We start from the raw sequence: 57671 nt of genomic DNA, 5'->3' as shown, positions 1-57671 counted from the left end.
TGCGCTGATTGCGCTCGGGGTGCTGTGGTTGGCTTACGGCATCCGGTCTGGCACCCGAACTGATGTTGCTTTGTTGGCCAAGGGTATTACCCAGTGCCGCATCTAGACGCTGTATAAGTAGAGTGCCTAGAGGGGAGTGACCACCTATGCTCATAGATGACTAGCGGTATTGGGGTAGTACGTTTGCAGAATATTCTGTTGGCGTCTCATGTTGCCCAGTAGCTTGTCCAAGCGTTTCAACTCGGGTGTGGCAAGGTGGCGAATCTGGGCGTCATCTTCCAGTATGCGTGAAAGCAGTTCGCGTCTGGCTTCGCGGTCGCTGCTATTTAACGTATCCATGGTGCGTAAACAATCTACCGCTTCAATGTAGCGTTCGCTGAGTGTAAACACCTCATCCCAAGCATTAAGCTGTGCTTGTTGCAGCATGCTGCTGGTGATGTTTGCAATAGTCTCGTACTGTTGCAGGAGGGTGGGGTTGTTTGTGCTCATGATGGTGGTGCTCGGTGTAGAGATGCCAGTCAAAAGAGGGGTAGCCTCTTTAGGCGCGTTGTGGGTCAACGGCGGTAACCCAAGCCTGACCAAGTTCTTCTAGAAGTTTGTCGGCGATATCTAGTTTTGTGCGGTCTGCATCCATGTTTGCGCGTAGCAAGTTGTGCAGAACGATGTCGTAGGCAGTGATCAGGTTTTGCGCAACCTCACCGCCCTTGTCGGTGTTGACAGCTGCTTTTAAGCCGCTGTCAACGATATCAATAGCTTTAGATATAGCCTTGCCACGCTCGGCTATATTGTTTTTCTCAAAATGCAGTTTGGCTTGAAGTATGGCGGCTCGTGCCCCCTGAAACAATAAAGTGATCAGGCGTTCCGGGGAGGCGCTAAGAACTTCTGTTTCTAGGCCTATGTTGGCATAGGTCTGTACCGATCGTTGGCCGTAGCCGCGTCTAGTGGGGGCGTAAGTCATAACTATTTTTTGTCGCTCATGTTGCCAAGCATGGAAAGTTGTTGGCTTAGGTAGTTGCTGATACCACCCATATCACTCATCATTTTGTCTAAGCTCGAGAATTGCTTTCTGTAAGCTTCCATGGTGGTTTCAATGCGAGTTTCAGCAGCAAGCATTTGCTTATCAATATCTTTGATGTTTTTGGTAATGCTGTCGCTAGTCAGCGCCAATAAGCCATCTTTTTTCTTCAGGTAGGTTTCGGTGTTGTCTACTAAGCGCTGACCTATAGCTTTTTCACCAGTGAAAAGCTTAGCTACATCGCTGTAGTTTTCTTTAATTGCTTCGTCTAGTTTTTTCTGATCTAGCTCCATCACGCCAGTGCTGGGGTTGATCTTGATGCCTAGCTGAGACAGGTTGCGTACGTCACCATTGCTTAAGTTGTGGCTGATGGCTTCGCGCATATCTGCTTGCATTCGACGTGGCAGAGCTTCGCCGGTAAGGGCGCTACCTTGCTGTTTGTCTATGTCGAATTTGGTCTGTGCAGCGATGGTGCTGTTCAGATTGTTGTAGGCCGTCACAAACTCTTGGATCAGCTTGCTGGTGGCGGCGTCATCACGCGTAACGGCTACTCTGGAAGGTTTACCGTTTTCGCTGGCAGAGGTGGTTTGGTTTAGTGTAAGCGTAACGCCTTCAATCGCGTTTTCAACAGTGTTGCTTTGGCTAGTAATCGTAATGCCATCAATACTGAGTTCAGCATTTTGGGCAGCTCGAACAGTGAAGGAGTTAGTGTTGTTAGCGTCAAAGCCTAGAAAATCGTTTAGTTGATCGTTGTCTTTGACTTCGATTTTGCTAACAGAGTTCGCTGTACCTGTTTTGCTGGAGCTGATAACAAGGTGAGACTTACCGCCGTCATCGTTAATTAGGGTGGCACGTATGCCTAGTTTTGGATCGCTATTAATGGCTTGAACCATGCCTTCCATGGTATTTTCGAAACCATCAAGATCTACTTCGTGCGTATCACCGTTTTCCATGGTGACGCTGATTTTCCCACCTTCTTGATCGCTCAGAACTTTAGTGCGATCTTCGGTTTTAGTCAGACGTTGTGCCGTGGCAAGGTGTTTAACTTCTACATCATAGGAGCCCGCAATAGATTTGTTATTGGCGGTGACTTGTATGGCCTCGTTGGAGCTAGTGGCTTTGTAAGCACTGAACACAGCGGGGTCAGCCAGCTTCTTGCCTATGCCCTGTAGCGCATCTAGCGAGCTTTTGAGTTGGCTGTAGCCAGACAAACGCGCTTCAGCCGCTGATTTGCGGTCTTGAATAAGCGCCAGCGACATGTTTTCTACCTTGCGCAGGTCAGCCAGAATTTTGTCTACAGGTAGGCCTGAGCCTACACCAACGGATGAAATTGCCATGAATCGAGCTCCTTGTTCTGTATTGTGCCTGAGTCAGTCTGCTTACAAAGCGACTGTTAGCGTGCCTAAAGTTCCTTAGATCAATGGTTTCGCTACCATTTATGCCTTAGTGCTGATGCCTTTACCTTGGAATTGAGCAATCATTTTGGCGACTGCCATGACGGCCTCAGAGGGGACCGTGCGAATCACTTCGCCACTGTCGTTGTCCACGATAGAGAGCACGATGCGTTGTGTGTCAGGGTCTATGTCAAAGCGCAAGCCCGTAGACCATGCCTGCATATCTTGATTCAGCGTTTCTAGCGCTTTATCTAACGTGCTTTTTTCCCACTCAGACTCATAAGCTGTATGTTTGCCAAAAGGAGTGGGATGCTTATCGGCGGTGGACTTCTCTGTGGCCGCTGATTCAGTCACGGTTATCGCCGCATCAACCTCAGTAACGGCATCCGATTCCAGATTTTGCTGGGCGGAAGTTAACGCCGTGGAAGAAAGCGATAAGGAGTGTCCTGTAGGGTTGATCATGCGATGTCTCCGATCCGGGACGGTTAGCACAGGGCAAGCATGAAGGCTGCCAGTAAGGGTATAAGGAATCTATAAGGCTTAACGGATCGTAAAGAAGAATCTTTAGTAGCCTTTAAAGGGCAATAGCAGAGCTAATGATGCGAATAGGCGTGAAAATCAGCGTTTGATTCATAGACCTCAAATGTGGTGTAGGCCTGAGAATAGCTAAATTATGTGTAAGCATTTCCGGATCTATCACACATGACCGCTTCAGAAAACGCTTTGATCGAGAAGTACGCGCCGCTCGTAAGACGACAGGCGCTTCTGCTCGTGTCGCGTCTGCCGTCCAGCGTTGAACTGGATGATCTTATCCAAGCCGGTATGATTGGCTTGTTGGATGCCGTTAGGCGTTATCAGGTGATGGTAGAGGCGCAGTTTGAAACCTATGCCGTGACCCGTATACGCGGAGCCATGGTTGATGAGCTACGCAGTCAAGACTGGCTGCCTCGTAGTGTACGCACTAAAGCGCGCCAAATTGACAATGCAGTCACTGCGTTGCGCCAGCAATTAATGCGCGAACCATTAGAGTCTGAAATCGCTGAGCAGCTAGATCTCACCATAGATCAGTATTACCAACTGCTAGAAGAAGCCAGCGGTGTGCAAGTGCTGCATTATGAAGACTTGGCAAGACGAGAAGAGGGTACAGGCGACGCCTTGGAGTTCCTCTCCGGGGGCGCAAAGCCGTCTTCACCTTTGGAAAATCCGCTGCTGCAGCTAGAGTCCCAAGCGTTACGTGGTGCGTTGATATCAGCTATTGATCAGTTGCCAGAACGAGAAAAGCTACTGCTGTCGTTGCAGTTTGAGCAAGATCTGAATCAAAAAGAAATAGCGATGGTGATGGAAGTCACCGAGGGTAGGGTTTCGCAATTACGCAGTCAGGCTATTGCCCGTATTCGTGCGGCGCTGTCGCGAGAGCAATGGGAGTACTCACCAGGTAGTGTGGAGTACTCCGCATTGCTGTAATGCGGTCGCATTACTATTTTTTCATGGCCACTTCTAGCGCATTAGCCAGTTCTACTACAGACGCTGCATAAAAGTAGCTACGGTTGTAGTGGGTAATGGAAAAGAAGCTAGGGGTGGCAACGCGGTACTCAACGGTTCCGCGAGGCTCATCCACCAAATTCACAATACCCAACGGTACAGATGCCAATGCGCCGGGCACAGGCTGGCTAGGATATAGCGTGTTCCAGTTCAACGTGGCTTCTAGTCCGCCTGTGACCAAGCTACCTGGTTGTGCTGGTAGTGGTACATCTAAAAAGGCAGGTTGGCCGACTACCCAGCCATGTTCTAGCAAGAAGTTAGCAATAGAGGCACTGACATCGGCAATAGAATCATGCAGATTAATGTTGCCGTTGTTATCACCGTCTTTGGCGTAACGCAGCAAACTGCCGGGCATAAATTGTGGCAAACCCATGGCGCCAGCAAAAGATCCCTCAACCGCGCTGGCATCCAAGATGCCGGCTTGGTGTAGGTAAATCAGATCAGCCAGTTGGTTGCGAAAGAGTTCACCACGTTCTGGACGGCTATCGTCGGGGTAACTAAAGCCTAAGGTACTGAGCACCTCTAGTACATTGAAGTCGCCTGTGTATTTACCATACAAGGTTTCGACGCCAATGATGGCTACTAATATAGAAGCAGGCACACCATACTGCTGTTCAGCTTTAGCCAGAGTTTCAGCATGGTTACGCCAGAATGTGACCCCCTCGCGTATGCGAATGGGTTCTACAAAGCGGTTGCGGTAGGTTACCCAGCTTTTTTTGATGCGACCTTTGCTAGGAGCCATCAGTTTTGCTGCGGTGGCATTGTATTTAGCCTGTTGCAGTAGTGATGTAGTCAAAGCGACAGGAATTTGACGTTGTGCTTCTAAGGCTTGCGCCCATTCCAACGCCCAGGGCTGTAATGTGCCATCGGCGCGTACAGGAGGCTGGCGTCTGGCGGCACTGGAACTACCTGCATTCAAGTCTTCATAAATAACTAGCTCGCGGTGATCCGAGTTCACCGTGTTAGCGGGTGATGCGGGGGCGCTGACGCTAGAGGGCACTACAGCAGTATCCGTAGTAGGTGTTGAGTGCGGTGAGGCACAGCCCGTTAGTAGGGTAAGTAATAGGCAGCTTCGTAGAATAGTCACGGCGATAGGCATGATGGCGTTCCTTCAAGACCCACTATGTTACTGGTTTTGCGTGACTACTGTATATGCTGAAACCGTAAAAGTTCGGTACTGACATTGTGAGTAAAACTGCAGTCATTGTGATAATTTTGCAGTATAAGCGCTGCAGATTTAGGTATAGTGATAGGTTGGGTATGGTGATTTGCAATCACTCAAACTATGAGTGCCATTGAAATTTGTTTAAAAGTGTTTTGGAGATAACCGGATGAAAGTCTTGGTACCCGTGAAGCGCGTCGTTGATTACAATGTAAAAGTACGCGTGAAATCTGATCAAAGCGATGTAGATATCGCTAACGTCAAAATGTCGATGAACCCCTTTGACGAGATTGCTGTTGAAGAGGCTGTGCGTCTGAAAGAGCAGGGCGTGGTCAGTGAAGTGATTGCAGTGTCATGCGGTGTGACAGCTTGCCAAGAAACCTTGCGTACAGCGATGGCTATTGGTGCCGATCGCGCAATCTTGGTTGAAACCGATGCTGAACTGCAGCCTTTGGCCGTATCCAAACTGTTGAAAGCAGTAGTGGACAAAGAGCAGCCACAGCTGGTGATTCTGGGCAAACAAGCTATTGATGACGACGCTAACCAAACTGGCCAGATGCTGGCTGCTTTGTTGGATTGGCCACAAGCTACCTTTGCAAGCAAAGTAGAGTTGGCTGCTGATTCCGTGCAAGTAACGCGTGAAGTTGATGGCGGTCTGGAAACTCTGAAACTGAATTTGCCAGCGGTTATCACTACCGATTTGCGCTTGAATGAGCCGCGTTATGTCACGCTGCCAAACATCATGAAAGCGAAGAAAAAGCCTTTGGAAACCATCAAACCCGAAGAAGTTGGGGTTGATGTAAGCCCGCGCTTGAAGACACTGCAAGTCAGCGAGCCACCTGCACGTTCTGCAGGGGTGATCGTGGCAGATGTAGCTGCCTTGGTTGAGAAACTGAAAAACGAAGCAAAGGTGATCTAAGTCATGGCTATTCTTGTAATTGCAGAACACAACAACGAGAGCTTGAACGTTGCGACTCTGAATACGGTTGCAGCCGCAGCTAAGATTGGTGGCGATATTCACGTTTTGGTCGCTGGCCACAATGCTAAAGCTGCTGCTGATAGCGCAGCGAAGGTAGCTGGCGTAAGCAAAGTACTGTTGGCTGACGATGCTAGCTTGGCTGATGGCCTGGCTGAAAACGTGGCCGCACAAGTGCTGGCAGTGGCTGGTGATTACAGCCACATTCTGTTCCCAGCGACGTCTTCCGGTAAAAACGTTGCACCTCGCGTAGCAGCTAAACTGGATGTGGCACAGGTTTCCGACATCATTGCGGTAGAATCCGCTGACACGTTCAAACGTCCAATCTATGCAGGTAACGCGATTGCCACTGTGCAGTCCTTGGATGCTAAAAAAGTGATCACTGTGCGTACTACCGCATTTGATCCTCAAGCAGCCGAGGGTGGTTCCGCCGCCGTTGAAAGCGTAAGCGTTGCCGCTAACTCTGGTAAATCCCAATTTGTGGGTCGTGAAGTAGCGAAGAACGACAGACCTGAACTGACAGCAGCATCCATCGTGGTGACTGGTGGTCGCGGTATGGGTAGTGCTGACAACTTCAAACTGCTAGAGCCTTTGGCTGACAAACTGGGTGCTGCTATTGGTGCATCTCGTGCGGCAGTCGATGCGGGTTACGCTCCTAACGACTGGCAGGTGGGCCAAACTGGCAAGATCGTTGCTCCACAACTGTACGTGGCATTTGGAGTGTCTGGTGCGATTCAGCACTTGGCCGGTATGAAAGATTCCAAAGTCATCGTTGCGGTTAACAAAGATGCAGAAGCACCGATTTTCGGTGTGGCAGACTACGGTCTGGTGGCAGATTTGTTCACCGTACTGCCTGAGTTGGAGTCAGCACTGTAATCGTGCATTTCCATTTTATGCAGTAGAAAAAGCCCCACGAGTTATGTGGGGCTTTTTTGTTTTTGCTGCAAACAATGCCACTATAAGGTTATTTCTACTAGTTATTTGTATGTGCTTTTTAATGCTGGGAGAATATATTCATTCTAAGCCGCTGTAGGGCGACTTATTCATAGATTCATGAAAATGACCAAGGAGTGATTTATGGCTACATTGCGTTTGGGTGACATTGCCCCTGATTTTGAACAGGAATCTTCCGCTGGCAAGATTCGTTTCCATGAGTTCCTTGGCGATAGCTGGGGCGTATTGTTTTCCCATCCAGCAGACTTCACACCAGTCTGCACGACAGAGCTAGGTTACACCGCAAAATTGGCTGATGAATTCGCCAAGCGTGGTGTCAAAGTAATCGCTGTATCGGTGGATGGCAACGATTCCCACAAAGAGTGGATTGCTGACATTAACGAAACCCAGAAAACCACGGTGAATTTCCCTATTCTGGCTGATGAAGATCGTAAAGTTTCCGAGCTGTACGACATGATTCACCCTAACGCCAGCACAACCGTGACAGTGCGTTCAGTGTTCATTATTGATCCAGCCAAGAAAGTACGTTTGATCATCACATATCCTGCTAGCACAGGCCGTAATTTCAACGAAATTCTGCGTGTGATCGATTCTTTGCAACTGACAGACAATCACAGTGTGGCAACACCAGTGAACTGGGAAGATGGTCAAGACGTGATCATCGTGCCGTCACTGAAAGACCCAGAAGTGATTAAACAGAAGTTTCCTAAAGGCTATACGGAAGTGCGCCCTTACTTGCGTATTACCCCGCAGCCTAATAAGTAATACGTAGACGCTTGCTTGCTACGCAGTTCAGCCCTCTGTGGTGTTATACGCCACAGAGGGTTTTTTTATACTTGCCTCAATTGCTGTTAATCTATACAGTGCTGTATAAGTAAACAGTTAATTGAGGTGCGTTATGTCTTTCACTACGTATAGAGAACAACAGAGTCACAGCGTGTCATCCCATATGCGTTCTGCTGTTTTAGAGACTTCTTTCACTGCAGAGCAAAACTGCTATGTAACCGCTAAGCGTTCGCAGCGTTATTCCAAAGTACTGGATATCTGTTTGGTTGCCTTGTGGGGCGTATCTATTCCAGGTTTGATGTGGCTGGGTGCGTATAGCGGCCTATAAGCGTTTAGGGAACTAACGTCGTCCAGTCAGGGGTGCGGAATTTTTGGTCGGCTAGTTGTTCGGCACGGTGTAATGTGTCGGCATCCAGCGATACCTCTTCCAGCGGTGCTAGCTTTTTGAACTGCTCTATCATGCAGTTAATAATTGCTTCACGCTCCAGCCCGGTTTGGCTACGTAAAGGGTCTACACGTTTTTTAGCGCTGGTAGTGCCTTTATCAGATAGTTTTTCTTTGCCTATGCGCAGTACTTCTAGCATCTTGTCGGCGTTAATGTCGTACGCCAGCATGGTGTGGTGTAGCACCGCTTTAGAGCGTCTGGCCTGAGCCGCGCCTCCAATCTTGCCCTTGCTACTGGTGATGTCATTTAACGGCTGATACCACGCATCTATACCTAGCGTTTTTAACGTTTCCACTACCCAGCTATCCATTAGCGCGTAGGATTCCTGAAAACTCATGCCATGTACTAGCGCATCTGGGGCACAAATAGAGTAGGTGATACCATTACCAGGCTCAAGAAACATAGCGCCACCGCCACTAATACGACGCACCACAGAAATATTGTGGCGTGCTGCGCCTTCGGGGTCTACCTCGTTTTTTAGTGATTGAAAGCGCCCAATAATCACCGTAGACGATGCCCATTCCCAAATACGCAATAATGGGGGGCGTTTGCCTGTTCCTACGTCATCGGTCAGGATTTCATCCAGCGCCATGTGTAGGGCAGGGTCTTGTGGCAAATCGTGAATCAACTGCCAGCGGTAGTTGTTCCAGTCAGTACGTGTGGTCATGCTAGGGCTCTCCCTACAACAACAGCAACAGCCGCGGCGTCAAAGCCGAATAGTTGAGCATCAGCGGGTAACGATTGCGCAACGGCAGCCTCAATGCTCGCGGCATCACTGGTAGCGGCTAAGCCTGTTAAGGCATGGTTGATGTGATCCAGTGCTTCGGGAGGTTCCAGAAAGAAATCACCGCTAAGTTGTACGTTAGCGAGTTGATTATCGTGAACCTCAAAGTCTATAACCACCAGTTTTCCACCGGGGACTTTATACTCACCATGCTTCATGTGTATGTTCCTGAGTAAACGATACGGTATGCACTGGCACAGTGCATCACCAGACGTACGCAAAACGAGTAACCCTTGAGAGCATCGTTCTACGCTAAGTTGTATGCTAGCGAAATTCTGTGGGTTTGAGGGAGATATGCTACGTTTGGCCTTGAAAATAAGGATTTTTTTCAAGATGGGTGCTAAAATGCCGAGTTCATCCTCTGATGGGTAATTAGGTCTATATAACTTAAAAATAGACTTGAAAATGGCAAACAATACCCAGTCAAGATGCTTTGGAGCTTATTGTGAATCTTATCGAAATCCTGGAACAGGAAGAAATCCAACGCCTGACAAACGGCCAAGCATTGCCTGAGTTCGCTCCTGGCGATACCGTTGTCGTAAACGTAAACGTTGTTGAAGGTACACGTAAACGTGTACAGGCTTACGAAGGTGTAGTTATTGCTCGCCGTAACCGTGGCCTGAACTCTTCTTTCATCGTGCGTAAAATCTCTTCCGGCGAAGCTGTGGAGCGTACATTCCAGTTGTACTCCCCACAAGTAGCAAGCATTGAAGTTAAACGTCGTGGTGCTGTGCGTCGCGCGAAACTGTACTACTTGCGTAGCCGTTCCGGTAAAGCTGCTCGTATCAAAGAAAAATTGGTACGCAAAAACGCTCCTCAAGCGTAAGCGCTGTAATACCATCAGAAAGGGCACCTTAGGGTGCCTTTTTTGAAACCAGAGAGTCCTGAATGTCTGAAATCATGCCTACAGATGTAAAACGGAGTACGTGGTTTAACCCTGAAACCCAACCCGTTATTGCCGTAGACTCCTTGCCCAGCTTGGCTAAAGAAGCCTTGCAGGAGGATTTCATTCGTGAAGCTTTCAAAACAATGCCCTTGGGCCAAGTTGATCCACACTTTCAAGGTCAATTTGTAGAGAATTTCACTGCAGCACCCACGGCCATTCCTGCTGCCGTGTATCTGGGGCTGCAGCAGCGTAAGACGGGCATGTCCATGCTGTTTACGCGTCGTTCTGCACACTTACTGCATCATGCTGGGCAGATTAGTTTTCCGGGCGGTCGCATTGACCCCGAAGATTTAAGCGTGCAAGCAGCGGCATTGCGAGAAACGCATGAAGAAGTGGGTATTGATCCTGACTATCTAGAGCCGTTAGGGCAGCAACCTATCTTTTTAAGTTCATCAAGTTTTGCGATGTGCCCTGTGGTGGGCATGATTCATCCTGGCTATAGGATGGTGCCGTCTCCGGCAGAGGTGTCTGAAGTGTTTGAAGTGCCGTTATCTGCGCTCTTGGACCCTAGTCAGCACACCTTGCATCAAGTACAAGTCAACGGTGTGAATTACCGTCAGTATTTTGCCATTCGTTGGCAGCAGCATTTTATTTGGGGGGCTACGGCAGTCATTGTCCGTAATTTCTACCATTATTTACATGCTGCACACCAACGCTTAGCCTAAGGCTTAGTAACGGCTTTGTGCCTCGTATTCAGCTAGCAAGCGCTCATATAACGCATAACGGTCTGGATGGATTTTTCCAGCCTTAAGTGCTGCCACAATGCCGCAATGAGGTTCATGGCGGTGCGTGCAATTATAAAACTTGCAGTTCACAAGCTCTTCCACGAACTCTGGGAATCCACGCACAATATCAGAAGGTTCCAAATGGGCTAAACCAAAGGTTTGGAATCCGGGAGAATCTATAAGCTGACCCGTGACACCAGGGATATGGTACAGACGTGTACTGGTAGTCGTGTGTCTACCCGTGCCCAATGCCTCAGAGTGCGTTTGTGTATGAGCCTGGGCTTCAGGGATTAGCGTATTTAGTAGGGTGGATTTACCCATACCGCTTTGTCCTAGCAGCAGCGTGCAGCGGTTTTCTAATATGGGATACAGCAGGCTTTTAACTTGCTCTTCATTGAGGGCGCTGAGCTCAATGATAGGGATATTCAAATCGGCCAAAGGCTGTAATTGTTGTCTGGCACGTTCTACGCTAGGTAGGTCTGCTTTATTCAGCAGGATGATTGGTGTGATGTCAGCGAACTCTGCTGCTACCAGCGCACGCCCACAGAGATCCTCAGAAAAAGGAGGTTCCGCAGCAACCACAATCAGCAGTTGGTCAATGTTGGCGGCAAATTGTTTAGAGCGTGCTTCATCTGATCTGTACAGTAGGTTACGACGCTCATGGATGGTTTCTATGGTGCCTTGTTCTGCACTTTGTACGCTGAAATCTACCTTGTCACCCACGCAAATACCGCTGCGCTTACCACGCGTGTAGCACTTACGCACATCACCGTTTTCGTCTTCTACAAAATAGTGGCGGCCATGTGCTGCAATAACGGTACCACTAGATAGATTGCTGGTTTTCATAACGTTCCAAGTGTTGGAGGCGGCTTAGGGCACTAGGGTGTGTGTCGTAAAAGGCGGAGTGTAAAGGGTCGGGCGTTAAGGTCGCGGCATTATCGTTATAGAGTTTCAGCAACGCATGGCGCAGATGTATAGAAGGACATTGTGCCGCGGCAAACGCATCGGCTTGGTATTCGTGCCTTCTAGAAGACAGGTTGATTAAGGGGGTAATCCAGAAAGTAAACACAGGTAGGCACAGGAAGAACAGTACCAAGGCCATCCCATCGTTGGCCCGGCCTAATTGTGGAATCACACCTAGGTCTACATAAAACCATGCTTTTTGAGAAAGCCAGCCTAACAATAGGAACACCAACAGAGAGCCTAGAAAATTAAAAATCAGGCGCTGGCGTATGTGGTGATGTTTAAAGTGGCCCAACTCGTGCGCCAGTACAGCTTCAATTTCTTCGTCGTCTAGCTTGTTGAGCAGAGTGTCAAAAAACACGATGCGTTTGTTATTGCCCAAGCCGGTGAAATAGGCGTTGCCATGAGCAGAGCGCTTGGAGCCATCCATAACATACAAACCATTCAGCTTGAATTGACAGCGTTCTGCTAGTGCATTGATGCGCTCGCGTAGACTGTCGCGTTCTAGAGGTTTGAAGCTATTGAAAAGCGGAGCAATGAAGGTAGGGTATGCCCAAATCAAAAATAGGTTAAAACCTACCCAAAATAACCATGCCCACAACGGCCATTGCTCACCAGTTTTTTCCATGAAGAGCAAAATAGCGCCAGCACAGATACTTAGCAATACCATGCCTAATACGCTTCCTATTAACGTATCGCGCACAAACAAAGCCGGGGTAAGGCGATTAAAGCCAAAGCGTGCTTCTAAGCGGAATTTTTTCCACACATTAAAAGGCATGCTGATTAAGCCAAGCAGGCCAGCAACGCTCAGGATTAAGGCAATTTGACGCCAGATTTCATGATCTATGTGGCGCGCCCAGAATAAATCTAATTGTTGCAGGCCACCCATTAACGTTAAGCAAATCAACACTACAGCATCTACCAAACGCTCGTATTGGTTAAGCTTCACCTTTGCGACGGTGTAGTCAGCGGCTCGTTGATGGCTACGTAGCGAAATACGCGAGCTAAACTCCTCTGGTACAGTACCGCGATGCAACATGACGTGGTGAATCTGTCGTTGCGCTAACCAAAAGCGGGTAAACAAATCCAGCAGAAAGAAGCCTAGAAAAAGGTAAGTGAACATGTAGTGCTGATAGGTATGCGAAAATAGGGTTTTTAAAGGAAGATTATATGGCGGTTACAAATCAACGTTTGGTCTGGTTAGATATGGAAATGACCGGACTGGACCCAGAAAAAGAACGTATTATCGAAGTGGCAGTCGTTGTGACTGAAGCAGATTTAAGCATTGTGGCAGAAGGTCCGGTGATCGTCATCCACCAAAGTGATGCCTTACTGGATGCAATGGATAACTGGAACAAAGGTACACATGGTCGTAGTGGCTTGATTGATAAGGTGAAAGCCTCCACCACTACAGAAGAACAAGCCGAAGATGTGTTGCTGGCTTTCTTGAAAAAACATGTGCCTGAAGGTGCTTCCCCTTTGTGCGGTAACACGATTAGCCAAGACCGACGCTTTATGTACAAGTACATGCCTCGTCTGGAGCAATACTTCCATTATCGTAATCTGGACGTCAGTACCTTAAAGGAATTGGCGCGACGTTGGAAGCCTGAAGTGGTAAGTAGCTTTGTAAAACACAGCCGTCACGAAGCATTGGCTGACATTTACGAATCCATTGATGAATTAAAGCACTACCGAGAGCACTTCCTGAAAGTGTAAGTGTCACAGTAGGCAGAGGGACTATACATGGGTAGCATTGCGGGAATAGGTACCGACATTACGTATGTATCACGCATACAGGCTGCATATGAACGCCGGCCTGATCGCTTTGTGCAACGTATTCTGGGGCCAGAAGAACAAGTGGTGTTTGCGCGGCGAGCTGAGCGCGATATGCGACGCGGCATGCGCTATCTGGCAACCCGATTTGCCGCTAAAGAGGCTTTTTCTAAAGCGGTAGGCTTGGGAATGCGTATGCCGATGGCATGGTCGCGAATGCAAGTGTTAAATGCTCCCAGTGGTAAACCTACGGTGGTGCTAGCAGAACCGCTGGCACACTGGTATAACCAACGTTTTGGTGCTGCGCATGTCAGTCTGACCGATGAGTCTGATTTAGTGATGGCATTTGTGATTGTGGAAAGTCAGACCTAATGACTAAAAGTGGAAACATCAGCATGAAGCAAAGTGAGCAGGGCTCAGTGTTGTTACCCGGTCCAGTAATGGTGGACGTAGCGGGTACTGAATTAACCGAAGCAGAACGTCAGCGGTTGCAGCACCCTCTGGTAGGGGGCGTGATTCTATTTGCACGCAACTTCAATTCGCGTGAGCAACTGACTGCATTATGTGACGCTATACATGCGTCCAGAGATGAGCCGTTGCTGATTGCCGTGGATCACGAAGGTGGTCGTGTGCAACGTTTCAAAACAGATGGCTTTACCGTGCTTCCAGCGATGCGTCATTTGGGTACGCTCTGGGAAAAAGATGCTAAAGCAGCGGCTGAAATGGCGGCGGCTGTTGGGTATGTCTTGGCTGCTGAGCTACGTGCTTGTGGCGTAGATATGAGCTTTACGCCTGTGCTGGACTTGGATTGGGGTGTGAGTGGGGTAATTGGTAACCGTGCTTTCCACCGAGATCCTAAAGCAGTAGCGATGTTGGCTACTGGTTTGGTACAGGGCTTGCATCGTGCCGGGATGGCCAGTTGTGGTAAACATTTCCCCGGTCACGGTGCGGTAGAGGCTGATTCTCATCATGAGATCCCGGTGGACGAGCGCGATCTAGAGCAAATCTTGAATGATGATGCGGCGCCTTATGGTTGGTTGGGGGCGATGGTGTTAGATAGCGTTATGCCTGCACACGTGATTTACCCCAAAGTAGACGATAAGCCTGCTGGTTTTTCTCGCTACTGGCTGCAGCGCGTATTGCGTAAGGCGTTGGGTTACGAGGGCGTCATCTTCTCGGATGACCTGACCATGGAAGGCGCAACCGTAGCGGGTGATATTTTGGCTAGGGCTGAAGCAGCTCTAGGTGCAGGTTGCGACATGGTATTGGTATGCAATAGACCTGATTTGGCTGATGAACTGCTGCAGCGTTTACAGCATACCTCTGACCCAGAATCTGTGCAGCGTATACGCCGTCTGCGTTGTTTGGAGCCAGCTTTGGCGTGGGATGATTTGCAGTCTGATGAATACTACCAGCATGCCAGAGAGCTTCAATCTCAAATCGTTTCTAGCTGAACTGCCTAATTTACCGGGTGTCTACAGACATCTGGATGAAGAAGGTACGGTGCTTTACGTAGGCAAAGCCAAAGATCTGAAAAAACGCGTCAGTTCGTATTTTCAGAAGAATTTGGCTAGCCCGCGTATTGCCCACATGGTGGCGCGCATTGCTCGTATTGAAGTGACGATTACACCTAGCGAAGCCGAGGCGCTGTTGCTAGAAAATAATCTGATCAAGCGTTTGCGCCCACGCTACAACATCCTGTTTAGGGATGATAAGTCGTACCCTTATTTGCAATTGAGTGCTCATGAGGCGCCACGTATTGCCTATTACCGAGGTAACACCAATGTAGGCGGGCAGTTTTTTGGGCCGTATCCCAATGCGTGGGCGGTACGAGAAACCATACAAATTCTACAGCGTGTATTCCAGCTACGTACCTGTGAGGACGGGGTGTACGCACACCGTTCACGTCCCTGTTTGTTGCATCAAATCCAACGATGTACGGCGCCCTGTGTGGGCAACATCTCTGTGGAAGACTATCAAGCCGATGTAAAACGAGCTGTGCGCTTCTTGTCCGGGCAAGCCAATGAGGTATTGCAGGAAATAGAAGAGCGCATGCAAGAGGCTTCTGAGCAGTTTGAGTTTGAGCAAGCGGCCGTATTGCGCGATCAAATGCGAGCGTTATCTACCGTGTTGCAACAGCAGACTATGGAGCATGCTGGCACGGATGATTTGGATGTGATTGCAGTCATCAGCGAAGAAGGTAAGGTATGCGTCAACTTAGCGATGGTGCGTGGCGGACGTCACCTAGGAGATAGAGCATTTTTCCCAACTCAGGTACAAGACGATACGCCAGAAGATGTATTGGCTGCATTCATTAGCCAGCACTATATAGAACGTCCTTTACCTCCTGTGTTGGTGGTATCACACCGGTTGTTAGATACTGCTATTTTGGACATGCTCAAAGAGCAAACAGGCAAAGAAACACGATTACTGATTCGTCCTCAGGGCGTGCGTAAAGCATGGCTAGAGCAAGCGCTGAAAAATGGCGAGTTGGCCTTGACGCGTAGGCTGAATGAATCCATGACCAAGGCAGCACGCACGCTAGATTTGGCGACGGTGCTGGGGCTGGATACTGATGATGAGGCGTTGGAAGCACTGACTATTGAGTGTTTCGATATTAGTCATACGGCAGGTGAGGCGACTCAAGCGTCATGTGTGGTGTATAGGCATCATGATATGCAGCCCACTTTATATAGGCGTTACAACATCGCGGGAATTACTCCCGGGGATGATTATGCGGCCATGCGTCAGGTGTTATTTAGACGTTACGAGCGTGTGGCAGAAGGTCAGGCAACCTTACCAGATGTAGTGCTGGTGGATGGTGGTAAAGGCCAGATATCCATGGCAAAACAAGTATTTAACGAGCTTGGTTTAGATACGAATGTGTTGGTGGGGGTGGCCAAAGGCGAAGGGCGTAAAGTAGGGCTTGAGACCCTGATCTTTGCCGATGGCAGGCCCGAGCTGCGCTTGGGTGTAGCGTCTCCTGCCTTAATGTTAGTGGCTGAAGCGCGCGATGAAGCACACCGTTTTGCCATTACCGGGATGCGAGCCCGTCGCGCAAAGTCTAGGAATGTGTCACGATTAGAAGATATAGAAGGCGTAGGAGCAAAACGCCGGCAACGCTTGTTAGCACGCTTTGGTGGGTTTACAGGCGTAGTAAATGCGAGCATAGATGATTTAGCTTCTGTTGAAGGAATATCTGCTGCATTAGCTGAGCGTATCTACTATGCTTTACGTTGATGTTTTGTAATACCGAGTTAGCCACATGATGATGCCTCTTACTTTTCCCATGGCCCTGACCTGGTTGAGAATCCTGATGATCCCGCTAGTACTGGCGTTGTTTTTCTTGCCAGAAAGCTGGATGAACATACATTCGCGTGATGTATTAGCCTGTGGCGCTTTCATTGTGGCCGCTATCACGGATTGGTTCGATGGTTGGCTTGCGCGACGCTGGAATCAGACCTCAGCCTTTGGTGCGTTTCTGGATCCTGTTGCCGACAAGTTAATGGTATCGGCTGCATTGCTGGTATTGGTGGATTTGGGGCGTGTGGGTTTTGTTATCGCCTTTATTATTATTGGTCGAGAGATCGCCATTTCAGCCTTGCGTGAGTGGATGGCACAAATGGGTGCTAGTAGTAGCGTAGCGGTGAATTGGTTGGGTAAGTTCAAAACAGCAGCGCAGATGCTCGCTATCCCGTGTTTGCTGTACTGGGAAAACTACGAAGGCATACCTGTGGGCATTATTGGGCAGGTGTTAATCATCATCGCGGCGATCCTGACAGTGTGGTCCATGTGCTATTACTTGAAGAAAGCCTGGCCTGAAATAGCCCGTAAGAGTTAATGCCATGGCTGTATCAGAGCTGACCGCAGAAGAAGCCGTTGATCGTAAACAAGACTGGAGCATCATTAGCCTTATAGGTGTGGTGCATGCCAGTTCGCACTTTTTTCAATTGCTGCTGCCCACACTCTACGTGTTCTTGGCGCGCGAGTTTGGCTTTGACTATGTAGAGCTGGGCGCATTAGCCACCACGTTTTTTGTGGTGTCTTGCTTGGGGCAGGCAAGTTCTGGGTTTATTGTTGATCGCATAGGCCCCATTCCGGTATTGCTATTTGGTTTGGGCGGCTTTGTGATTTCCGGCATTATGATTGGTTTTGCTACCAGTTATTGGATGCTGTGGTTAGCGGCTGCTATTGGTGGTGCAGGTAACTCCATTTTTCACCCAGTAGACTACTCCATCATTAATCACCGTATCAGTGCCAGACGTTTAGGTCACGCATTTAGCGTGCATGGCCTAACGGGTAATTTGGGCTGGGCATTAACCCCTTTATTTGTGGCAGCTATTGCCTCGGATCATGGCTGGCGAGCTGCCGCTTTTTCGGCGGCAGGATTAGTTGCGGTGGTGTGGTGTGCTGCATTCTTGGGTAGACACCTACTAGCCGGTCAGCATAAGCAGCAGCAAGAGGAAGTAGCGCAAGAGCTTTCCTCAGAAAAATCTTTAGCACGTGAAGGCGTTTGGCAAACTCTGAAAATACTGTGTAAGCAACCTGCGTTGTGGGGCGCTTTCTTGTTTTTCGCCTTTTCCTCTATGGCGTTGTCGTCTGTGCAGAACTACACCATCCCTATGTTGGGTAGTGTCTATCATATTGATCCGGTAGTAGCAGGTACAGCGCTGTCTGCTTATATGGTGACAGCAGCCGTGGGGATGTTGGCGGGTGGCTTCTTGGTTGGAGCCGATACACGTAGCGAGCGCACGGTATTTTTATCCCTGTGTTTTGCTGGGTTGATGTTGGTGCTGCTGGGGTCAGGGGTATTGAGTTCGTCAGTGGCCGTTGTGATGGTAGGGCTGGCGGGTTTCTTCTCTGGTGTGGCTGCACCATCGCGTGACATGTTGATTAGACGTGTGACCCCTAAAGGGGCAACGGGCACTGTATATGGTTTGGTGTACTCCGGCATGGATGTGGGTTCGTCATTGGCGCCGCTGATGTTCGGTGCTATGTTGGATGCCGGTTTGAATAGAGGTCCATGGTTTGGAGCCGCTGTGGCATTTTGTATTTCTGCCTCGATGGCAGTGTGGATTGCACGGGCAGCCGAGAAGAAATAACCTCATAGCCTGTGCTCTCTATATAGATAGAGAGTAGTAGGCTGTTGTAAAGAAACACCTCAAAAATTGGAATAGCACCAATTTTTGAGGTGTTTTTTTATTTCCTATTATTTTTCGGTACAAAAAGGTTCGTTTTTCATATTGTGGTTGTATCATTCCGCATGGTGAAAAACCCATGGCGCACCGCACAATAAAATTTCCCATAAACAAAAATATGATTTCATATCTTGAAATATAAATCATATATTATTGATATTAATACTAAAAATATATGGTCTTATATAAGATATAAGTGTGTTGTGGGCATCGCATTTGCGTAGACTAATACTCATCTTGATTGTTTTCTTTTTCTTGTATTGGAGACTGACATGAGTAACCGCGAAACCGAAATCCGCAACTTGCAAAAATACTGGGCCGAGGACCCACGCTGGCAAGGTATCAAACGCACATACAGTGCTGAAGAAGTTATCCGTCTGCGTGGCTCTACTATAGAAGAGCACACCTTGGCGCGTCGCGGTTCCGAGAAACTGTGGAAGATGATTACTGAAGAACCCTTTGTAAATGCATTGGGTGCGTTGACAGGTAACCAGGCTATGCAGCAAGTGAAAGCTGGCTTGAAAGCGATCTACCTGTCTGGCTGGCAAGTTGCTGGTGATGCAAACGGCGCAGGCGAAATGTACCCTGACCAATCGTTATACCCCATCAACTCGGTTCCTCAGGTTGTTCGTCGTATTAACAATGCCTTGATGCGCTGTGACCAAATTCAGTGGTCCGAAGGTATGAATCCTGGTGATCAAGGCTATATCGATTATTTGGCTCCTATTGTTGCCGATGCTGAGGCTGGTTTCGGTGGCGTATTGAACGCATTTGAGCTGATGAAATCCATGATTGTGGCTGGCGCATCTGGCGTTCACTTTGAGGATCAGCTGGCCGCAGTGAAAAAATGTGGTCACTTGGGCGGTAAAGTGTTGGTTCCAACCCGCGAAGCTATCGCTAAATTAGTAGCTGCTCGTTTGGCTGCTGATGTTCTGAATGTACCTACAGTATTGGTTGCTCGTACTGATGCAGAAGCGGCTGATCTGATCACTAGCGATGTAGATGACAACGACAAACCGTTCATCACAGGTGAGCGCACGGTAGAAGGTTTCTTCCGCACACATCCAGGTGTGGATCAAGCTATCTCGCGCGGTTTGGCTTACGCTCCTTACGCTGACTTGATCTGGTGTGAAACATCTACGCCGAACTTGGAGTACGCAAAACGCTTTGCTGAAGCCATTCACCGTCAGTTCCCAGGCAAAATGCTGTCATATAACTGCTCGCCTTCCTTTAATTGGAAGAAAAATCTGGATGATCAGACTATTGCAAAATTCCAACGTGAGTTGGGTGCAATGGGTTACAAATTCCAGTTCATCACCTTGGCTGGTTTCCACGCACTGAACTACGGCATGTTTGATCTGGCACACGGTTATGCTCGCAACAACATGACCGCTTTCGTTGATCTGCAAGAGCGTGAATTTGCAGCAGCAGAACGTGGCTTCACAGCAGTACGCCACCAGCGTGAAGTAGGTACTGGGTACTTCGATGCCGTAACACAAACTATCGAGGGTGGCCAGTCTTCTACTACCGCATTGGCAGGCTCCACAGAAGCTGCCCAATTTGCTAAAGCCGCTGAATAAGGCTAGCATCAAGGGTTGATACAAGCCGTAGCATCTTTGGATGTTACGGCTTGTTCTGTATCAAACAGAAGCGAGACGTTGGCAGACCTTCTGGTACCTTTGTAGTAGAATGCACCCGACTAGTACCTCATATCATGTATTCAAGCTTTCGCCGATAACGGTTAGCATGCATGTAAACGGTTAATAAGCAGTTAACGCTTATCTATTCTCTTTATGCGCGCATACTCTATATTTACTATCCCTGCGGGTCTTTCCGACGAGCAGCGCAGTCAGCGCAAACACATGCTCGCGCGACTTGGATTGGCGTGGTTGGCCATGATGCAGGTGATGATGTTTGCTTTTCCAGGGTATTTGCGCTCAGAGTCAATGGAACCTGACAGTCTGGTATTGATGGATAAAGCCATCCTAATCATGAACTGGGCCGCGTTAGTGCTTACCGTTCCTGTCATGATTTACTGTGCTCAGCCTATTTGGGCTGGCGCATGGAACAGTCTTAAAAAATTCAAAGTTGGGATGGATGTGCCCGTTGCTTTAGGCATTATCGTGGCATTCATACCCAGCGTTATCAGCACTTGGCAAGGGCAGGGCGAAGTCTATTTTGATTCTGTCAGCATGTTTGTGGCGTTTCTGCTGACGGCCCGCTATTTGGAGTTCTGTGCTCGACAGTCTATTAGTCGTGGTCAGTCTTTTGATCGCGTGGAACAGTTTCGTGCCAGTATCTCGGTGCGTGCTAACTCATTAGCCTTCTGGTTTGTTCTTATTCAAGTGATCTTGGCCTTGGCCTTGGGTGTGGTGTGGTTCTTCTACCAACCAGATCATGCTGTAGCAGTGATGGTGGCGTTATTCGTCATGAGCTGTCCCTGTGCCATGTCCATGTCCGTTCCTACAGCCGTTGCCGCCGCCCAGGCGGGATTGATGGTGCAACCTGCACAGTCTGAAGCAGACATCTCTGCTCTTATCCAACGCACAGAACATATCTCCAAACAAAATTTATACGGTTCTATTGTCTGGCACCTGTTGATGACCCCCCTAGCTGCTATAGGATTGGTCTCTCCTTGGGTTGCTGCTGTTTCTATGCTGCTGTCCTCACTATTGGTGGCCCTGAATTCTTGGCGTATTTATCGTCAGCGTATCTCGGGTAATCACCTGTCTGGTAGTGAAGTCACTGCATAAAAAAAAAGGTGGTACACCATGCTTGAGTCACTGTTTCTCCTGATACCGATCTCGTTGCTGTTTGTGATCCTGATGGGGGTGGCATTCTGGTGGGCCATTTTTGCCGGACAATTTGAAAACTCCCAATCCGCTGGCGAATCAATACTAAACGATGATGACAGTACGCACAGGGATGCGGAGCGCACAAAGAAATAGTGTGAGTTTGTGAGGATCTGTGCCAGTTGGTATAAATCCACACAATCACCACACTAATAATAAGTTCCCTGATTAAGATCAGGGAGCAACGGCCGAGCATGAGCGATCATGGCTCAGGAGATTAATTTTGTAATGTTAGTGTTATAGGGGAAGCAAATGGGCACTTCCGAGACAGTCGGGAAACAGGCCGAAGTCTTCAACTACGGCGTCGTGCGGCAATTTGCCGTCATGACAGTGGTTTGGGGAATTATCGGCATGAGTGTCGGCTTACTTGTTGCCTTGCAACTAATTTGGCCTGAACTTAACTTCGAAACGCCATGGTTTAGCTATGGCCGTCTGCGTCCAGTACATACCAACTTGGTGATTTTCGCCTTTGGCGGTAACGCACTGTTCGCAACGTCGTACTACGTGGTTCAACGTACCTGTCAGGTACGTCTGTACTGTACAAAGCTGGCTTCTTTCACCTTCTGGGGTTGGCAGCTAGTGATGTTGGGGGCGCTGATTACTTTGCCTATGGGTTTCACCAGCAGCAAAGAATACGCAGAAATGGAATGGCCGCTGGATATCCTGATCACTATCGTCTGGGTGTCTTATGCTGTGGTGTTCTTTGGCACTATCGTTAAACGCCGTGTGCGTCACATCTACGTGGCGAACTGGTTCTACGGTGCTTTCATTACCACGATTGCCGTACTGCACATCTTCAATAACTTGGAAATTCCTGTTTCCATGTGGAAGTCCTACTCCGTCTATGCCGGCGTGCAAGATGCGATGGTGCAGTGGTGGTATGGCCACAATGCTGTGGGTTTCTTCCTGACTACCAGTTTCTTGGGGATGATGTACTACTTCGTACCTAAGCAAGCTAACCGTCCGGTGTACTCCTACCGTTTGTCCATCGTTCACTTCTGGGCATTGGCCTTTACGTACATGTGGGCTGGTCCTCACCACTTGCTGTACACATCCTTGCCTGACTGGACACAGTCCTTAGGTATGACATTCTCGTTGATCCTGTTGGCTCCATCTTGGGGCGGGATGATCAACGGTATCATGACCTTGTCCGGCGCTTGGCACAAACTGCGTACAGATCCTATCTTGAAGTTCTTGGTAACTTCTCTGTCCTTCTACGGTATGTCTACCTTTGAAGGCTCCATGATGGCGATCCGTACTGTGAACTCCCTGTCCCACTACACTGACTGGACTATCGGTCACGTGCACTCTGGTGCGCTGGGTTGGGTAGCGATGGTGACCTTCGGTTCCCTGTACTACATGATTCCTCGCCTGTATGGCCAAAAACAGATGGCTCTGCCAAAACTGGTAGAGATTCACTTCTGGGTGGCAACACTGGGCGTGGTGCTGTATATCGCTGCGATGTGGATTTCCGGTGTGATGCAAGGTTTGATGTGGCGTGCAACTGCTCCTGATGGCTTGCTGACATACAGCTTCGTTGAAGGGGTGAAAGCAACTTATCCGTTCTATGCAATTCGTGCATTGGGTGGCTTTATGTTTGTTTGCGGTATTGTCATGATGGGCGTGAACGTCTTCTTGACTGCATGGGGCAAACCTCGTGTGAACCCTGTTGTTCCGCTGACTAACCCTGATGCTATCAGTCCGACTAACGTTGGTCCGGCTGTTGTTACGGAATAAGGAGCAATCAATGTCCTCATCTGAGAAAAAAGGTTTTACACACGCCACGATTGAGCGCAACGTTGGTTTGTTGATTGTGCTCAGTATTCTGGTGATTTCCTTTGCGGGTTTGGTGCAGATCGTGCCGCTGTTTTTCCAGCACTCTATGACTGAACCCACAGAAGGCGTGAAGCCATACGAGCCTCTGCGTTTGGTAGGTAGAGATATCTACATTCGCGAAGGCTGCGTAGGCTGTCACTCCCAACAAGTGCGTATGCTGCAATCCGAAGTACAGCGCTACGGTCCTTACTCTCTGGCCGGCGAGACTGTGTACGATCACCCATTCTTGTGGGGTTCCAAACGTACTGGTCCTGACTTGGCCCGTGTAGGTGGCGTGTACACCGATAACTGGCACCGTATTCACTTGCGTAATCCTCGTGATACAGAACCTGCTTCCAACATGCCAGCCTACCCTTGGCTGCAACATAACAGCGTAGAAAATGACGACGTGCGTGCACGTATGAATGCTCTGCGTATTATCGGCGTGCCTTACACCGACGAGCAGATTGAAAAAGCACCTCAGCAATTGGTTGGTAAAACCGAAGAAGATGCGCTGATTGCTTATCTGCAAGGTATGGGTGTAGAAGGTCGCGCAGCAGCTGAACAAGCTGTAGCCGAGGGGAGACGCTAATCATGGTTGCATTCTTGAATGGTCTGATGACAATACTTGGCATTGTGACGTTCATTGGTATTGTGATCTGGGCGTGGTCGGATGGCCGTAAAAAAGCCAACCATGATGGGTCTATGCTTCCTTTCGCATTACCGGATGAAGCTGACGAGAAGGGAGGTTCGAATGAGTGATTTTTTTAATCTAGGCTGGGGGATTTATATCTCCGCTATTGCTCTGTTGGGCATTGCCTTCTGTCTATGGTTGTTGTGGACTCAGCGTGCCTGGCTGTCTCCTTCCATGGAAGAGCAAGAGTCGTCCCATGTGTGGGACGGCAATATCACGGAGCTCAATACTAACGTGCCACGCTGGTGGACCGTTATGTACGTATTACTGTGTATTTTTGCACTAGGCTACCTGATTATGTACCCAGGTCTGGGTAGTTATCAGGGGATGTTGAGTTACTCGTCCGCCAAAGAAGTGCAAGCACAGCAAGAGCAAATTAACGAGCGTTTAGCACCAACGTACGCTCGTTTCCGTGAAATGCCCTTGAATGAAATCGCTGACGATGCAGAGGCTCGTGCTATTGGCCAACGTTTGTTCTTGAACAACTGTGCTCAGTGTCACGGTTCCGATGCTCAAGGTAGCCCAAGCTTCCCTAACCTGACAGACAGCTCTTGGATGTGGGGTGGTAAGCCTGAGGATATTCTGCACACTATTACTGAAGGTAGACGCGGCATCATGACAGCACACAAAGGTGTGTTGACCCCAGGTGAAGCATCCGACATAGCTCAGTACGTGCGTTCCTTGAACAGCTTGGCTCATGACCAATCACGTGTACCGTCCGGCAAAAAACTGTTTGAACAAACATGTTTTGCATGTCACGGTGCCGATGCTAAAGGCAATCAATTGTTGGGTGCTCCTGACCTGACTAGCGGTAACTGGCTGTATGGCAGTTCGGAAGCCGTGATTGTTGAAGGTATCTTGAACGGTCGTGATAACCAGATGCCAGCCCAGAAAAACCGCCTGACCGAAGAGCAAATTCGCTTGTTGGCTGGTTGGGTTTGGGGTCTGAGCAACAGCAATGCTAAGTAAGCATTGTGATGTGATTATTGTAAGTTGAGGTGTAGCATGAGTAGTGACGCTCCCCATCGTCAACCAGACGAAGGTAATACAGAGCAGGTACCGGAATGGCGGCCACCTGGTTCCCCCAAACCGGTGACAGCTAAGGCGTCCGCTCATGCTGTTAAGATCGACGACGTCAATAAGAAGATCTACGCTAGATCAGTAAAAGGGGTGTTCGCCAACTGGCGAATCGCCCTGGTATTCCTCACCCAGATTATTTATTACGGTCTGCCTTGGTTGCAGTGGAATGAACGCCAAGCCGTATTGTTTGATCTGGGTACGAGGAAGTTCTACATGTTCGGCATCGTGATGTGGCCACAAGATATTATTTATCTGACTGTGCTGCTGATTTTGTCGGCATTCTCGCTGTTTCTCTTTACAGCGATGGCGGGGCGTCTCTTCTGTGGTTACGCCTGTCCGCAAACGGTATATACCGAAATTTTCATGTGGGTTGAACGCAAGGTGGAAGGCGACCGTATGGCTCGCATCCGTCTGGATGAAGCTCCTTGGAGTGCTAAAAAGCTGCGTCTCAAAGCTACAAAACACTTCTTGTGGATTGTGATTGCTCTCTGGACAGGTTTTACATTTATCGGTTACTTCGCTCCTATCCGTGAGCTTGGTGCACAGATTCTCGATTTCACGTTAGGCCCATGGCAGTGGTTCTGGTTGTTGTTCTACGGCTTTGCTACGTGGGGTAACGCTGGCTTCCTGCGCGAGGCTATCTGTAAGTACATGTGCCCGTATGCACGCTTCCAAAGTGTGATGGTGGATGACGACACCTTTGTGGTGAGTTATGACCACGTGCGTGGTGAACCTCGTGGTAAGCGTTCCAAGAAAGTGGATCACAAAGAAGCAGGCTTAGGGGACTGTGTAGACTGTACCCTCTGTGTGCAGGTCTGTCCGACCGGTATCGACATTCGAGAAGGGCTGCAATATATGTGTATTGGTTGCGGAGCCTGTGTCGATGCCTGTGACGATGTGATGGAAAAACTGGATTACCCTAAAGGGTTAATCCGTTACACCTCTGGCCGTGCTATTACCGAGCGCTTAAGCCAGGATCAAGTGCGTAGGCATATGTTTAGGCCACGTATCTTGGTGTATATTGCAATTCTGAGTCTTATTACTGTGGCAGCGATTTACTCGCTGATGGCCCGTAATGATCTACACATGGATGTGATCCGAGATCGGGGTGTAATGGGGCGCGAAGTTCCGGGCGGTCATATAGAGAACATTTATAGACTGCAAATGATGAACAAATCAGAACAGCCTATGCGCATCGAGTTGGGTGCGGAAGGTTTCCCTGGTATCACCATTAGTACAGTGAGCGGTGGCAGTGCAGAAATCGTCGTGCCAGCAGCAACGAACGAACTGATTCCTGTGCACGTACAAGTTCCTGTGGAGGCGGGTTTGAAAGAGGGTATGCACGATATAGTGATTACTGCCCGTAAACCTGGTAGCGCTGAGTCTGGTGAAGAGCTCATCAGTGAGAAAACACGTTTTTATGTGCCTCGCTAGGGCGCACACGATAAAGGACCCATCATGTCAAATGCAATAGATCAGGATTTGGATACGCAGCCATGGTTTAAAGAGCCTTGGCCGTGGATCCTTATGGCAGGCCCATTCTTGGCTATGGTTGGTTGTGCTGTGACCATCGCCTTGGTGCTGCAACCTACAGGGGTTAGTGAAACCATTAACGATGGTGGTCAGAAGCGTGGCTTGGTCGTAACGCGAGACAAGGCACCGGAGACACCTGTAGTGGTAGAGGCTGAATAAGGCCAAACGACTATGTAGCAATAAAAAATCCCACGTTGTGACGTGGGATTTTTTATGATGCTTAAGCGTTGCGGTGTAGCGAGGCTTGAGTAGAGGGCTACGGTTTAGCAGTCCACTCCAGCCATGGCTTGCAGAGCAGGTAGGTCTAGAATCATGACTTCGCGTTGTTGTATACGCAGCAAACCTTCGCGAGCAAAGCGCGAGAACAGGCGGCTAACGGTTTCCAGTGTCAGGCCCAAAAAGTTACCGATTTCCTCACGGCTCATGCGCAAAATGAACTGATAAGGAGAGTAACCCAAGGTAGATAAACGCTGGGACAGGTTGATCAAGAAAGCAGCGAGACGCTGTTCAGAGCGTAACGCACCCAAGTTCATGATTAGAGTATGAGAGCGGTTGATTTCCTTGCTCATCAGGCGACGCAGTTGTTGTTGCAAGATAGGTAACTGTAATGACAGCTTATCTAGCTCGTTCAACGGCATCACACAGACTTCACTGTCTTCCAGTGCGATAGAGTGAGAGACATGGCGATTATTCAATAATCCGTCCATGCCGATGATCTCGCCTGGTAGCAAGAAGCCAGTGATCTGTACTTGGCCGGAGGCGTCTTCCAGTTGTGTCTTGATGCTGCCAGTGCGTAATGCATAGATGGCATCAACTTCATCATCAAGGTGGAACAGGAAAGAGCCTTTGCTCAGACGTATACGTTCCTTGACCAGATCATCCAGCTTCTGCAGGTCGTGGTTGGACATCCCCAGCGGCAAGCAGATTTCATTCAGCATGCAGGATGAGCAACGTATAGCATCGTGACTGACAGAGATTCGTTTTTGCATAGAAAGCGGCTACGGTTGAAAACAGTTAGGTACAAGGACCATGGTTAGAGCTTATTTTCAAGCGCAGCATAAAAGTTGCACTTCGGAGTGAAGTGCCATACTCAGTATTCTAGCGTATTTAAAAGCTCTTTTTGAAACATCAAGGATTTTGCTTTTTCTTTTATTTTAGTAAGTTGCAATAAATGTAAGAAAATGCAAATAATCACATAAATGATTTTAACAGGCTCTTGAAGTTTGACCAGATGTCATCATCTATAAGTCAAGCGAAATTAATCTGGTGCAGTCTGTGAATACTCATCGCAAGATTCTGCACATTACCTAGAGTAAGGCAACATGCGAATTGATAAATTAACGACAAAGTTTCAACAAGCTTTGGCTGATGCACAAAGTTTGGCATTGCAACAGGGCAATTCTTATCTGGAACCTGTGCACGTATTGGCCGCATTGTTGGCTGACGTGGATTCCGGAGCAGGCAGTCTATTGGCGCGTGCGGGTGTGGCCGTGCCACGTTTACAAGCCGAAGTTAAAAAGGCAATTGATGCATTACCTCAGATTTCATCGGGGGATGTGAATTTAAATATTAGTCGCGAGCTGCAAAGCGCGTTGGCATTAACAGAAAAAGAAGCAACCTCGCGTGGTGATACTTATATTGCCAGTGAATTGTTTTTGTTGGTATTAAGCCGAGATAAAGGGCAGGCAGGCCGTTTATTAAAAGAGACAGGACTAAATGAACAAGCACTAGCAGCAGCGATTGATGCTGTGCGAGGTGGTGAGTCGGTAAGTGATGCAGAGGGTGACGCTAATAGAGAAGCGTTGTCCAAATACACCACTGACCTGACTGAGCGAGCTCGCTTGGGCAAATTAGACCCTGTGATTGGTAGAGATGATGAGATTCGTCGCTCTATACAGATCTTGCAACGTAGGACCAAAAACAACCCTGTACTGATTGGTGAGCCAGGTGTGGGTAAAACCGCGATTGTGGAAGGGCTGGCTCAGCGTATTGTGAATAATGAAGTACCTGAGAACCTAAAAAACAAACGTGTGTTGGTGTTGGACTTGGCCGCGCTCTTGGCGGGTGCTAAATACCGTGGTGAGTTTGAAGAGCGTCTGAAAGCAGTCCTGAAAGAGCTGTCTCAAGACGCAGGTAAAACCATTCTCTTTATTGATGAAATCCATACCATGGTTGGCGCTGGTAAAGCCGAAGGTGCGATGGATGCCGGTAATATGCTGAAACCAGCATTGGCCCGCGGTGAACTGCACTGTATTGGTGCAACCACGCTGGACGAATACCGTCAGTACATAGAGAAAGATGCTGCGTTAGAGCGCCGTTTCCAGAAAGTGCTGGTGGATGAGCCAGATGTGGAATCTACCATTGCGATTCTGCGTGGTTTGCGTGAGCGCTATGAGCTGCACCACGGTGTGGCGATTACCGACCCGGCAATTGTGGCTGCTGCCGAGCTGTCTAACCGCTACATTACCGACAGATTTTTGCCGGATAAAGCGATTGACTTGATCGACGAAGCTGCTGCCCGTATTCGTATGGAGATTGACTCCAAACCTGAAGTCATGGATAGGCTAGATCGCCGCATGATTCAGCTCAAAATTGAGCGTGAAGCCGTGCGTAAAGAAACAGATGATGCGTCACAGCGTCGTTTGGCCACCATTGAAGAAGAGTTGGAGCGTCTACAACGCGAGTACAACGATTTTGAGGAAGTCTGGAAAGCTGAGAAAGCTGCTGTACAAGGTACGCAGTCTATCAAGGAAGAAATTGAGCAGCTCAAAGCGGAAATGGCTGAACTGCAACGTAAAGGTCAGTTCGATAAATTGGCTGAACTGCAGTATGGCAAGTTGCCAGAGTTGGAAGGACGTTTGGCTACTGCTGAGCAGTCTAAAGACAAGCTGGAAGACAAGCCTAAGCTGTTACGTACTCAGGTAGGTACTGAGGAAATTGCAGAAGTGGTGTCACGTGCAACTGGTATTCCTGTGTCTCGCATGATGCAAGGTGAGCGTGAAAAACTGCTAAACATGGAACAGCACCTTGAAGAGCGTGTGGTAGGTCAGAACGAAGCTGTGTCGTTGGTTGCGGATGCGATCCGACGTTCACGTGCAGGTTTGGCTGATCCATCTAAGCCTTATGGTTCGTTCTTGTTCTTAGGGCCTACCGGCGTGGGTAAAACCGAGCTGACTAAAGCCTTGGCTGCATTCTTGTTTGACTCTGAAGATCATTTGATTCGTATTGATATGTCAGAGTTCATGGAGAAACACTCGGTAGCCAGATTGATCGGTGCGCCTCCGGGCTATGTGGGCTACGAGCAGGGCGGTTATTTGACCGAAGCCGTGCGTCGTAAACCGTATAGTGTGATTTTGCTGGATGAGGTAGAAAAAGCACACCCAGATGTATTTAACATCTTGCTGCAGGTATTGGATGATGGTCGTCTGACTGATGGTCAAGGTAGAACGGTTGATTTCCGTAATACCGTGGTAATCATGACATCCAACTTGGGTGCTCATCACATCCAGGAAATGGTTGGCGAGCCGTACGAGAAAGTGAAATCAGCCGTATGGGAAGAAGTAAAACTTTCCTTCCGTCCTGAGTTCTTGAACCGTATTGACGAAGTTGTGGTGTTCCATGCACTGGGCGAGGCACAGATTCAATCTATTGCCAAAATTCAGTTGCAACGTTTGGCACAACGTTTGGCTGACAGAGGCATGCAGTTAGAGGTTAGTGATGCTGCATTGGCTGAAGTGGCAAAAGTTGGTTTCGATCCGTTGTTTGGTGCAAGGCCATTGAAACGCGCTATACAGCAAAACATCGAAAACCCTGTGGCCAAACTGATTCTGGAAGGCCAGTTCGGTGAGGACGATGTAGTACCTGTAGACTGGCGTGACGGCAGTTTTGTGTTCGACCAGAAAGCTAGCAAAGCATAAGCCTGCTAGTGTTAGTTAAGCAAAAGCCCCATCTCTTTGAGTGGGGCTTTTTTGCATCTTGGGCTATTGTGTTGCCGCGTAGAGGTGTATATTTTAATTTCTCATTAAAAGAATGATTTTTATATATTGTTCTTGAAAGAAGAATTAAATGGATTCCGAAACTCTACGTATTTTCACCACGGTAGCGACCGAGCTGAGCATTACACATGCTGCTGCGCATTTAGGACGAGCCCCGTCTAACGTGACCACTCGTATACAGCAATTAGAGGCCGACTTGGGGTCAGAGCTGTTTGTACGCACGGGTAAACGACTGACGCTTTCAGCAGCGGGCCAGACGTTTTTGGATTATGCGAATAAGCTACTAGCCTTGGAAGCAGAAGCTAGGCATGTGGTAACAGGTGGTCTTGATGGCGGTACCTTACGTATGGGCAGTATGGAAAGTACGGCGGCAAGCCGATTGCCAGCTCTGTTGGCTAACTACCATGCCAAACATACAAATACTCAATTGCAACTGAGTACAGGTCCTACGCGTGCACTTATAGAACAATTGCGCACAGGGCTGTTAGATTGTGTCTTTGTCGCCTTAGCGAGCTCAACGGATGCAGATGTATTGCTAGATGAGTTGGGTTTGCAAGCTATGCCAGTATGGACTGAAGAGCTGCTGTTGTTATTACCGAGTAGCGAATCAGCTGTGATGCAAGTGTCTGAAATTCAAACACGTACCTTAGCGGCGTTTCCGTTAGGGTGCACGTATAGAGGCATCGCAGAACAGATCTTGGGTATGGCGGATACACCTGAATGGCGTGTGCTAGAGATTGCGTCGTATCACGCCATGATTGCTTGTGTGGCGGCAGGTAATTGTGTGACCTTGGTTCCTGCTAGTGTATTGAAACTGGCTGGCGTGCCAGAGAACATGCCCACATTGAAAGTGGCTTCAGTAAACACCTTGTTGGTATGGCGTAAAGGTTATGACGTACCAGCGTTTAGATCGTTCTTAGCACTATTAGCCGAGGCTTTGAAATGACAGCCACCGTACATCGCAGTACGCCAGTAGGGCCTTGGCGCTCCGCCGTAGAGGCAGCGTTAATCTTGTCGGTAGGTATGGGATTTGGGCGCTTTGCTTTCACGGCTGTATTCCCTTACATGGTGGAAGACGGGGTGATTAGTGTGCAGCAGGGTAGTTGGGCAGCATCGATGAACTATGCTGGTTATTTGCTAGGGGCTCTGTTAGCGGTACGGATGCGTGCACGTTATGCGTACACACTGTGCTTGTGGTCTGTATTGGGAACGGCCTTGTGTTTGGCTGTGTTAGCGTTGCCTGTGCCTGTATGGGGCATATTACTGGTGCGTGGTGTAGCCGGCGCTGTGAGTGCATTAGGGTTTGTGGCGGCATCGTTATGGTTATTTGAGCAACGGGGGCATTTCACTGGAGCCCCAGTGTTATATGCAGGGGTAGGCGTAGGCATAGCTTTATCTGCCGAGTTGTTGGTGCTAGGTGCCAGCCTAGGTTTGCATAGCTCAGGTATGTGGTTGCTATTGGGGGCGGTAGCAGCCGTGATGGGGCTTATTGCCGCCCCTGGTTTGTTGATGCACTATAGCGAGCCCTCTACCGAGGTTTCTGCTGCACAGGCGGCTATACAACCTAAATTGGTGGCTGTGTTGCCTATGGTAATTATTTATGGGCTGGCAGGTTTTGGCTATATCGTAACGGCTACCTACTTACCCATGTTGGTACACAAGGCATTACCAGATGTGCATTCTGCTCATGTGTGGGCGGTGTTTGGTTTGGGGGCGGTACCAGCGTGTTTTATATGGCATAGAGTGCATGAGCGATTGGGTACTCGTGGGGCATTGCAATGGAATCTTGCGTTGCAAGCGTTGGGCGTAGCCTTGCCTGTGCTTGTTCAGTCAGCCAGTAGTTATATGCTTAGTGCCTTGTTGGTAGGTGGAACCTTCACCGGTACTGTGACAATTGCAATGCCTGCTGCGCAACGTTTGGCTCGTCATACCGGGAAAAATGTCTTAGCCATCATGACATTGATGTACAGCGTAGGACAGATCATAGGCCCTATGGTGGCGGAGCTTTTGCATACCTATAGCCACAGTTTTTCTAGCGCGCTATTAGCGGCATCTTTGGCATTGGTGATAGCACTGATTTGTAGCGTCAAACTGTACCCGCCCGCTACATCGTAGGGGGAATAAAAAAGGCCTGTGATTACAGGCCTTTTTAGTGTGGGCTTAGCGTATAGGTTTGTCTAAACGTTTGGCCGGTGTTTCATTCAGATTTTCCCGCGTAGCATCCCACGAGTAAAATTTCACACCAATTTGTATGCGTTCGCGGTTAGTTTCACGACGCCAGCGATTGGCATCACGCAGGGAGTACACGCAGCCACAGTATTCTTGCATGTAGAACTCTTCTGTTTTGCTGATTTCGATCATACGTTTAGCGCCGCCACCTTTGCGCCAGTTGTATGTCCAGTACAGCATGTCAGGGTAACGTGCTGCTGCACGCTCGCCACAGCCATTGATCTGGTTCATGTCTTTCCAGCGTGAAATGCCTAGTGAGCTACTAAAGGTGTTGTAGCCGTGTTCATGCGCATATAGGGCAGTGCGCTCAAAGCGCATATCAAAGCATTCGGTACAGCGTATGCCGCGTTCGGGTTCATGCTCCATACCTTTTACACGTTCAAACCAATTATCTACGTCGTAGTCGGCATCAATAAATTCGATGCCGTGTTTTTCGGCGTAGCGTATGTTTTCCTGTTTGCGAATTTCATACTCGCGCACGGGATGGATATTCGGGTTGTAAAAGAAGATGGCGTAGTCTATGCCTGATGCGGTCATGGCCTCCATCACCTCGCCCGAACAGGGGGCGCAACAGGAGTGCAGCAAAACCTTTTTGCGGTTGTCTGGTAGGGTGAGTACAGGACGATCAACAGATGTGGACATGACGCTTATGACAGAATAAATGTAGCTGATCCTACTATTTTAGCCCTCAATCACAACTTCCCAAAGTGCTCGCACAGTTTGACGGTCTTGTTCGTGGTTTTGAGGGGGCACACGCGCCCACGGTTGGGCTTGTAGACGTAGGGTGTGTTGCAGTTTTCGGTAGTTTCTGTAGATGCTACTGACTTGTGTTGCCAGCGTGCTATCAATCAGCCCTAGTTCTGCTGCTAACCCTAGCAAGGTGATGTTACCCAGATTCCCCAAAAGCACAGGATACTGATGCGCATGAGCAAGTACGATAAATTGCGTGATGAACTCTATATCCACCATGCCGCCACTATCGTGTTTCAAATCGAACAGCTCACTACGGTTGGGGTGGCCTTCAAAAATACGAGCACGCATTTGACGTATATCGGTTTTAAGTTGCTGTAAGTCGCGAGGGCGCACCAAGATGTCTTGGCGTACTTGTTCAAAACGTTCACCGATGCGCGTGCTACCGGCCACAAAGCGGGCGCGCGTTAAGGCTTGATGCTCCCAACTCCACGCTTGTTGCTGCTGGTATTGTTCGAAGCTGTCTACGCTGACGGCAATGAGGCCAGCATTACCATCCGGACGTAAGCGCATATCGACTTCGTATAAGCGTCCTGACGAGGTGAGGGTAGACAGCCATGAGATCATGCGTCTACCAAGCTTTACGTAGTGCTCAGAAGCATTCTGATCAGGGTCATCGTACAAGAACACCAAATCTAAATCAGAGGCGTAGCCTAGCTCTTTTCCGCCCAGCTTGCCGTAGGCAATGATGGCAAATTCAGGAGCGGGTAGCGAGGATAAATCAGTCCCTTTAGGTTGTGCTAATGGCCATGTGCGGTACAGCGTTTCTTCCAGCATCAGGTCGGCCAAGGCAGAGGACTTGTCGGCTAATTGCTCTACGGTATAGCAGCCAGACAAGTCTTGGGCTAATAACTCAAAGGTGTGTTGATGCAGCGTGTCGCGCATCAAGTTCATTTGTTGCTCTATGTCGGGCTGGCCATCGGGCAGCTTGCAGGCATCTAATTCATGGTGCAGCTGTTTTTGCAGCGCAGAAAAATCAGTGTCTTGCATGAGACTTTGCCAGTTAATCAGTCTGTCCAACACCAACGGGTATTGCACTAAATATTGTGCAGCCCATGGGCTGGCGGACACCAACATGGTTAAACGGCTAATAGTTTCTGGATACTCGCTCAATAAGGCTACATACGCACTACGCTGGGCGATGCTTTCCATCACATTGAGCAATCGGCTTAGCGTTTCTTCTGGGTTAGTGGTTTGTGCAGCAGCCTGACAAAGTTGCGGTAGCAATTGCTCTAGGCGGGCGCGGCTGGGGCGAGGCAAGCGTCGTAGTTTATGGCTGTCTAGAAAGTGGGTGATCTTTTCGCTAGCGTGCGCCTGAAAATCGTCAGGGGCAGCAGCCTCAGGCTCTGGTTCCTGTGTGACGGGGGCGCTAGTAGGACTATTGTCGTTCAGCCCAGCCAGTCTAAAGGCATCGCTAAAATAACGACTGACCGCATTACGATGTTGCTGTAATTGCGTTTCAAAGTCTTCTACGCTTAACCCCATAGTGGTGGCTAGCGCTTGGCGATCTTCGGTTTTGACAGGTAGGAGGTGAGTTTGTGTATCTTCACGGTACTGCAACATATGTTCAGTGCGTCGCAGAAACAGATAAGCCTGCTTAAGCTCTTGTACGGTAGCCGCTGTGAGCACACCTGCTCGTTGTTGAGCACGCATGGCATCCAGTAAATTAGTGCATTGTAGTGAGGGGAGACGACCTCCGCGTATCAACTGATTTAGTTGCACTACAAACTCAATTTCTCTAATGCCGCCATCACCAAGTTTGATGTTGTGTAGGCTATCAATGCCATTTCTACTGAGTACGCGCCGGTTCCAGTCTTGACGTATGCGTTCACGCAGTTCGCGTAGAGAGGCTAAGGCATCAAAGTCGAAGTAATTTCGGTACACAAAGGGAGTACGTAATTGTTCGAATTGGTAACGCAATTGATGGGGATTGCTGCCGGACCACGCTTGCAATGGCAAAGGTCTGGCTTTGATCCAGGCATAACGCTCCCACTCGCGACCTTGGCTAATTAAGTAATTGGCGACAGCAGCCATGCTCCAAGCCAAGGGGCCAGAATCTCCGTCTGGGCGTAAACGCAGGTCACAGCGGAACACCTGACCATCAGGGGTCACCTCAGACAAAATAGCGCTGATTTGTTGGGTTAGCTTACCGAAGAACTCATGATGACTGAGTGGGCGAGGCCCTGAGGTGTCGCCATCCGGGCCATAGATGCAGATTAAGTCTATGTCAGAAGATACGTTTAACTCTTTCCCCCCCCATTTACCCATCGCCAGAATCAACATTTCTAATGGTTGGCCGGTTTTGGGGTCTAGCGGTGCACCATGCCGTTCGGCGAGTTTGCGATAAGCCGTTTCGTACGCGTGTTGTACCGAAAGATCAGCCAGATGGCTCATGGCTTGAGTGACTTCCTCAAAGCTGGCTAAACCGGCAATGTCACGCAGCATCAACGTATAGAAAACCTCGGTGCGCAGTAAGCGTAAGGGGCGCTTGATATCGTTGATTTCACTATAAGGAGAGTCCGCTAAAAAGTGACGAGCCAACTGGTTTAAACGCTCTATAGATAGCGGTGTTTGGCTATTTTTCTGTAAGTGTTGAGCAAAATCGGGGAATGCCGTTAATTTTCGTTGTAATGTGCCTGACCAAGCGAGGGCAGAGTTCAATATAATGGCTTCGTTCATCTGATAATCGATAAAAAGGTCAGAGCATTAATCAACGGTGTAAAGCATGTCCATGTTAGCACTTTGCAGTCTTGCGGATTAGTGTGACGATTGGAGGCTTATGTCACGACTACGGCGCACGTTGCTGTATGTGCTTTTGGCTTTATACCTGAGCGCAGTACTGTTTGTCAGCGCAATACGTTTCTGGGTCATACCCAATTTGCAGCAATGGCAGGCACCATTGGAAAAAGTGTTGTCTGAAGCCTTAGGGGTGGAGCTGAGCTTTGAACAGGTATCCGGTGAGTGGAAAGGGTCTCGCGCTCGTATACAAATAGACAATGTGCGAGTACAGCAGGGTGAAGGTCAACAGCCAGCCATGCACATCCCTTTGCTGAAATTTGAGTTCAGTTGGTCTTCGTGGTTGTATGCCAAGCCTATTTTCCATATGGTATATGCGGAAGGGTTGCAGCTCACCATACAGCGTGATGCCAATGCTGACATACGTGTGGGTGGTGTATTGGTGGACGAAGGGACAAACACCAATCAGGCACCGCCGGCAGGCGAAGAAGAGGCTGTCTTGCGGTGGCTGGCCTTGCAACGACAAGTGCAGTTCGCCAATGCCACTATTATTTGGGAAGACACCTATAGGCAGCTTCCGCCAGAAATCATTAGCCCGGTACAAATAGACGTTCAAAACCGCGATGGTAGGCATTATGTGGCCCTGCAGGAAGGTACGGCCGAGCAGCCAGAAGGGTTGGCGGTCTTGGCTGATTTGCGTAGTCCTGTAGAAGAGGGCGATAACCTAGAGGCTATGGATGGCCAGTTGTATATGCGCGCACGCACGGGGTTTGAGTCGTTGTTAGCCCTGGGTTTGGATAAAAACACAGATTGGTCGGTGTATCCCGAGTCCTTAGAGTTACTTGTTAATGTAGAGAAAGGACGCTTTACTGACATACGTTTTAAAGCAGAAGCTTCGGATTTACACGGCGCATTTTATGGCCAGCAGTTGGCTGCACAGAAAATGTCCGTGTTCATGTCATCGTCATGGGCTGACTTAGACCGATGGTTAGGGCAACGTGACTGGCAGAGCACAGCACCCGTACAAAGCATGGCAGTGATGCAAGGGGTCAAGATTGGTGCAGGCCAGTTATGGCAAGAAGACCTGTTTCTAGATAGGTTGGCAGTTGAGTTGGATGGACGTGGCAGAGCATGGCAATTAAATACCTTCTTGGTGGAAAACGAAGAGTTGTATTTACATGCCCAAGGTAATTGGCGTCCAGACCCAGATTATGAGTTGGGGTGGTTGGATCTACAGGGTAGGTTAGAGCATGTGCAGCTTAGTACCTTGTACAAGTACTTCCCAGATGACGTGGGTGAAGACGTCATTGTTTGGTTAAAAGCGGGTCTGCAAAAAGGGTGGTTAGAGCAAGGGAAGTTTACGTTACAGGGCGATGTGGATGCTTTCCCTTTTCAGTCTGAGCAAGACAAAGGTTATTTTGATGTAACCGCCGCAGTGCGTGATGCTCAAATTGATTATTGGCAAGCCTCCGCGCGTGAGCGTACGTGGCCAGTGTTGCGTGATATACAAGGGCAATTGCGGGTGGAGCGGGCGGGCTTATATGGCACGTTTACGCAAGCCTCAGTGCTGATTGATCCGGCGTCTCCTGTGCAGGCAACCAAACTAGATATCACTATTCCTAATATGGAGCATGATTCCATTGTGCATATAGATGCGCAGAGTCATGGCAGTGCAGCGTCGTACGCACCATTATTTAAAAACTCCCCTTTAGGCGAAATGGTGAACCATGAGTTGGATGCCTTACGTGCTGAGGGGCAGTGGGATGTGCCTTTGAAATTGGCCGTACCGTTACAAGCAGGAAAGCCTGTGACGGTGGCAGGCCATGTGGCCATGCAAAATACAGCGCTGCGTGTCTACGATTACCTTCCTCCTATGCGTAGGCTGCAAGGACGGTTGTATTTCACTGAAGACGCCGTCTGGGCCGAGAACCTACGTGGCTCATGGTTAGGCCAACCGTTGACCATAGAAAAAGGCGTGGCCTACGAAGGTAATCAGCCAGCCAAATATCCGGGGTTAACCTTTAAAGGCAGCGTGGATATGCAGCAAGCTCGCCCATGGATACCCGCTATGTGGCATGAGCGTGTGCAAGGGCGTACACCTTTTCAGTTTGTGCTGAATGTGCTGCCATCTGATGTGGTGTTGACCTTTGATTCCGATCTGAATGGCTTGATCGTGGATATGCCCCTGCCTATGCAAAAACCGGCAGAACAGCGCTGGCCACTACAGTTGCGTTGGCAAGGAGCAGGCCCCACTACATCGCAATTGAGTGTGGCCTTAGGACGCTCTTTCTACGCCAGTTTCTTGCACGATACAGCTAACCCATCTCCGTATTTCAAGGCAGGTACGATTACCGCCAACAAGGAGGTTCGTCCGGAGCAAAATGGGCTGGTCGTTGATGTGCACTATCCAAAAGTGGACTTGGATGGCTGGTTGGCGCTTATACAAACCGCACAGGCCGATGAATCACAAGGTGAAGAGTATTTTCCTGCCTTGAAACGTTTACGTGTTCAGGCGGATGAAGCGCAGGCTCTAGGGATGGGATTTGAACAGTTAACGTTGACTGCTCAGCAGCCACAGCAACGGCATTGGCGCGTAGACATAAGCTCTAGCGAAGCAGCCGGCAACCTACAGTGGCAGGTGGATAGAGAGGGCGAAATAGAGGGTGTGCTTCAAGCACACTTCCAACGCATTATTCTGGGTGAGATGGCTGAGAATGAGGTGGGCGAAGATACCGAGTCTGAGCGTTGGGGTGATGATGCTTTGCATCTGCCTGATATGAATCTGCATATTGAGCAGCTGGAAATTGCTGGTAAGCGCATAGGTAGTGTGTTGGCAGAGGGACGGTCAGAGACTGATTCTGATGTTTGGCAATTAGAAGAACTCTCGTTGGTAGCACCGGGGGTGAGCCTATCAGGCACAGGACATTGGCTGTTAAATGGTGAGTCCAGAGGGCTGTACATAGAAGCGCAAGCAGCCATAGAAAACTTACAAGACTATCTGAATTTTTTTGGTGTGCAGGACGTAGTGCGAGGTACCAAAGGTTCGGTAGCTATGCAATTCAATTGGCGAAATTTGCCGTGGCGTGTGGCTCTGGATGATCTAGAGGGCGATATCAATATCGTGTTAGGTAAAGGTAGGCTGAACCAGATACAGTCGCGCTCAGCACGTTTGTTAGAGCTATTGTCATTGCAATCCTTAACGCGATTGGCTCGCTTAGAGCTAAACATTGGTGGTGTACTACGTGAAGGTTTCCCTTACGATGAGATGCGTGGTGACATCAGTTTGCGTGAAATGCAGCTGCATACCAATAACTATCGCATTATCGGCCCCGTGGGCACCATTGTGATTGAAGGTGACGTAGGTGTGAAAAGCGAAAGCCTGGCCTTGAATGTGGTGGTGATCCCAAGGGTAGACGTGAGTGGTGCTGCTGTGGCGGCAGCGATTGCCGTGAACCCGGTAGTAGGGATAGGGGCATTTTTGGCGCAGTGGTTACTGCAAGAGCCGCTGTCTAGAGCAATGACACAACGTTATGCCGTACATGGCAGTTGGGATGATCCACAGCTGGAAGAAATGTCGCTAGACTGACCGTAGGTAGGCTGTGTGAGGGGCATAAAAAAGGGGCCTAGGCCCCTTTTTATTGATAGAACGTATAAGGATTAATATACACCTTGTTGGAGTATCGCATCCGCCACCTTTACAAAGCCGGCAATGTTAGCGCCGTCTACATAGTTAATAAATTGAGCCTGCTTACCATGCTGTACGCAGTTTTCATGAATAGCATGCATGATTTGGTGCAATTTCTGGTCAACAGCTTCTTGTGTCCAGAATAAACGTTGCGAGCTCTGGCTCATTTCCAGTCCGGATACGGCTACGCCGCCTGCGTTACTGGCTTTACCTGGTGCGTAGAGAATCTTAGCTTCTAAGAACAGTTCTACTGCGTCCAATGTGGATGGCATGTTGGCACCTTCGGCCACACAACGCACACCGTTGGACAGCAAGACGCGAGCATCGTGTGCATCCAGTTCGTTTTGTGTTGCACATGGCAGGGCAACATCAACGGGAACTTCCCAAGGACGTTTACCAGCAATGTACTTAATCCCGACTTCTTTGGCGTAATCTTCTACGCAGCCTTGGCTCTGGCAGCGTATCGCCATCAAGCGTTGCAGTTTCTCGGGTGTGAAACCGTCTGGGTCATAGGCATAACCTTTTGAGTCAGAGACCGTTACGACCTTAGCGCCTAAGTGTATACATTTTTCAATGGCGTATTGAGCCACGTTACCTGAACCGGATACTGACACGGTTAGGCCTTCTAGAGCCATGCTTTGGCGTTTCAGCATTTCTTGAACGAAATACACCAAGCCATAACCAGTTGCTTCTGGGCGAATCAAGCTGCCACCAAAACTGATGCCGCGGCCAGTAAAGACGCAGGCAGTGTTGTTGGAAAGTTTTTTCATCATCCCGGACATATAGCCCACTTCACGGCCACCTACACCAATATCGCCTGCAGGCACGTCTGTGTCTGGGCCAATATGGCGGTAGAGCTCGGTTACCAGCGCTTGGCAGAAGCGCATGATTTCGTTCTCAGAGCGGTGTTTAGGATCGAAGTCAGACCCGCCTTTAGCACCACCCATAGGCAGGGTTGTGAGGGCGTTTTTAAAGGTTTGCTCGAAAGCCAGGAACTTAAGGATGGAGAGGTTTACTGAAGGGTGAAAACGCATGCCACCTTTGAAGGGGCCTAGGGCGCTGCTGTGCTGGATGCGGAAAGCCCTATTAGTTTCGGTTTGACCTTGGTCATTGACCCAAGATACACGGAACTGTATCGCGCGTTCAGGTTCAACCAAACGTTCCAGCAATCCTTGTTTTGCATACTGCGGATTCTGCTGGATGAATGGCCACAAACTGCCCATGACCTCAGCGACTGCCTGCATGAACTCAGGCTGGTGTGGGTCACGGGCGCGTACAGAATCGAGGAACTGCTCTAGACTAGAAAATTTCATAACTACTCTGCAAAAATAGGGGCTGGCATGAGGGAAGCAAGATACACCTGTGGTGAGGCCTGCCATCAGGCCCGCCTATGCCAGTGCAGAGTTAAACCGTAGAACGGTTTTATCCCAGAAAAGTCAGGGAAGCAGGGTCTGAATGCCCGCAGTTTCCAGCCCAGGCCGGAAAGAAAATAAGCCTCACAATGGAGGCTTATTTATTCTATGCTTATTTTTTCATCATATCGAAAAATTCTGCATTTGTTTTTGTGGCGCGAATCTTGTCGAGGATGAATTCCATCGCTTCCACCTCATCCATGTCATGGATGAATTTGCGCAGTACCCATACTTTCTGCAGCAAATCTGGCTTGATCAGCAGCTCTTCGCGGCGTGTGCCAGACTTGTTCAGATTGATAGCAGGATACATACGACGCTCAGCCAAACGGCGCTCCAAGTGGATCTCAGAGTTACCAGTACCCTTGAATTCCTCGTAGATCACCTCATCCATACGGCTGCCGGTTTCGATCAGCGCAGTACCAATAATGGTCAGAGAACCGCCTTCTTCTAAGTTACGTGCTGCACCGAAGAAGCGCTTAGGACGTTGCAGGGCATTAGCATCCACACCACCTGTCAGTACCTTGCCAGAAGCAGGCACAACGGTGTTGTATGCACGCGCCAATCTAGTGATGGAGTCCAGCAAAATCACTACGTCTTTTTTCAGTTCAACCAAACGTTTGGCTTTTTCGATCACCATCTCAGCCACTTGAACGTGGCGAGTTGCAGGTTCGTCGAAAGTGGACGCTACAACTTCACCACGAACGGTGCGTTGCATTTCGGTCACTTCTTCAGGACGCTCATCTACCAGAAGCACGATCAGCGTGGCTTCAGGGTAGTTGGTGGTGATGGCGTGAGCCATGTGCTGCATCATCACGGTTTTACCGGATTTAGGGCTAGCAACGATCAGGGCACGCTGGCCTTTACCAATAGGGGCAAAGATATCCAGGATACGGCCAGTGATGTTTTCTTCACTTTTGATCTCACGCTCCAAACGCATAGGCTGGTTTGGGTGCAGAGGAGTGAGGTTTTCAAACATGATGCGATGTTTGATGGCCTCTGGCTGCATGCCGTTAACCTTGTCGACTTTGACTAGCGCAAAATAGCGCTCGCCGTCTTTAGGCGTACGCACTTCACCTTCAATGGAGTCACCAGTATGCAGATTGAAACGGCGAATCTGAGAAGGGGAAATGTAAATGTCGTCAGTGCTGGCAAGGTAGGAGGTTTCTGGCGAACGCAGAAAACCAAAACCATCAGGCAGGACTTCTAATACGCCATCGCCGAAAATTTGTTCGCCTTTTTTGGCGTGTTTTTTCATGATGGCAAACATCAATTCTTGTTTGCGCAGGCGGTTAGCGTTGTCGATTTCCAGGCTGGCAGCCATTTCCAGCAACTGCGAAACATGCAGCGCTTTGAGTTCGTTGAGGTGCATGAGAGGAAAAGAAGGGGTTCAATCAATGATGGCGGGCCAAAGAATCGCAGGCCCGCGCATGATCAGAGTTGGACACAAGTTATAGGGAGTCGTTGAGAAACGTATTCAGTTGTGAGCGGTTCAGTGCGCCCACTTTAGTTTGTGTGGCTTCGCCATTTTTGAACAACATCAAAGTGGGGATGCCACGAATGCCATAAGAGGCAGCAATGTCAGGGTTTTCGTCAACGTTGACTTTGGCAATGATAACACGGCCTTTGAACTCTTCAGCAGCTTCTTCCAGCAAGGGGGCAATCGCTTTACAAGGCCCACACCATGCAGCCCAGTAGTCTACCAGTACAGGAAGATCGGCGTTCAACACATCCGAGTCAAAAGAGGCATCAGTAACGTGTTTGATGGAATCACTCATGAGAATTACAGTTTTAGTAAGAAAAATAGAGAATCTGCAGCCTGATAAGGCCTCATGGCAGTATGGTAGTCTAGCTTTGGAATGAGGGCAGATAGGCTGTCGCATTTTGACAGCAGAGCCAGGTGCAGCGCATTTACATTGTAGTGGTAGTTTAGCGTGTTGTGCGAGTCCTGTTTTGGCTTTTTGGCGCAACTCCGTAAAATACTTTTTATTTTTAATCCTGCTAGAGATGACTTTGGCCACTTCTAATTACGATGAACGTTCCATTCAGGTCCTAAAAGGCCTAGAACCTGTGCGACAACGACCCGGGATGTACACACGTACGGACTGTCCCCTGCACATTATTCAAGAGGTGATTGATAATGCCGCAGACGAGGCGTTGGCTGGGTTAGCATCTTTAATACGGGTTCGGTTGCACGCGGATGGTAGCGTTTCCGTAGAAGATAATGGACGCGGTATTCCGGTAGGACTGCACCCCGAAGAACATGCGCCGGTGGTTGAGTTGGTTTTCACCCGTTTGCATGCTGGGGGTAAATTCAATAAAAAAGATGGTGGTGCTTATGCCTTCTCCGGCGGTTTGCACGGGGTTGGTGTATCAGTAACCAATGCGTTGTCTACGCGTCTGGAAGTAGACGTGAAGCGTGAGGGTCTGCAGCATCGCATCGTATTTTCCGAAGGCGAAGTTATTATCCCGCTAGCGGAAATTGCCAAGGTGCCCAAAAAGCATAGCGGTACGTTGGTGCGTGTATGGCCGGATGCCAAATATTTTGATAGTGCAACCATTCCTCTGAATGAGTTGATGCACGTGCTGCGCAGCAAAGCGGTATTGCTAGGTGGCGTGTTGGTTGAACTCATCAACGAAAAAACCGGCGAAACCCATAGCTGGCAATACCAAAATGGGTTACGTAGCTATTTGCAGGAAACCCTAGATACCACCGAATTCTTGGTGCCGTTGTTCGAAGCACAGCAGTATGCTGAAGCCGATGATGACAACTACTCCGAAGGCGAGGGTGCGCATTGGGTAGTGGCATGGACAGCAGAAGGGAACGTGGTACGTGAATCCTTCGTGAACCTGATTCCTACTCCAGCTGGTGGTACTCACGAGGCAGGGTTACGCGATGGTTTATACCAAGCAGTGAAAAACTTTGCTGAACTGCACAGCTTGATTCCCAAAGGCGTGCGTTTGCTGCCTGAAGACGTATTTGCACGCGTGAGCTTTGTGTTGTCGGCCAAAATTCTGGATCCACAATTCCAAGGCCAAATTAAAGAGAAACTAAATAGCCGCGATGCTGTGAGATTAATCAGCGGCTTTGTACGTAATGCCTTAGAGCTTAAGCTGCATGCTGATGTAGAAATGGCGAAGAAATTGGCTGAGTTTGCCATTCGCCATGCGCAAGCGCGAGTACGCTCGTTGCAAAAGGTAGAAAAACGTAAAAGTTCTGGTGTGGCAGTATTGCCCGGCAAGCTGACCGATTGCGAATCTACCGATAACGCGAGAACTGAGCTGTTCTTGGTAGAGGGTGACTCCGCTGGTGGTTCAGCCAAAATGGGTCGTGATAAGTCCTTCCAAGCGATTTTGCCTTTACGCGGTAAAGTGCTGAACTCGTGGGAAGTGGATAAAGACCGCTTGTTTGCCAACCAAGAAATTCATGATGTGTCTGTTGCCATTGGCGTAGACCCTCATGTGCCAGGCGATACAGTGGATTTGTCGGGCCTACGTTATGGCAAAGTGTGTATTTTGTCGGATGCGGACGTGGATGGCTCACACATTCAGGTGTTGTTGTTGACGCTGTTCTTCCGTCACTTCCCCAAACTGATAGAGGCCGGTCATATCTATGTGGCACGACCACCGCTGTTCAGGCTAGATGTGCCTGCCGTGGGTAAACGTGCTGCGCGTAAAATTTATTGTTTGGATCAAAAGGAACTGGATGTTGCGCAGGAAAAACTGCGAGCAGAAGGTGTCAAAGAAAGCAGTTGGGCGATTAGCCGCTTTAAAGGCTTGGGCGAGATGAGTGCCGAGCAATTGTGGGATACCACCATGAACCCCGATACGCGTCGCCTAATGCCAGTCAGTTATGGTGATTTGGGCAAACAGGGCACCGAGACACTCTTTACCATGCTGATGGGTAAGGGCGAGTCTTCACAGCGTCGAAGCTGGTTGGAGACCAAAGGGAATTTAGCTGAGTTGGATGTGTAATCACGCCTGCTTTCATTTAACGAATTGACGAGTAAACATCATGGATTCTCAGCAACCAGGGCTATTTGATCAGAGTAGCAATGATGACAGCTTGAGCTTGGGCCTGTATGCAGAACAGGCCTATTTGGATTATGCAGTGTCTGTAGTACGTGGGCGAGCATTGCCTGACGTGTCTGATGGTCAGAAACCTGTACAACGACGCATTTTATATGCCATGCAAGCTATGGGCTTGGCGGCAGGTGCTAAGCCGGTGAAGTCCGCTCGTGTGGTGGGTGATGTATTGGGTAAGTACCACCCTCACGGTGACCAAGCTGCTTACGATGCCATGGTACGTATGGCGCAAGATTTCAGCTTGCGTTACCCCTTGATCGACGGTCAAGGTAACTTTGGTTCACGCGACGGTGATAACGCAGCCGCGATGCGATACACCGAAGCACGGTTAACGCCATTTGCCAAAGTGCTGTTGGATGAATTGGGTGAAGGCACAGTAGATTTCATCCCTAACTACGATGGTTCGCAAAAAGAGCCATTGTTGCTGCCGGCGCGTTTGCCGGTAGTGCTGCTAAACGGCGCGTCTGGTATTGCGGTGGGGATGGCAACCGATATTCCGCCACATAATTTGCGTGAAGTGACGCAAGCATGCGTAGAGCTAATCCGTGATCCCCAACTGCCTGACGAGACCTTAGCAGAGCTGATTCCAGGCCCAGATTTCCCAGGTGGCGGCCAAATTATTTCCAGTCGCCAAGAGCTTAGCCAAATCTACGCATCAGGTCGTGGCAGCATCAAAGTGCGCGCTCGCTGGACCATAGAAGAAATGGCCAGAGGCCAATGGCAGTTGGTAGTCACCGAGCTGCCTCCCGGAGCATCCGCACAAAAAATTCTGGAAGAAATCGAAGACCGCACTAACCCTAAAGTGCGTACTGGTCGCAAGGCATTGAGCAACGAGCAGCAGCAAACCAAAGCATTGTTGCTGGGCTTGTTAGATGCGGTACGTGATGAGTCGGGCAAAGATGCCCCTGTGCGTTTGGTGTTTGAGCCTAAGAGCAGTCGTGTGGATAGGCAAGAGTTCATCAACACGCTGTTGGCGCACACAAGCATGGAATGCAATCAGACCATTAACCTGGTGAGCATCGGTATTGATGGACGCCCAGGTCAACGGTCAGTGCGTCAAATGCTGGAAGAGTGGTTGCAATACCGTCATCAGACCTTGTTGCGTCGTACACGTTACCGCTTAGACAAAGTCGAAGATAGAATCCACGTGCTAGAAGGTCGCATGGTGGTGTATCTGGACGTAGATGCCGTCATTAAAACCATTCGCGAAGCCGATGAGCCTAAAGAAGCGCTGATGGAAACCTTCAAGTTGTCAGAGCGTCAGGCTGAAGACATTCTTGAAATGCGCTTGCGTCAATTAGCCAGATTGGAAGGCTTCAAGATTGAACAAGAGCTTGCCAAGCAACGTGAAGAGCAAGCGGGCTTGCAAAAACTATTGGATAACCCAGCAGCCTTCAAACGCATGATGATCAAAGAGTTGGAAACCGACGCCCAAACGTATGGCGACGACCGACGCACGATCATCGAAGAAGCCGAGCGCGCTGTCTTAGAGAACAAGGTGCTAGACGAGCCTGTGACCGTGATTGTGTCTAACAAAGGTTGGATGCGCCGACGTCAGGGGCATGGTCACGATAATGACGGGGTGGCCTTCAAAACGGGCGATAGCTTCTATGCTGCGTTTGAGTGCCGTAGTACCGATGATTTGATCGCCCTAGGTACGGATGGGCGCTGCTACACCATTCCTGTGGCCAACTTGCCGTCTGGCAGAGGGGATGGACAACCCATTACCGCCTTAGCGGATATTAGTGCTGCGGCACCGGCCAAACACATGTTGGTAGCGGCTGAGAAAACGCAGTATCTGTTGGGGGCGCAAAGTGCTTATGGCTTTATCTGCGCACTCACCGACATGACGTCACGTCAGCGTGCCGGTAAACAGTTTATGACTGTGGCGGAAGGGGATACACTCATGCCTCCGCTGTTGCTGCGCGATGATGACACAGCTGTTGCGCTATTAAGTGCCAAAGGGCGCTTTATGGTGGTGGATAGAGAAGAATTGCGGGTGCTATCGTCCGGTGGACGGGGTACGATGTTAATGACGCTGGATGACGATGATCATTTAGCGCAGTGGGTAGCTGTGGGCCCTCAAGGTATACGTTTGTCGGGTATTTACCGACGCAAAGAAAGTACCGAGGATCTAGATTGGGCCGCGCTGGAGCCTTACCGTGCCAAACGAGCACGTAAAGGTCGCCTGTTAGACAGTAAAATTGCTGAACCTACGCTCAGCACCCTACGTGAAATAACGACTTAAATAGTGATAAGTGAAGACAAAATGAAGGTAACCGTACAACCCTCAGGGCTGGAGTTCCCGGTAGAAGCCGGACAGAATTTGTTGGACGCAGCAATTGCTGCCAAGATTTTGCTGCCATATAGCTGTAAAAGTGGCACTTGCTCTACCTGTAAGGCTAAGGTCATTGAAGGGGAGTACGAGGCAGGCAGCGCTCCAGAGAAAATCTTAGAACCAGCTGAATTAGAAGCCGGTTTCACGTTGATGTGCCAAGTGCGTCCACAGTCCGATATGGTGATTGAATCCCTACAGGCTCAGAAGCTAGGGGATATACAAATCCGCAAAATGCCATCGCGCGTAGCAGGCTTAGAGCGTGTGAGCGATGATGTCATGATTGTGAAGCTGCAACTGCCAGCTAGCGATCCGTTCAAGTTTTATGCGGGTCAGTATTTGGAATTCATTCTGAAAGATGGCCGTCGACGCAGCTACTCCATGGCTAATCCGCCAAACGAACAAAACTTGGTGGAATTGCATATTCGTCATATGCCAGGTGGTGCCTTCACAGATCACGTGTTCGGTGCTGGCGCTACACAGATGAAAGAGCGTGAAATCCTGCGTGCTGAAGCACCGTTGGGTTCATTCTTCCTGCGTGAAGACAGTGACAAGCCTATTGTGTTGTTAGCCAGTGGTACTGGTTTTGCACCGATTAAGGCAATTGTTGAGCACATGCAGCAAAAAGGTATTTCCCGCGAAGTGCGTTTGTACTGGGGCGGACGCAGACCTAAAGACTTGTACATGATGGAGTTGGCTCAGGAATGGTCGCAAACTATGGCGAACTTCCAATTCATTCCTGTGATCTCAGACGCTCAGAAAGACGATGAGTGGTTTGGCCGCACCGGTTTTGTGCATCAGGCTGTGATGGCTGACTTGCCGGATATGTCTGGTTGGGAAGTCTATGCATGTGGTGCTCCTGCAATGGTAGAGAGCGCTCGTAAAGATTTTAGTGAACAGTGCAAGCTGCCTGACGCCGAGTTTTATGCGGATGCATTTACCTCAGAAGCCGACGCCTTGTAAGTAACAGGTGAAAGCAGTGACGTGTTTACAGCCATGAAAAGGGTAGGGCCATGAAAATCGCTGTGTTAGGAAGTGGAACGCTAGGAGTGGCTACGGCCTGGTGGCTGCATCAAGATGGGCACGAAGTCGTGGTGATGGATAGGCAGCCCGGGGCAGCGCTAGAGTGTTCTCGTGCTAACGGCGGACAAATATCAGTGTCTTACGCAGAGCCGTGGGCGAATCCTAAAGCGCCTTGGCGTTTGGCTCGATGGTTGTTTAAAGATGATGCGCCACTATGGTTTAAGCCGTCACTGGATCCAAAGCAATGGATGTGGGGCCTGCGTTTCCTTTGGGAGTGTCAGCCTAAGCGTTTTGAGCCTAACGTCAAAGCATTGTTGCGCTTGGCAGAGTACAGTCGTCAGGTATTACAAGACATGCGCCAATCAGTGGCTGTGGATTACCACTGCTTGGAAAAAGGCATTCTGAGTTTTTACCGCGACGAACGTAGTTTCGATGAAGCGCAAGAAATGGCGGATGTGATGCGTAATTTTGGCATCGATAGACGTATCCTGAGCGCAGAAGAGGTAGTGGCATTGGTGCCGGCGTTAAAAGGTATCAAGCACAATATTGCGGGTGGTGATTTTCACCCTGAGGACGAGTCAGGTGATGCGTATGAGTGGACCACACAGTTGGCTGCTCATTTGGAAAGCAGTGGCGTGACATTCCAGTACAACACCCATGTGACACGATTGTGCACTGAGCAGGGTAAAGTACAGCATCTAGAAATTATCGATGCAGAAGGGGAGTACCAACACGTAGCCGTAGACGCAGTAGTGGTGGCGTTGGGGGCGCATTCTGCAGCGCTGTTATCGCCTCTGGGTATTAGCTGCCCTGTGTATCCAGCTAAAGGGTACTCGGCTTCTTTTGAGATCAAAGAGGCCAGCGCCATTCCTGATATTAGCCTTACCGATTCGGCTCAAAAAATGGCGTATACTCGTTTAGGTAACACCTTGCGTATGGCGGGAACCGCGGAGTTAAGCGGCTACTCTCGGGCTCTGAATGGCAAAAGATGCTTGGCAATGGTTAAGCAAGCTCAAGAGTTATTCCCAAATGCGCTTGATTTTGATAATGTTCAGTTTTGGTCGGGGTTGCGTCCAGCTACTCCATCCAATATTCCCCTAATCGGACGCACTGAAGTACGTAACCTGTATCTCAATACCGGACATGGTACGTTAGGTTGGACTCTTGGGGCCGGTTCTGGCAAAGCGTTGGCTGACCTAATCGCGGGCAGACAACCCGAAGCGGAATTTCCTTTTTTGCGCTAGGCGTTTCATGGAAAAAACATTTTTTTCTTCAGCTGTTTCAGGCCGTTTGACGGCTATTGCATTTTTGATGACTGCTACCTCCGCAGCGTCTGCTGCGACGGATATCCAGGTCTGGCACGCCTTGCCAGAATACAATAAAGTCGTTTTTGAAGAGCTGGTCCGCAACTACAACCGTAGCCAGGACGATGTACGCGTCAATTTGCGTGCATTCGAGAGTGAAGATCAGTTGGATACAGCTTTGCAGGCTGATTCCAGCAAACCTAATCTATTCCAAATGGGTGAAACCTCTGGTCTGGATGATGTAGCGCAGCGCTCTTATGTGCAGCCTATGCATGCTTTGCTGACTAAAGCGTCTGCAGGCAACCAGCGCTGGTTCTTGCCTGCAGCAAATAACTTCATGCATGACACGCGTGGTCGTATGTTGGCCTTGCCGCTCATGGCAGAAATTCCTGTGATGTTCTATAACATCGACGCGTTCAAACGCGCAGGTTTAGAGCCTACACAACCACAACGTGTATGGCAGGGGCTGCAGGATCAGTTGGTGACCTTAGCCAACAATGGTTCTCGTCGCTGTCCATTGACCTCTGACCAACCCGTTTCCATTAACTTGGAAAACTTGGCAGCGGTAAACAAGCAATTCTACGCAGGTGATAACAACAGCCGACGTGGTTTTGACTTTGATATTCTGTATGTCCGTCACTTGTCCACCATGATTAGTTGGGTACGTAGCGAATTGATGGTGAAGCCTGAGTTTGGCCCACAATCGGTAGATCGCTTTCAAGGTGGTGAGTGTGCCGTATTGCTGTCTAACTCTGGCAATATCGGAAGATTAAATGCTCAGCGTGGTTTGAATTACGCTGTGACAGGTTTGCCATACTACCCACAAGTTACTGCACAACCAGGCAATCCATTTGTGTCTGGTTCTGGTTTCTGGGCAAGCAAAGGCAAGTCTAACGATGAAGACAAAGCTAGCGCACAATTTGTGAACTGGCTGGCTTCTGATGATGTCGCGCAAAAATGGTACGAGTCCACAGGCTACTTGCCTCTGACTCAAGCTGCATACGCGAAAACAGAGCCTTCCTACTACGAAAATCTGGGTGACTGGAAAGCGCTGGTAGATGTGTACGAGAGAAATCCTGAAAATACGACTCGTGGTTTCCGGGTCAACAATTACCATCAAATCCGTGCCATGTTTAATCTGACACTGGAAGATGCTTTGGATGGTAAAACTCCTGCTGTTGCAGCATTGCGTGTAGCAGCAGAGGAAGCGAATAAGATTGCGAATGCTAGACCACGCTAAGTTGGTCCATAGGCAATCATAGCTCTAGTTCTACTAGGTTAAATCGCCCAAGATAGCACCCAACTCTAACGGTTGGGTGCTTTTTTATTGGGCGAATTATGAGGCAAGGTATCGCATGTGTGTTGGTATGCAGTCAGCTTGCGGGGTGTGCTGCACCAAATAATGGTTCATGGTGGGATGGCTGGGGCTATTTAGCATCGGCAGAGGCAGAGCATCAGTTTGATTTTTCTTGGGGGTTGACTGGTAGCGACCAGTTGGCACCACTGCAAGTGTTTAGTAATGCGAAACAGGTGTGGTTGCAGTTTCCTAGTGGCAGCTATTTGCCCGCATTATTTACGTTACGTCGTGATGGGGCATTGGTTTCCGTGCAGGCACAGCCACAGGGCATCTATCACGTTGTAAACGAATCGGTGGATGTGCTACTACTACGCAGAGGGGCAGAGGAAGTGTGGGCGTATAGAACAGTTTCCAAGCCGCTATTGTTGAGCTATTTGCACAAGCAGCAAACGCTACTGCAGCGGGAGAGAACTAGGCAGGCTACAGCGCAGCCAGCTCAGCCCTATTCAGATGCTGCGTTACGTCATGCAACGCTCATAGAGCCTGTTCAGGCGCAGGGGTATGTCAACACACCATCACAGTCAGAAAAGCAGTCACGTCTTGGTTCTGAGGCTCATGCAAGGGCTTTGCCTGTGCTGACTCCACATCTAGGTTCTAATAAGCACTATGTAAAGAATGGGCCTTCTTCAAAAACTACGCCTTTTCAGGCTAGGCAGGAACCTGCAGCAAGAGTGATTCATGGCGAGAGGCAGTCAAGTGCACTTTCTGAGCCAGTCAGTGCAACGCTAACTCAAGGTGGCGAGAGGACAGGGGAGCAGGCTGTGGATGCTAAATCGTCGCCTTCATCAGCTTCAGCGCAGCAACCGAGTGTATTTGCCTCATTGACTAGCGATAAGAGTCTTAAACAACTCATACAGCGTTGGGCCCATGATGCCGCATGGGTTTTTAATGATGAGCATTGGGCGGTAAGTGTAGAGATTCCGTTAAGTGGTCCATTCACTCAGCAAGGAAATTTTCCGGATGTGGTGCAACAAGTATTGCTCAGCACACAGTTGAGTGACTACCCTTTGCGGCCGTGTTTCTACAGCAATAACGTGCTGAGAGTTATTCCTTTTGAAGAATCCTGCCTAGCGCTACGGGCATTGCGAGGAGATTAATAATGCGGCGTTATATGTATGGTGTGGCGGGTGTGGTGATGAATGTATTACTAGCAGGATGTGCGCTGACGGTGCCTAAGCATGAGACAACTCCACCGGTAGAGCTAGGAGCGTTTTACACCTCATATTCCAAACAAGATATCTTCGTGCCCTTGCCGTGGGTGGTTGGGGATGCACAAATGCCTACAGATAACCAGCAACGCAAATAGGTAGACGATGTGCTTGCGGTGGAGACTGCAAAGATATTTCTCGTTAGGTACATAATCTCTGCAATTGAAAACGGTATAGTGATGGGGGGCGTCGCGTAGACGCTAGTACATATTCTGGTAATGGAAAATACAATGACTCAACCGACTACGACGGATCAAGACGCTGAATTTACGCATTTAACTGAAGAGTTGCTGGAAAGCACAACGCTGCATGAAGGAAGCTTCATCACACTGAAACGAGACACTGTACGTTTGCCTGATGGTGGGCAAAGCACTCGTGACTATGTAGTGCATCCAGGGGCTGTGGTGGTGATTCCATTGCTGGATAACGGACATGTACTGTTAGAGCGCCAATATCGTCATCCCGTAGGGCAAGTCATGATTGAGCTTCCTGCTGGCAAACTGGATTCAGGCGAGGATCCATTTGTATGTGGCCAACGTGAGCTGTTAGAAGAAACTGGTTACACCGCCAGTGAATGGCATTTGGCGGGGAAAATCCATCTGGCTATAGGCTATTCAAACGAAGTGCTCTACGCTTACTTTGCTACAGGTCTACAAGCCGGTACACGACAACTAGATGATGGCGAATTTCTAGATGTGTTCAGCATGCCTGTAGAGGAGTTTTTAGAGGCGTGCAAAGATGGTCGTATTACTGATGCGAAAACCTTATCCTGCGCCTTTTGGTTAGCTGATAAATGGCAAAATAGCTAAATAATAATCAAAAAAGGTCGTTATGATGCCGTACCGCTTCACATAGCGGTACGGCATTTTTGTGTGTTAACTAGAGGTTTTTATGCCTATTTCTTCGCTGTTGGCGGTGTCTGCGACGGTGCTGGATCATAATCGTAGTGAGGCAGCATCGTTGCCTCAACAAGAACGCATGTTGGATGGAACTCTATCAGCATCTGCGGTACAGCCTATTGGTGAAAGTGTGCGTATTAGCATTTCAGCTGAGGCATTGAATGCAGCAGCTAAACATCAAAAAGCAGAGCAAAATAAAAATGCAGATATAGACGACAGCGACCTACCCGATACGATGAAGGGACTACTGAAACGTATACGCGAGTTACGTGAGCAGTTAGAGCAAAAGCAGCTAGAGCTTCAGCAGGTTATGGCGGATCAGAAACTGTCTGAGAGTGAGAAAGAGCAGAAGGTGTCTAGGCTACAGGGAGAGGTGGCGGCGTTGAGTGGCGCAGTAGCATCTGCGATGCAGGATCTGGATGATCTGATGAACAGCAAGAATATTTCTGCAGATCAGAAGAAAACAGCAGGCTTCTTGTTAATGAAGTAGCGGTATATACACTAAGCGCCTGTGAGATCAGGCGCTTAGGTGGTGTGCTTTAGGCTTTGCTGCCCCATTCTTGCAACTGTTGCAGTAGTTCTTCGGGGCTGTTAGCAATGGCATCAGCACCCCAGGTGGGGACAGTGTCGTCGTCTTTACAGTACCCGTAGGCAGCAACAATGGTGGGCATACCAGCGGCTTTACCTGCTTGTATATCACGTAGGTCATCGCCCACATAAATACACTGTTCAGGCGCGATGCCGTAGGTGCTGGTAGCCAGAAGCAGAGATGCGGGGTTGGGTTTAAGATAAGGGGTGCTATCGCCTCCGACTAATACCTTACACTCCACATCTAGCTCAAATTTAGCCATGATAGGGCGTGTTAAGCCTATGGCTTTATTGGTCACAATACCCCAAGGCAAATTGTTCTGTTTAAGGCCTGCCAGCATAGCGTCTACGCCGTTAAACAGATGACTCAGCGTGGTGATGTCTTCAGCATAGTAGTCCAAGAACTGTTGGCGTACTACGAGGTAATCAGGATGTTCGGTATCTAACCCTAAGCCTGTGCCTAATAGGCCACGAGCGCCGTGTGAGGCAACTGGACGCAGCAGTTCATAAGGGAGTGGGGGTAGATTGCGGTCGTGGCGCAGGCGGTTTACAGCCGCAGCCAAATCAGGTGCTGAATCTACCAGCGTGCCATCAAAATCAAACAGTACAAGCTTAGACGTTGCCATGTTGCTACTTATGCTTCCTTGCGTGTGGCAAGTAGATAGTTGACGGAAGTGTTACGTGACAGCCAGTAGTGCTGTGAGAGCGGGTTGTACTCTAAGCCACGCAAGTCCATATTGCTCAAACCGGCTTCACGTGCACTGCGTGCCAGCTCATGTGGTTTGATAAATGTGGAGTAAGAGTGCGTACCTGCGGGTAGCAGTTTGAGTATGTACTCAGCCCCTACGATCGCAAACAAGAAAGATTTGGGATTGCGGTTAAGGGTGGAGAAAAACACCCAACCACCGGGGCGAACCAGAGTAGAGCAGGCTTGAATAATCGAAGCGGGATCAGGTACGTGCTCCAGCATTTCCATGCAGGTAACTACGTCGTATTGGCCAGCGGCTTCCGCAGCGTGAGCTTCGGCACTGATCATTTGGTAGTTCACGGGTACACCGCTTTCTAAGCTGTGTAAGCGCGCTACTTTAAGTGATTTTTCAGCCAAATCAATGCCGGTTACATCAGCATTGTGGGTAGCCATGGCTTCAGTCAGAATGCCACCGCCACAGCCAACATCCAGAACTTTTTTCCCTGCCAGCGGGCCGGTGTGTTCCAGAATCCACGATAAGCGCAGAGGGTTGATCGCGTGTAGTGGTTTGAATTCGCTGGTGGGGTCCCACCATTTAGAGGCCAAAGCACTGAATTTTTCTATTTCTGCGGGATCTACGTTAACGCTGTTTAGTGTGCTCATAGGAAATACGGTGATAGCAAAGAAAAAGGCCCCGCAAAATGCGGAGCCTTTAGTATAGCCTGTTTAGACTCTGTCGTAAGACAGATGGCTACGTGTGGATTACTGATTACGCAGACCCACGATTTCCAGCTCAACGCGACGGTTTTCGGCACGGCCAGCAGCTGTTTTGTTTGTAGCAACTGGATCGGCTTTACCTTTACCTTCTGTGTAGATCAGGTCAGCAGGAATACCTTTGCTGATCAGGTAATCTTTAACAGTTTGGGCACGGCGTTGTGACAGTTTCAAGTTGTAAGCATCAGTACCGATGGAGTCTGTGTAACCCACGGCGATGATAGCTTCCAGTTGCAGGCCACGAACTTGTTCAGCAACTTGATCCAGAACCTGACGGCCTTCTGGTTTCAGGTTGTATTTGTCGAAGTTAAAGAATGTGTCTGCGCTCAGAACAACTTTAGTAGTTGTAGGAGCAACAACTGGGGCTTCTGCTTGAGCAACTGGTACGCCGTCACAACCAGGAATACCTGTTGCTGGTGTCCAGAATGCATCACGCCAGCACAGTTCGTTCGTGCCGTTCATCCATACGTTGCCGAATGGATTTTGCCAGTTGTTAACTTCGCCAGTTTGTGCCGACACAGTACCTGTGGCTGTGGCTGCCGCAAAGGCGAGTGCAAGTGCGATTTTGGAGGTTTTGTTCATGTTTCTCCTCGTTTAAGCTAATGCCTGTTAAGTGACCGCAGCGAACTCCCGCCGCTTATATGTAACGGAACCAGTATATGCAAGACTACGCATGATGCCTAGTATTAAGCCCTGTTTCACGCTTGTTAGCTGGAATCTTAAGTCATTTGTAGGCCTTAAGTTAAGCGCGTTTTAGGCATAAACGCCTGATGAGGGTAATAAATGCATATATGCTCAAAATCTGTTGGGTTTGGGCAACAAGAGGGCAAGTTTGGGCTGAGTAAAGTCTGACGAAGGGTCAAAGTCAATCGTCTGTGACGAATATCGAGCCCAATTCCATATAGGGGCTCAGTAAGTGCTAGAATTTCTTATTCGACCGAGAACGGCCAGCTTCTTGCTTAACTTATATCTATAAAGACCTTTCATATGGATTCCTTTGCTAAGGAGACTCTTCCAATATCTCTGGAAGAGGAAATGCGTCGCAGCTATCTTGATTATGCAATGAGCGTAATTGTTGGACGTGCTCTGCCTGATGTGCGTGATGGTTTGAAACCAGTGCATAGGCGAGTACTGTTTGCGATGCACGAGCTCAACAACGACTGGAACCGCGCTTACAAGAAATCCGCCCGTATTGTGGGGGACGTGATTGGTAAGTATCACCCTCACGGTGATTCGGCTGTGTACGACACGATTGTGCGGTTGGCGCAGGACTTCTCCATGCGCTATATGTTGGTAGATGGGCAGGGTAACTTCGGCTCCATCGATGGTGATAGCGCGGCGGCGATGCGTTATACCGAAATCCGACTGGCAAAAATTGCCCACGAGATTCTGGCTGATATAGACCAAGAAACCGTGGATTTCATCCCTAACTACGACGGTAGCGAGCAAGAGCCTGCGCTGCTGCCTTCCCGTTTGCCTAACCTGTTGGTAAACGGTAGCTCCGGTATTGCGGTAGGGATGGCGACGAATATTCCTCCTCATAACTTGGGTGAAGTTGTAGAGGGATGTTTGTACTGCCTGAAAAATCCAGAGTGTACGGTAGACGACCTACTGGATTACATCCCTGCTCCTGATTTCCCTACGGGCGGCATTATCTACGGTATGTCTGGTGTGCGTGAAGGTTATCGCACAGGCCGTGGTCGTGTGGTGATGCGTGCACGCGCACACTTTGAAGACATTGAGCGTAGCAATGGCCGTCAGGCGATTGTGATCGATGCCTTGCCATATCAGGTCAACAAGAAATCGTTGCAAGAACGTATTGCTGACTTGGTTAACGACAAGAAAATTGAAGGTATCTCTGATATTCGTGATGAGTCCGATAAAGACGGTATGCGTCTGGTTATCGAACTTAAACGTGGTGAGGTGCCCGAGGTTATTCTGAATAACCTCTACAAGAACACACAGTTG

General features: G+C 49.3%; 55 protein-coding genes (2 of these 55 cut by a window edge). 36 read left to right on the top strand and 19 right to left on the bottom strand.

Going from position 1 to position 57671, the window contains the following annotated elements; genetic code table 11:
• The 5 genes from fliK to ACLO87_RS10590 form a co-directional block, all read right to left on the bottom strand.
• Window positions 1-154, bottom strand: the 5' end (the start) of a protein-coding gene (fliK, locus tag ACLO87_RS10610; protein ID WP_430223644.1) for a flagellar hook-length control protein FliK. The gene continues 1091 nt to the left of window position 1, outside the view; the window shows 154 of its 1245 coding nt (coding positions 1-154); it begins with the start codon at window positions 152-154; its stop codon lies off the left edge, out of view.
• A complete protein-coding gene (locus ACLO87_RS10605; protein ID WP_430223643.1) occupies window positions 151-489 on the bottom strand; it encodes a flagellar protein FliT in 339 nt (112 codons plus the stop codon). Before ACLO87_RS10605 ends, fliK begins: the two co-directional genes overlap by 4 nt.
• A gap of 49 nt (window positions 490-538) precedes the next feature.
• The gene (gene fliS / locus ACLO87_RS10600) at window positions 539-958 is read right to left on the bottom strand and encodes a flagellar export chaperone FliS (RefSeq protein WP_135866986.1); all 420 of its coding nucleotides are present in this window, start codon (window positions 956-958) and stop codon (window positions 539-541) included.
• Window positions 959-960: 2 nt separating this feature from the next.
• The gene (fliD, locus tag ACLO87_RS10595) at window positions 961-2352 is read right to left on the bottom strand and encodes a flagellar filament capping protein FliD (protein ID WP_430223642.1); all 1392 of its coding nucleotides are present in this window, start codon (window positions 2350-2352) and stop codon (window positions 961-963) included.
• Window positions 2353-2451: 99 nt separating this feature from the next.
• Window positions 2452-2871 (bottom strand): flagellar protein FlaG, encoded by a 420-nt coding sequence (locus ACLO87_RS10590; RefSeq protein WP_135863799.1) that lies wholly within the window; start codon window positions 2869-2871, stop codon window positions 2452-2454.
• 240 nt (window positions 2872-3111) lie between these two features.
• Between ACLO87_RS10590 and ACLO87_RS10585 the strand changes: the two genes are divergently transcribed.
• A complete protein-coding gene (locus ACLO87_RS10585) occupies window positions 3112-3873 on the top strand; it encodes an RNA polymerase sigma factor FliA (protein ID WP_135863797.1) in 762 nt (253 codons plus the stop codon).
• Between the two features lie 13 nt (window positions 3874-3886).
• On the opposite strand, the gene mltB is transcribed toward ACLO87_RS10585, so the two are convergent.
• Window positions 3887-5050, bottom strand: coding sequence for a lytic murein transglycosylase B (gene mltB, locus ACLO87_RS10580; protein ID WP_430223641.1), 1164 nt, complete (start codon window positions 5048-5050; stop codon window positions 3887-3889).
• Window positions 5051-5282: 232 nt separating this feature from the next.
• Here mltB and ACLO87_RS10575 point away from each other — a divergent pair, with 232 nt between their 5' ends.
• The 4 genes from ACLO87_RS10575 to ACLO87_RS10560 all read left to right on the top strand — a co-directional run bounded on the left by ACLO87_RS10575 (window position 5283) and on the right by ACLO87_RS10560 (window position 8157).
• Window positions 5283-6032, top strand: coding sequence for an electron transfer flavoprotein subunit beta/FixA family protein (locus ACLO87_RS10575; RefSeq protein WP_135863793.1), 750 nt, complete (start codon window positions 5283-5285; stop codon window positions 6030-6032).
• Between the two features lie 3 nt (window positions 6033-6035).
• Window positions 6036-6965, top strand: a complete 930-nt coding sequence (locus ACLO87_RS10570) for an electron transfer flavoprotein subunit alpha/FixB family protein (protein ID WP_430223640.1) — start codon at window positions 6036-6038, stop codon at window positions 6963-6965.
• A 201-nt stretch (window positions 6966-7166) separates the two neighbouring features.
• Window positions 7167-7808: a peroxiredoxin gene (locus ACLO87_RS10565; protein ID WP_135863789.1), complete on the top strand. Its 642-nt coding sequence runs from the start codon at window positions 7167-7169 to the stop codon at window positions 7806-7808.
• Between the two features lie 133 nt (window positions 7809-7941).
• Window positions 7942-8157, top strand: a complete 216-nt coding sequence (locus tag ACLO87_RS10560; RefSeq protein WP_135863787.1) for a hypothetical protein — start codon at window positions 7942-7944, stop codon at window positions 8155-8157.
• Between the two features lie 4 nt (window positions 8158-8161).
• Here ACLO87_RS10560 and ACLO87_RS10555 read toward each other — a convergent pair whose 3' ends face one another.
• Both ACLO87_RS10555 and ACLO87_RS10550 read right to left on the bottom strand, forming a co-directional pair.
• The gene (locus ACLO87_RS10555) at window positions 8162-8941 is read right to left on the bottom strand and encodes a lipoate--protein ligase family protein (protein WP_430223639.1); all 780 of its coding nucleotides are present in this window, start codon (window positions 8939-8941) and stop codon (window positions 8162-8164) included.
• Window positions 8938-9216, bottom strand: a complete 279-nt coding sequence (locus ACLO87_RS10550) for a biotin--protein ligase (RefSeq protein ID WP_430223638.1) — start codon at window positions 9214-9216, stop codon at window positions 8938-8940. The genes ACLO87_RS10555 and ACLO87_RS10550 overlap by 4 nt, the downstream gene beginning before the upstream one ends.
• A gap of 287 nt (window positions 9217-9503) precedes the next feature.
• On the opposite strand from ACLO87_RS10550, the gene rplS reads away from it, so the two are divergent.
• Window positions 9504-9884, top strand: a complete 381-nt coding sequence (gene rplS, locus ACLO87_RS10545) for a 50S ribosomal protein L19 (RefSeq protein ID WP_135863782.1) — start codon at window positions 9504-9506, stop codon at window positions 9882-9884.
• Between the two features lie 62 nt (window positions 9885-9946).
• A complete protein-coding gene (locus ACLO87_RS10540; RefSeq protein ID WP_430223637.1) occupies window positions 9947-10669 on the top strand; it encodes a CoA pyrophosphatase in 723 nt (240 codons plus the stop codon).
• A gap of 3 nt (window positions 10670-10672) precedes the next feature.
• Here ACLO87_RS10540 and rsgA read toward each other — a convergent pair whose 3' ends face one another.
• Window positions 10673-11575 (bottom strand): ribosome small subunit-dependent GTPase A, encoded by a 903-nt coding sequence (gene rsgA, locus ACLO87_RS10535; RefSeq protein WP_430223636.1) that lies wholly within the window; start codon window positions 11573-11575, stop codon window positions 10673-10675.
• Complete coding sequence (locus ACLO87_RS10530) at window positions 11553-12815, bottom strand: M48 family metallopeptidase (protein WP_430223635.1); 1263 nt, start codon at window positions 12813-12815, stop codon at window positions 11553-11555. The genes rsgA and ACLO87_RS10530 overlap by 23 nt, the downstream gene beginning before the upstream one ends.
• 47 nt (window positions 12816-12862) lie before the next feature.
• On the opposite strand from ACLO87_RS10530, the gene orn reads away from it, so the two are divergent.
• The 15 genes from orn (at window position 12863) to ACLO87_RS10455 (ending at window position 26796) form a co-directional block, all read left to right on the top strand.
• Window positions 12863-13408 (top strand): oligoribonuclease, encoded by a 546-nt coding sequence (gene orn, locus ACLO87_RS10525; protein ID WP_135863777.1) that lies wholly within the window; start codon window positions 12863-12865, stop codon window positions 13406-13408.
• 27 nt (window positions 13409-13435) lie between these two features.
• Window positions 13436-13837 (top strand): holo-ACP synthase, encoded by a 402-nt coding sequence (acpS, locus tag ACLO87_RS10520; RefSeq protein ID WP_135863775.1) that lies wholly within the window; start codon window positions 13436-13438, stop codon window positions 13835-13837.
• Window positions 13838-13860: 23 nt separating this feature from the next.
• Window positions 13861-14919: a beta-N-acetylhexosaminidase gene (nagZ, locus tag ACLO87_RS10515; protein ID WP_430223634.1), complete on the top strand. Its 1059-nt coding sequence runs from the start codon at window positions 13861-13863 to the stop codon at window positions 14917-14919.
• On the top strand, window positions 14882-16705 hold the full coding sequence (gene uvrC, locus ACLO87_RS10510) for an excinuclease ABC subunit UvrC (RefSeq protein ID WP_430223748.1): 1824 nt from the start codon (window positions 14882-14884) through the stop codon (window positions 16703-16705). Before nagZ ends, uvrC begins: the two co-directional genes overlap by 38 nt.
• Before the next feature lie 31 nt (window positions 16706-16736).
• A complete protein-coding gene (pgsA, locus tag ACLO87_RS10505) occupies window positions 16737-17306 on the top strand; it encodes a CDP-diacylglycerol--glycerol-3-phosphate 3-phosphatidyltransferase (protein ID WP_135863800.1) in 570 nt (189 codons plus the stop codon).
• A gap of 4 nt (window positions 17307-17310) precedes the next feature.
• Window positions 17311-18567 (top strand): MFS transporter, encoded by a 1257-nt coding sequence (locus tag ACLO87_RS10500; RefSeq protein ID WP_430223633.1) that lies wholly within the window; start codon window positions 17311-17313, stop codon window positions 18565-18567.
• Window positions 18568-18935: 368 nt separating this feature from the next.
• Complete coding sequence (gene aceA / locus ACLO87_RS10495; protein WP_430223632.1) at window positions 18936-20243, top strand: isocitrate lyase; 1308 nt, start codon at window positions 18936-18938, stop codon at window positions 20241-20243.
• A gap of 213 nt (window positions 20244-20456) precedes the next feature.
• Window positions 20457-21416 carry a P-type ATPase gene (locus tag ACLO87_RS10490; RefSeq protein WP_135865596.1) on the top strand — a complete coding sequence of 320 codons (960 nt, stop codon included), beginning with the start codon at window positions 20457-20459 and terminating at the stop codon, window positions 21414-21416.
• Between the two features lie 18 nt (window positions 21417-21434).
• Window positions 21435-21611 carry a cbb3-type cytochrome oxidase assembly protein CcoS gene (gene ccoS / locus ACLO87_RS10485; RefSeq protein ID WP_135865598.1) on the top strand — a complete coding sequence of 59 codons (177 nt, stop codon included), beginning with the start codon at window positions 21435-21437 and terminating at the stop codon, window positions 21609-21611.
• 156 nt (window positions 21612-21767) lie between these two features.
• A complete protein-coding gene (gene ccoN / locus ACLO87_RS10480) occupies window positions 21768-23252 on the top strand; it encodes a cytochrome-c oxidase, cbb3-type subunit I (protein WP_135865600.1) in 1485 nt (494 codons plus the stop codon).
• Between the two features lie 10 nt (window positions 23253-23262).
• On the top strand, window positions 23263-23922 hold the full coding sequence (gene ccoO, locus ACLO87_RS10475) for a cytochrome-c oxidase, cbb3-type subunit II (protein ID WP_135865602.1): 660 nt from the start codon (window positions 23263-23265) through the stop codon (window positions 23920-23922).
• Between the two features lie 2 nt (window positions 23923-23924).
• Window positions 23925-24092: a cbb3-type cytochrome oxidase subunit 3 gene (locus ACLO87_RS10470; RefSeq protein ID WP_135865604.1), complete on the top strand. Its 168-nt coding sequence runs from the start codon at window positions 23925-23927 to the stop codon at window positions 24090-24092.
• A complete protein-coding gene (gene ccoP / locus ACLO87_RS10465; RefSeq protein WP_135865606.1) occupies window positions 24085-24993 on the top strand; it encodes a cytochrome-c oxidase, cbb3-type subunit III in 909 nt (302 codons plus the stop codon). Before ACLO87_RS10470 ends, ccoP begins: the two co-directional genes overlap by 8 nt.
• A 36-nt stretch (window positions 24994-25029) precedes the next feature.
• Window positions 25030-26538: a cytochrome c oxidase accessory protein CcoG gene (ccoG, locus tag ACLO87_RS10460; RefSeq protein WP_430223631.1), complete on the top strand. Its 1509-nt coding sequence runs from the start codon at window positions 25030-25032 to the stop codon at window positions 26536-26538.
• A 24-nt stretch (window positions 26539-26562) separates the two neighbouring features.
• On the top strand, window positions 26563-26796 hold the full coding sequence (locus tag ACLO87_RS10455) for a hypothetical protein (protein ID WP_135865610.1): 234 nt from the start codon (window positions 26563-26565) through the stop codon (window positions 26794-26796).
• 104 nt (window positions 26797-26900) lie between these two features.
• On the opposite strand, the gene fnr is transcribed toward ACLO87_RS10455, so the two are convergent.
• Window positions 26901-27626 (bottom strand): fumarate/nitrate reduction transcriptional regulator Fnr, encoded by a 726-nt coding sequence (gene fnr / locus ACLO87_RS10450; protein ID WP_135865612.1) that lies wholly within the window; start codon window positions 27624-27626, stop codon window positions 26901-26903.
• A gap of 333 nt (window positions 27627-27959) precedes the next feature.
• Here fnr and clpB point away from each other — a divergent pair, with 333 nt between their 5' ends.
• The 3 genes from clpB (at window position 27960) to ACLO87_RS10435 (ending at window position 32747) form a co-directional block, all read left to right on the top strand.
• Entirely contained in the window at window positions 27960-30554 is a 2595-nt protein-coding gene (clpB, locus tag ACLO87_RS10445) for an ATP-dependent chaperone ClpB (RefSeq protein WP_430223630.1), read from the top strand.
• Window positions 30555-30702: 148 nt separating this feature from the next.
• The gene (locus ACLO87_RS10440) at window positions 30703-31578 is read left to right on the top strand and encodes a LysR substrate-binding domain-containing protein (RefSeq protein WP_430223629.1); all 876 of its coding nucleotides are present in this window, start codon (window positions 30703-30705) and stop codon (window positions 31576-31578) included.
• Window positions 31575-32747: a YbfB/YjiJ family MFS transporter gene (locus ACLO87_RS10435; RefSeq protein WP_430223628.1), complete on the top strand. Its 1173-nt coding sequence runs from the start codon at window positions 31575-31577 to the stop codon at window positions 32745-32747. Before ACLO87_RS10440 ends, ACLO87_RS10435 begins: the two co-directional genes overlap by 4 nt.
• A 45-nt stretch (window positions 32748-32792) precedes the next feature.
• On the opposite strand, the gene ACLO87_RS10430 is transcribed toward ACLO87_RS10435, so the two are convergent.
• Window positions 32793-33503 carry an epoxyqueuosine reductase QueH gene (locus ACLO87_RS10430; protein WP_135866608.1) on the bottom strand — a complete coding sequence of 237 codons (711 nt, stop codon included), beginning with the start codon at window positions 33501-33503 and terminating at the stop codon, window positions 32793-32795.
• A gap of 39 nt (window positions 33504-33542) precedes the next feature.
• On the bottom strand, window positions 33543-36290 hold the full coding sequence (glnE, locus tag ACLO87_RS10425) for a bifunctional [glutamate--ammonia ligase]-adenylyl-L-tyrosine phosphorylase/[glutamate--ammonia-ligase] adenylyltransferase (RefSeq protein WP_430223627.1): 2748 nt from the start codon (window positions 36288-36290) through the stop codon (window positions 33543-33545).
• Window positions 36291-36390: 100 nt separating this feature from the next.
• On the opposite strand from glnE, the gene ACLO87_RS10420 reads away from it, so the two are divergent.
• A complete protein-coding gene (locus ACLO87_RS10420) occupies window positions 36391-39933 on the top strand; it encodes a YhdP family protein (RefSeq protein WP_430223626.1) in 3543 nt (1180 codons plus the stop codon).
• A 71-nt stretch (window positions 39934-40004) separates the two neighbouring features.
• Here ACLO87_RS10420 and gdhA read toward each other — a convergent pair whose 3' ends face one another.
• The 3 genes from gdhA to trxA form a co-directional block, all read right to left on the bottom strand.
• Window positions 40005-41345: an NADP-specific glutamate dehydrogenase gene (gene gdhA, locus ACLO87_RS10415; RefSeq protein WP_430223625.1), complete on the bottom strand. Its 1341-nt coding sequence runs from the start codon at window positions 41343-41345 to the stop codon at window positions 40005-40007.
• Window positions 41346-41556: 211 nt separating this feature from the next.
• Window positions 41557-42813, bottom strand: coding sequence for a transcription termination factor Rho (gene rho / locus ACLO87_RS10410; protein WP_135864940.1), 1257 nt, complete (start codon window positions 42811-42813; stop codon window positions 41557-41559).
• Window positions 42814-42892: 79 nt separating this feature from the next.
• Window positions 42893-43219: a thioredoxin TrxA gene (trxA, locus tag ACLO87_RS10405; RefSeq protein ID WP_135864938.1), complete on the bottom strand. Its 327-nt coding sequence runs from the start codon at window positions 43217-43219 to the stop codon at window positions 42893-42895.
• Between the two features lie 229 nt (window positions 43220-43448).
• Between trxA and ACLO87_RS10400 the strand changes: the two genes are divergently transcribed.
• The 9 genes from ACLO87_RS10400 (at window position 43449) to ACLO87_RS10360 (ending at window position 54143) form a co-directional block, all read left to right on the top strand.
• Window positions 43449-45416 (top strand): DNA topoisomerase IV subunit B, encoded by a 1968-nt coding sequence (locus ACLO87_RS10400; protein WP_135864936.1) that lies wholly within the window; start codon window positions 43449-43451, stop codon window positions 45414-45416.
• 37 nt (window positions 45417-45453) lie between these two features.
• On the top strand, window positions 45454-47775 hold the full coding sequence (parC, locus tag ACLO87_RS10395) for a DNA topoisomerase IV subunit A (RefSeq protein ID WP_430223747.1): 2322 nt from the start codon (window positions 45454-45456) through the stop codon (window positions 47773-47775).
• 21 nt (window positions 47776-47796) lie between these two features.
• Window positions 47797-48825, top strand: a complete 1029-nt coding sequence (locus ACLO87_RS10390) for a CDP-6-deoxy-delta-3,4-glucoseen reductase (protein ID WP_430223624.1) — start codon at window positions 47797-47799, stop codon at window positions 48823-48825.
• 50 nt (window positions 48826-48875) lie between these two features.
• The gene (locus tag ACLO87_RS10385; RefSeq protein ID WP_430223623.1) at window positions 48876-50129 is read left to right on the top strand and encodes a D-amino acid dehydrogenase; all 1254 of its coding nucleotides are present in this window, start codon (window positions 48876-48878) and stop codon (window positions 50127-50129) included.
• 7 nt (window positions 50130-50136) lie between these two features.
• A complete protein-coding gene (locus tag ACLO87_RS10380; protein WP_135864929.1) occupies window positions 50137-51429 on the top strand; it encodes an extracellular solute-binding protein in 1293 nt (430 codons plus the stop codon).
• A 98-nt stretch (window positions 51430-51527) separates the two neighbouring features.
• Window positions 51528-52643, top strand: coding sequence for a TcpQ domain-containing protein (locus tag ACLO87_RS10375; protein ID WP_430223622.1), 1116 nt, complete (start codon window positions 51528-51530; stop codon window positions 52641-52643).
• A gap of 2 nt (window positions 52644-52645) precedes the next feature.
• On the top strand, window positions 52646-52852 hold the full coding sequence (locus ACLO87_RS10370) for a hypothetical protein (protein WP_430223621.1): 207 nt from the start codon (window positions 52646-52648) through the stop codon (window positions 52850-52852).
• A gap of 132 nt (window positions 52853-52984) precedes the next feature.
• Window positions 52985-53563 carry an NUDIX domain-containing protein gene (locus ACLO87_RS10365; protein ID WP_135862967.1) on the top strand — a complete coding sequence of 193 codons (579 nt, stop codon included), beginning with the start codon at window positions 52985-52987 and terminating at the stop codon, window positions 53561-53563.
• Between the two features lie 82 nt (window positions 53564-53645).
• Window positions 53646-54143 carry a hypothetical protein gene (locus tag ACLO87_RS10360; RefSeq protein ID WP_430223620.1) on the top strand — a complete coding sequence of 166 codons (498 nt, stop codon included), beginning with the start codon at window positions 53646-53648 and terminating at the stop codon, window positions 54141-54143.
• Between the two features lie 49 nt (window positions 54144-54192).
• Here ACLO87_RS10360 and gph read toward each other — a convergent pair whose 3' ends face one another.
• From gph to ompA, 3 genes are all read right to left on the bottom strand, one after another.
• Window positions 54193-54867 (bottom strand): phosphoglycolate phosphatase, encoded by a 675-nt coding sequence (gene gph, locus ACLO87_RS10355; protein WP_430223619.1) that lies wholly within the window; start codon window positions 54865-54867, stop codon window positions 54193-54195.
• An 8-nt stretch (window positions 54868-54875) separates the two neighbouring features.
• Window positions 54876-55592, bottom strand: a complete 717-nt coding sequence (gene ubiG / locus ACLO87_RS10350) for a bifunctional 2-polyprenyl-6-hydroxyphenol methylase/3-demethylubiquinol 3-O-methyltransferase UbiG (RefSeq protein ID WP_135862973.1) — start codon at window positions 55590-55592, stop codon at window positions 54876-54878.
• Between the two features lie 99 nt (window positions 55593-55691).
• Window positions 55692-56285 carry an outer membrane protein OmpA gene (ompA, locus tag ACLO87_RS10345; protein ID WP_135862975.1) on the bottom strand — a complete coding sequence of 198 codons (594 nt, stop codon included), beginning with the start codon at window positions 56283-56285 and terminating at the stop codon, window positions 55692-55694.
• 405 nt (window positions 56286-56690) lie between these two features.
• Here ompA and gyrA point away from each other — a divergent pair, with 405 nt between their 5' ends.
• Window positions 56691-57671: the start of a DNA gyrase subunit A gene (gene gyrA / locus ACLO87_RS10340; RefSeq protein ID WP_135862977.1), read on the top strand. Its footprint extends 1725 nt past the window's final position; 981 of the gene's 2706 nt are visible here — the first part of the coding sequence; the start codon lies at window positions 56691-56693; its stop codon lies beyond the right edge, outside the window.

The sequence above is a fragment of the Paenalcaligenes sp. Me52 genome, from assembly GCF_050487965.1.
Taxonomy (GTDB): domain Bacteria; phylum Pseudomonadota; class Gammaproteobacteria; order Burkholderiales; family Burkholderiaceae_B; genus Paenalcaligenes.
This window is presented reverse-complemented; position numbering and strand designations above follow the sequence as displayed.

Coding starts and splice junctions, on each gene's coding strand:
- ACLO87_RS10585 (WP_135863797.1), top strand. CDS start 3,112: ATGACCGCTTCAGAAAACGCTTTGATCGAGAAGTACGCGCCGCTCGTA.
- ACLO87_RS10430 (WP_135866608.1), bottom strand. CDS start 33,503: ATGTCCACATCTGTTGATCGTCCTGTACTCACCCTACCAGACAACCGC.
- ccoS (WP_135865598.1), top strand. CDS start 21,435: ATGCTTGAGTCACTGTTTCTCCTGATACCGATCTCGTTGCTGTTTGTG.
- ACLO87_RS10550 (WP_430223638.1), bottom strand. CDS start 9,216: ATGAAGCATGGTGAGTATAAAGTCCCCGGTGGAAAACTGGTGGTTATA.
- ACLO87_RS10530 (WP_430223635.1), bottom strand. CDS start 12,815: ATGTTCACTTACCTTTTTCTAGGCTTCTTTCTGCTGGATTTGTTTACC.
- rho (WP_135864940.1), bottom strand. CDS start 42,813: ATGCACCTCAACGAACTCAAAGCGCTGCATGTTTCGCAGTTGCTGGAA.
- glnE (WP_430223627.1), bottom strand. CDS start 36,290: ATGAACGAAGCCATTATATTGAACTCTGCCCTCGCTTGGTCAGGCACA.
- ACLO87_RS10570 (WP_430223640.1), top strand. CDS start 6,036: ATGGCTATTCTTGTAATTGCAGAACACAACAACGAGAGCTTGAACGTT.
- ACLO87_RS10555 (WP_430223639.1), bottom strand. CDS start 8,941: ATGACCACACGTACTGACTGGAACAACTACCGCTGGCAGTTGATTCAC.
- uvrC (WP_430223748.1), top strand. CDS start 14,882: ATGCCAGAGAGCTTCAATCTCAAATCGTTTCTAGCTGAACTGCCTAAT.
- ACLO87_RS10360 (WP_430223620.1), top strand. CDS start 53,646: ATGCCTATTTCTTCGCTGTTGGCGGTGTCTGCGACGGTGCTGGATCAT.
- ACLO87_RS10435 (WP_430223628.1), top strand. CDS start 31,575: ATGACAGCCACCGTACATCGCAGTACGCCAGTAGGGCCTTGGCGCTCC.
- ACLO87_RS10590 (WP_135863799.1), bottom strand. CDS start 2,871: ATGATCAACCCTACAGGACACTCCTTATCGCTTTCTTCCACGGCGTTA.
- ompA (WP_135862975.1), bottom strand. CDS start 56,285: ATGAACAAAACCTCCAAAATCGCACTTGCACTCGCCTTTGCGGCAGCC.
- gdhA (WP_430223625.1), bottom strand. CDS start 41,345: ATGAAATTTTCTAGTCTAGAGCAGTTCCTCGATTCTGTACGCGCCCGT.
- fliS (WP_135866986.1), bottom strand. CDS start 958: ATGACTTACGCCCCCACTAGACGCGGCTACGGCCAACGATCGGTACAG.
- ACLO87_RS10385 (WP_430223623.1), top strand. CDS start 48,876: ATGAAAATCGCTGTGTTAGGAAGTGGAACGCTAGGAGTGGCTACGGCC.
- ACLO87_RS10500 (WP_430223633.1), top strand. CDS start 17,311: ATGGCTGTATCAGAGCTGACCGCAGAAGAAGCCGTTGATCGTAAACAA.
- ccoG (WP_430223631.1), top strand. CDS start 25,030: ATGAGTAGTGACGCTCCCCATCGTCAACCAGACGAAGGTAATACAGAG.
- trxA (WP_135864938.1), bottom strand. CDS start 43,219: ATGAGTGATTCCATCAAACACGTTACTGATGCCTCTTTTGACTCGGAT.
- ACLO87_RS10370 (WP_430223621.1), top strand. CDS start 52,646: ATGCGGCGTTATATGTATGGTGTGGCGGGTGTGGTGATGAATGTATTA.
- ccoP (WP_135865606.1), top strand. CDS start 24,085: ATGAGTGATTTTTTTAATCTAGGCTGGGGGATTTATATCTCCGCTATT.
- ACLO87_RS10540 (WP_430223637.1), top strand. CDS start 9,947: ATGTCTGAAATCATGCCTACAGATGTAAAACGGAGTACGTGGTTTAAC.
- ACLO87_RS10440 (WP_430223629.1), top strand. CDS start 30,703: ATGGATTCCGAAACTCTACGTATTTTCACCACGGTAGCGACCGAGCTG.
- gph (WP_430223619.1), bottom strand. CDS start 54,867: ATGGCAACGTCTAAGCTTGTACTGTTTGATTTTGATGGCACGCTGGTA.
- ccoN (WP_135865600.1), top strand. CDS start 21,768: ATGGGCACTTCCGAGACAGTCGGGAAACAGGCCGAAGTCTTCAACTAC.
- ACLO87_RS10380 (WP_135864929.1), top strand. CDS start 50,137: ATGGAAAAAACATTTTTTTCTTCAGCTGTTTCAGGCCGTTTGACGGCT.
- clpB (WP_430223630.1), top strand. CDS start 27,960: ATGCGAATTGATAAATTAACGACAAAGTTTCAACAAGCTTTGGCTGAT.
- ACLO87_RS10470 (WP_135865604.1), top strand. CDS start 23,925: ATGGTTGCATTCTTGAATGGTCTGATGACAATACTTGGCATTGTGACG.
- nagZ (WP_430223634.1), top strand. CDS start 13,861: ATGAAGCAAAGTGAGCAGGGCTCAGTGTTGTTACCCGGTCCAGTAATG.
- pgsA (WP_135863800.1), top strand. CDS start 16,737: ATGCCTCTTACTTTTCCCATGGCCCTGACCTGGTTGAGAATCCTGATG.
- ACLO87_RS10375 (WP_430223622.1), top strand. CDS start 51,528: ATGAGGCAAGGTATCGCATGTGTGTTGGTATGCAGTCAGCTTGCGGGG.
- ACLO87_RS10365 (WP_135862967.1), top strand. CDS start 52,985: ATGACTCAACCGACTACGACGGATCAAGACGCTGAATTTACGCATTTA.
- mltB (WP_430223641.1), bottom strand. CDS start 5,050: ATGCCTATCGCCGTGACTATTCTACGAAGCTGCCTATTACTTACCCTA.
- fliD (WP_430223642.1), bottom strand. CDS start 2,352: ATGGCAATTTCATCCGTTGGTGTAGGCTCAGGCCTACCTGTAGACAAA.
- ACLO87_RS10560 (WP_135863787.1), top strand. CDS start 7,942: ATGTCTTTCACTACGTATAGAGAACAACAGAGTCACAGCGTGTCATCC.
- aceA (WP_430223632.1), top strand. CDS start 18,936: ATGAGTAACCGCGAAACCGAAATCCGCAACTTGCAAAAATACTGGGCC.
- ccoO (WP_135865602.1), top strand. CDS start 23,263: ATGTCCTCATCTGAGAAAAAAGGTTTTACACACGCCACGATTGAGCGC.
- rsgA (WP_430223636.1), bottom strand. CDS start 11,575: ATGAAAACCAGCAATCTATCTAGTGGTACCGTTATTGCAGCACATGGC.
- ACLO87_RS10605 (WP_430223643.1), bottom strand. CDS start 489: ATGAGCACAAACAACCCCACCCTCCTGCAACAGTACGAGACTATTGCA.
- ACLO87_RS10400 (WP_135864936.1), top strand. CDS start 43,449: ATGACTTTGGCCACTTCTAATTACGATGAACGTTCCATTCAGGTCCTA.
- fnr (WP_135865612.1), bottom strand. CDS start 27,626: ATGCAAAAACGAATCTCTGTCAGTCACGATGCTATACGTTGCTCATCC.
- ACLO87_RS10390 (WP_430223624.1), top strand. CDS start 47,797: ATGAAGGTAACCGTACAACCCTCAGGGCTGGAGTTCCCGGTAGAAGCC.
- acpS (WP_135863775.1), top strand. CDS start 13,436: ATGGGTAGCATTGCGGGAATAGGTACCGACATTACGTATGTATCACGC.
- ubiG (WP_135862973.1), bottom strand. CDS start 55,592: ATGAGCACACTAAACAGCGTTAACGTAGATCCCGCAGAAATAGAAAAA.
- ACLO87_RS10565 (WP_135863789.1), top strand. CDS start 7,167: ATGGCTACATTGCGTTTGGGTGACATTGCCCCTGATTTTGAACAGGAA.
- ACLO87_RS10420 (WP_430223626.1), top strand. CDS start 36,391: ATGTCACGACTACGGCGCACGTTGCTGTATGTGCTTTTGGCTTTATAC.
- ACLO87_RS10575 (WP_135863793.1), top strand. CDS start 5,283: ATGAAAGTCTTGGTACCCGTGAAGCGCGTCGTTGATTACAATGTAAAA.
- orn (WP_135863777.1), top strand. CDS start 12,863: ATGGCGGTTACAAATCAACGTTTGGTCTGGTTAGATATGGAAATGACC.
- ACLO87_RS10455 (WP_135865610.1), top strand. CDS start 26,563: ATGTCAAATGCAATAGATCAGGATTTGGATACGCAGCCATGGTTTAAA.
- ACLO87_RS10490 (WP_135865596.1), top strand. CDS start 20,457: ATGCGCGCATACTCTATATTTACTATCCCTGCGGGTCTTTCCGACGAG.